The following is a 44936-nucleotide window of genomic DNA, read 5'->3' as shown; positions in this document are numbered from 1 at the left end:
GGCAGGGCGGGCAGCCCCGCCGTGTGGGTGACCAGGTGCGCGAGGGTGATCCCGCCGGTGCGGGTCGCGCGGCCGGGTGCCAGGCAGGCGGCCGCCGGCTCCCCGCCGGTGAGCACACCGCGCTGGATCAGCCGGGCCAGGAGCAGCCCCGTGAACGTCTTCGAGGCCGAGCCGAGCTCGTAGCGCAGGCTCTCGCGGGGGACGGGGGCGGTGCGGTGGCCGCCGCAGTGGACGGTCCGCCTGCCGTGCCGGGAGAGCGCGAACACGGCGTCGGGCGCGTCGCAGGCGTCGACGGCGGCCGCGAGCCGCTCCCGCAGCCGCTCCTCGTCACCGTCCGCCGGCTGCTCGCGAAGCCCGGGGACGACCGGCTGCTCCCGGAGGCCGTCGACGGCCGGCTGCTCCCGGAGGCCGTCGACGGCCGGCTGCTCCCGGAGACCGTCCATGGCCGGCTGCGCGTCGAGCCCGTCGCCGGCGGTCGTGTCCGGCCACGGCGTGCCCTGTTCGCCGGTCATGACGCGTGGGCCAGTTCGCTCAGGGACCGCGACAGCGCCAGCGTGGAGGCGAAGGCGGCGACCAGCGTGGGGTGGTAGACGACGTCGAACACCTCGTCCCGGTCGCCGTCCGGCATCGTGCGCACCGCGGGCATCGCGCCGTCCGGTTGCTGGGCGGAGGCGAAGGCCTCCCACGCCGGGGCGTCGAGCGTGGGACGGGGCAGACAGGCGTCGACCACGAGCAACTCGCCGAGCAGGTCCCAGCGCTGGAGGTCCACCCAGTCGTCGATCCAGGCCGGCAGCCACAGGGCCAGGTAGTCGGCGGCGTCGGCCGGCAGGTGCTCGGGGTGCTCGCCCCAGTCGGTGAGGTGGAACACGGCGTGGGTGATGTCGTAGGCGGTGTGGCCCTCCACCGTCCACGGCTCGGGACGGCGTGCCAGCCAGGTGGCGCGGTAGGCCTCGGTCTCGGCCGGCCGCGGGTCGAGGCCGAAGCGGCGCTGGAAGGCGGACAGGCCCAGCCGCCGGGTCGGTGTCGTCTCGAAGGCGGACCAGCTCTCGACCCGGTGGTTCAGCACGGTGGCCCGCTCCACCCCGGGCCGGCTGTACCCCAGTTCCCGGAAGGGCAGGTACACCTCGAAGGGGATCGGCGAGAACGGCTCGGTGCGCTGCCCGCGTTCCAGCATGGCGCCGCCGTCGAGGGTCTCGCGCCAGACGTGGTCGAGCAGCCGGCGGGCCAATTGAGCCTGCCGTGAGCCGGCCACCCCTTCGCGGAAGAGTACCGTGCACACCAGGGCGAGTTCGCCGACCGGTTTGAAGCGGTCCAGGAAACCCACCTCCGGATCCACGTCCACCTCCAGGCGGAAGCCGTCGCGGTGGGACCACAGCCATTCGAGGGCACGGACACCCACGGTGTGCATCAGGCGCGCGCCGGTCATGCGTGTGCTCCTTGTCGGCCCGGGGGGACCCGCGCGTCCCCGAGGCGGTCCAGGGCCAGGACGCCCGCGAAGACCGCCATGAGAGTGGAGTGGTAGTGGCCGAGGAAGTCCGGGGCGCCGTCCGCGTCGGCCGCGCCCTCGGCCTCTTCGGGGATCGCACCGCTCGGATGCCGGGCGGCGGCCAGAGCGGCCCAGGCCTCGTCCTGGCAGGCGGCCAGAGCGGCCCAGGGGTCCCCGTGGCCGGGGGCCCGGGCGGCCCAGGTGTTCTCGTGGCCGGGGGGCCGTGCGGCCCAGGTGTTCTCGTGGCCGGGGGGCCGTGCGGCCCAGGTGTTCTCGTGGCCGGGGGGCCGTGCGGCCCAGGTGTTCTCGTGGCCGGGGGGCCGTGCGGCCCAGGTGTTCTCGTGGCCGGCGGCCAGTGCGGCCCAGGCGTCCCCGTGGCCGGCGGCCAGTGCGGCCCAGGCGTCCTCCCGGCCGGCGGCCCGAGCGGACGACAACGCCTCCTCGTGCCCGGCGGAGCCGGTGGCGTCGGCCGGGTCCGGCAGGCTCGCCGCGACGGCCAGCAGTTCGCAGGCCAGGTCCCACATGCCGGCGTCGAGGCAGGTGTCGAGCCAGGCCGGCAGCCACAGCGTCAGGTAGTCGGCCAGGCGGGGCGGCAGGCCGGGGCCACCGCGGCCCCAGTCGGTGAGGTGGTAGACGACATGGGTGAGCGCGTAGCCGGAAAGGCGCTCGAAGGCCCACGGTTCGGCCAGGCCGCCCAGCCAGGTGCGGCTCAGTACGTCCGGCACCTCCCCGTCGGGGTGCCGGCCGCAGTGCCGCTCGGCCAGGAGCACGCCCAGCCGGCGCACCGGCACCTGCTCCACGAGCCGCCGGCCGCGGGGTGCGGCCAGCCGGGCGGCCAGCGCGGCGAAACCCTCGTGCCGCAGCCCGGCCGAGGCGAAAGCGGCGTACACCTCCAGCGGGTACGTCGAGAAGGGCTCGCGGCGCTGCTGGCGCAGGAGCAGCTCGCCGTGCTCCGTCTGGCGCCAGGCGAAGGCCAGCAGGTCCCGCGCGCGACGGTGCAGCGGTTCGTCGGCGGTGGTGCGGTGCAGGGTGGTGGAGCAGACCTGGGCGAGTTCGCCGAGCGGCTTCCAGGTGGTGTTCACCGCCCCGGCGTCGTCCAGTGCTTCCTCGCCGAGGACGAACCGGTCGCGCTCGGCGGACAGCCAGGCGAACGCCGGGTCGACCACCTCCCGCACGCGGGCGGCCGTCATGCGGCGACTCCGCTGCGCATCAGGCGTGCGGCCCGCACCTGGAGGGCCACGCACGCGTCGCCGTCACCCATGAGTTCCACGAAGTCCAGTCCCGCGTCGAGCCCGAGGGTGTCGGGGACGTCCCGCAGGAGGGCCAGCCAGCGTCCGGCTCCGGCGGCCTGCCGCCAGTTCCTTCGGCGTACGGCGCGGACGAAGCCCCGGCTGAGGTCCACGACCCGTTGCTGGGCGCCGCGGGCGACCGCGCTGTCCTCGCCCGGCACGGCGAGCGCGGCCAGCACGGCGAGCCGGTGGGTGAGCGACTGCCAGGAGTCGTCCCGCAGCCACCCGGTGACCGGCTCGCCGTCGGGCGGGCCGGTGGAGCCGGGGTCGACCCGGTGCAGGGCGCGGGTCATGCCCCAGTGGCTCCAGGCCACGGCCGGGGCGGCATCGGGGCGAGGTGGGAAGGCCTGGACCGCCGTGCGGACCGCGGCCAGTTCGTGCGGGTCGGGTGCGGTGCGGAAGAGGACGTGGGGAAGGAGGACATCCGCTCCCAGCACCCTGACGGCGGCCAGGGCCACACCGTCCGCCGGCCCGTCGCGCAGTGGCTCGCCGGCCGAGGGGGCGTGGCCGCCGCCGCGGAGGGCGGCGGCCACGCCGGAAGCGAGGTCCTGCACCACGCCCTGCAGAAGGGCGGAAGTACCAGACTGCTCCATGTGATGCTCCCGTCGAGCCACTCAGCCCTTCTTCGGGCGGGGGGTCGGCGGCGAGAGCAGCAGGGTGGTGGTGCCCGACTGCAGCGCCAGGGCGGCGCACTGCCTGCTGTCGCGGTAGACACCGTCGGGCTCGGCCGGGTCCAGGACTTCTTCGAGGTCGACGTCGACGAGTTCGTCGATCATGCGCTCGGTGGAAGGCATATGACCATCTCCCTGTGGGGGTTGAGCGGATACCCACCTCACTGGTTCACCCGTTTTGCGCTGATGATGCCGAAAATCCCATAAATACCTTTTCGTCACTTTTTCAACGTTCCTGGGCTCCTGTCCCACGCGGGTGGGCGATCACCTTCCGTGACCGGATCGGCGGCTCCGGGCCGACTTTCCAGTACCGGCAGTAACATGATCACCTTGTCTCCGGGTGCCCGTACCGTCGATTCCGGCGCTGTCTGAAGCACGCGCCCCTCATTCGGAGATTTGTCATGCCCGCTGAGAACGCCGCCCTCGAAGAAGCCCGCGCCGCCTACCAGCAGCACGTGCGCACATGCCGTCAGTGTCACGCGGACGGAGCCGCCTGTGCCGTCGCGAAACATCTGATGCGCCTGTACAACAACGCCCGCCGACGGCACATCGGCCCCCCAGTCCAGGGGAGTTGACCGACCGTCAGCGGCGTGTGCGCCGCGGCACGGCCGTGCGGCCCACCGACGCGGCCAGCTTCCGCACCCGCCGCCAGTTCAGCCGCGGCGGCGGCTCGGGCACTCCGGGGCGCTGCCGCGGCACCCGCACCCGCAGCGCGCGGCGGGCGACACGGCAGAGCACCGGGGTGGGCAGCACATGGGCCTCCCCGTCGATGCCGACCTCGACGGACGGCCGGTCCGCGTCGACGACCACCTCGCGTGCCGCCGCGATCGTCAGCCCGGCGGGCTGCGGATCCAGCAGCAGGGCCGCCGCCTCGACCGCGCTGTCCACCCGCACGCCCAGCACGCCGAGCGTCCCCGAGTCCAGCCGGTCACGCCGCCCGAGGCCCAGCGGATCGCCCGTGCGATAGGGGTTGTTGCTCACCAGCACCGCGTGCGGCTCGTGCAGTGTCACGCGCCCGGCGCCGGCCCCCTTCAGCCGGGCCGTCAGACGCGGGGCGTCCTGACGGGTCAGCAGATCGGGGAGCATCTCCAGCGCAGTGCCCACCTTGTCGCCCCGGTACGCCGGGTTCTGGATGACGGCGGCGTAGGCGCCGAACGAGGCGTTGTTCACGAACGGCCGCCCGCCCGCGAACCCCAGGTCCACGCGGAGTTCCACCCCGTCGACGAGGGCGGCCAGCCCAGCGGCCGGGTCCTCCCGGTCCAGACCGAGGTCCATGGCGAAGTGGTTGCGGGTGCCCGCGCTGAGCACCAGGAACGGAATGCCGTGCTCGGCGGCCACCGCCGCCACCAGCGCCTGCGTGCCGTCCCCGCCCGCCGCGCCCAGCAGGTCCGCACCCCGCCTCACGGCCGCCCGCGCCAGCGCCGTGACGTCCTGCTCCCCGGCCGGCTCCAGCAGCACCACCTCGGCGCCCAGCGCCTCCGCCTTCTCCTTCAGGCCGAAGCGCCCGACCTTCCCGTCCCCGGAACGCGGATTCATGATCAGGTACGGCCGCCGGGGCGGCGGCGCGGGCCGCTCACGCATCCGAGGGACATGCTCCCCGGTGCTGCGCAGGGCGTACCGGCCGCACCAGACGGCCACGGCCCACAGCGCCGGGGAGACCACCAGCGCCCACATCAAGGTCATGGCGAACAGCGCGACGACGGCCGCGGGCGTGGCCACGGCCAGCACCGCCGCCGCGACACGGGCCGGGCCGCGCCGCGACAGCGCCCACCACAGGGCCGCCGCGGTCACACCCAGCCCGGCGGTGCCGGCCAGCATCAGCAGCAGCCCCGTCGTACCGCCGACGAGGACCGGCAGCAGCACGGCCGTCACGGCCGCCGCGAGGGAGGCCCGTGCGGCCCACCGCTGCCCCCAGGGCACACGTCCGCCGAAGTCCACGCCGCCGGCCTCCTCCCGCATCCGCGCTCATCGTAGAGGCGCCGCCGCCGGCGGGAGCCGCGCAGGTCAGTCGTCGAGTGCGGCCAGGACGTCGCCGAGCTCGACGAACTTGAAGTCCATCGCCGCCCGCTCCCCGTCGCCGGAGGCGTCGTGCCCGTCCTGGACGACCAGCAGGCCGTGCGGGAAGCGGCGCCCGAGCGGCTGGTTCAGCGCCGCCGCCCCGTCGCACTCCTCGGACCCGTCCGGGCCGGCCGGGCACAGCGATGTTGATCTTGCAGAGGTTCACCGTCGCTCCGGCGGCGGTTCCCCGGCGCTGCGGTGACCGGGGCGGAAACCTCACGTGCGGTGCGAGGGCCGGCTTGGACCCCGCCAGGAGGGGCACGCGGTACGGGGCGCAGCTCCCGACACGAGGACACGAGGAACGAGGAACGGTGCAGCGATGAGCGAGTACGAGCGTTCGCGCACGATGCCGGTGCAGCCCGAGCACGTCTTCGACCAGGCCGCCCAGGTGGACCAGCTGGACGCCTGGCTGCCGGGGGCCCTGCACGTGCGGGCCGAGGAGCTCCCGGCCGTCACCGTGCACGAGGACCGCAGCGACCAGGACACGGCCGCGCTGCTCAAGCCCCGGCCCGACCAGATGCGCCTGGAGTGGGGCACCCGCGACCAGGGCGGCTACGCCGGCTGGCTGCAGGTCGCCGGGATGGGGAGCGGAGCCAGCGAGGTGACCGTGCACCTGTCGTTCTTCGACGAGGACCACGACCCGGGCGAGCAGCGGGTGCAAGAGGCCCTGGACGCCAGCCTGGAACGCCTGGAGCACCAGGTCAGGCTGCGGGAGGACTCGGCGGCCGGCTGACGGCACGCCCGCAGGCCACGAGCGGCGCGGGGCCGGTCCCACCGGTCCCGCGCCGCCCTTGTCGCCGTGCCGCAGTGTCACCGCCGTCGCGTCACGGGGTGACGCAGCCGATCGAGCCGACGGGGACGTTGTTGCCGGTGGACGTGGCCGTGAAGCCGAAGGTGACCGAGGAATCGGGCGCGATCACCCGGTTGTAGTCGGCGTTGGCCACCTTGATCCGGCCGTCCGCCGTGGCGGACAGGACGCCGTTCCACACGCTCGACACCCGCGTCCCGGCCCCCGGCTGCCAGGCGACGGCCCAGCCGTTCATGGGTGTGGTGCCGTGGTTCATCACCTCGACGGAGCCCTGGAAGCCGCCGCTCCAGGCGTTGGTGACGCTGTAGACGGCCATGCAGCCGGTGTGCGGATCGGTCGGCGTGGGCGTGGGTGTCGGCGTCGGGGTGGGCGTCGGCGTGCCGGAGCCGCCGATCCCGGTCACCTCGCCGTGCCCGCCGTCGAAGACGATGTCGGAGCAGGAGAAGAAGTTCTCCTGGCTGTCGGAGCGCACCCACTGGATGAAGACCAGCGCGTCCCCCGAGCGGCCGGAGGGCAGCGTCAGGTCCCAGTAGTAGTGGCCGCCGTCCGTACCGGGCGATCCCTGCTGCGGCGGGTTGGTGACCGTCTGGACCAGCTCCAGGTCACCCCAGCCCAGCGGGGAGGTGGGCGACCAGCCGGCCTTGGTCACGTACACCCGGAAGCTCCCCGGGTGGGCGGCCCAGTTGCTGTACTGCACCTGGATCGTGGCCCCGGAGGTCAGGTGCGTGCGGGGCCAGTCCGCACGGGCGGCGTTGTAGGCGGAGAAGTCGTACGGGGACCGGTCGCCCGCGCTGCACAGGGTGCCGTCGGGGACGTAACCGGCGCCCCGGCCGCCCGCGTTGGAGTCGAGCACGGCGAACCAGTTGTACAGCGCGGTCGCGCCGCTCTTGGCCAGGGCGTCCTCGCAGGCGGGGTTCGTCGGGTCGAGTCCGCCGGTGGCGGTACGGGCGTCGAGGTAGCACAGGTAGGTGCGGGAACCGGGCAGCATGGCCACCCCGTGGGCCCGGGCGGTGCCCTGGCCGAGGAGGGTCAGGCCGAGTGCCGCGAGCAGGGTGGCGAAGGCGGCCGCCACCGACAGGAGTCTGCTGCGTCGTGCCATGGGTGTCTGCTCCTTCCGTACGGTCCGGTGGAGTCCCCGCCGGCCCGGGCGGTGCGGGCGCCGGGCGGGCGGGGAGGTGTGCGGGCGCGGGGTGCGCAGGGGGCGACGACGTCGGGCGTCCGCACGGCGCGGGGCCGGAACGCCGGGGCCCGCCCTGTCGGCGAAGGGAAGGAGGGCGGGTCCCGGCGGTCACGGTTCCGGGGACCGTGCGCGGTCGGTCGCCGGCGGCGGGGCCGGCGGCCCGGTCGCCCATGCCGCCGGCCGCAGGATCATGCGGCGGTGCAGGCCGTGCCGTTGAGGCTGAACGCGGACGGCGCGGTGAAGGCGCCGCTGTAGCTGCCCTGGAACCCGAAGCTCTGGGTGCCGCCGGGCGCGAGGTGTGCGTTGTGGGCGAGGCTGCTCGCGGTGACGGCCCCGGAGGCGGGGGAGACGGTGGCGTTCCAGGCGCTGGTGATCCGCTGCCCGGACGGCAGGGTGAACGCCAGCTTCCAGCCGTCCACCGGGGCGGATCCGGTGTTGGTGACGGTGACGTCGGCGGTGAAGCCACCCGTCCAGACGTTGGCGGCGTATCCGACCTTGCAGGACGAGCCGCCGGGGTCGCCCGAGCCGCCGCCGGAGGTGTCCACGCCGGAGGAGAAGGAGGTCACGGCGAGACCGGCGCCGTTCTGCCAGGGCTCGAAGCCGGCCTGCACGCTCGTCAGGTACCAGTCGTTGTGCGCGAGCCCGCGCGCCACGGCCTGCCGGACGAAGTCCATCACGTCGAAGCTCCAGCCGCCGATGGCCGACGGGGCCACGAAGGACAGCACGTCGTTGGAGCCGTTGTTGCCGGACCACACCTGCCAGCTGCGCCCGGCCACCGTCGCATTGCCGACCGGGGAGCCGACGGGCTGGATGGAGCCGACCTTGTTGAACCAGATCATGATCTCGGTGCGGTTCACGCCGTCGGTGCGCGGCGTCGGGTCCAGCCAGATGTCGTACGCGGCGTCGTAGACCGCGTCGCTCACATAGCTGTAGGAGATCGAGCTCGGCGCCTTGGCGATGGTGCCGAGCTGCGCGGGCAGCGCGGTGCCTGGTGAACAGACGGTGTAGTGGCAGCCGTTGAAGATCGACGGATACGACTTCGGGGCGCCGTTGGTCGGCACCGAGCCGTCCGCCCGGTCGATCCGGAAGCCGGTGCCGGTGGCGGTGACGCACTGGGCCTCGCTGGTGCCCCAGCGGTTGTTCTGGACGACGTAGCCGCCCTGGACGGTGGTCGTGCCGAACGGCTCGCAGATCGCGGTGTCGGCGGCGGCCGGCGGCGCCGAGGCCAGCAGCGCCGCCAGGGCGGCGAGCGCGGCGAGGGCGGTGAGCAGGACACCGAGCGGGCCGCGGGCGGTGGGGGAGGGGCGCGGTAAGGATCGCATGGGGGGACCTCTTCGAGGAGGCGGAAAGGGAAGTGGGTGCGGGAGCGCTCCCACTCGTGGATGGGAGCGCTCCCAGTGAGCGGCTCGCTGGGGACTGTAGAGATGGGAGCATGCTCCTGACAAGACGGAAGACGTGGTCGGTGTCGAAGGATCTTCGAAGCCGCAGGTCACTCGTCAACGTCGAAAGTGGCGTGCGGTGTTCGGGAGCGCTCCCGAACACCGCACGGCGGCCGGCCCGATCACGCCGAGCGGCGCAGCACCAGTTCGGTACGGAGGATCACATGCCGCCAGGCCACGGACGGTTCCTCCATCTCCTCCAGCAGCAGGCGCACCAGCGTCCGGCCGATCTCCTCCAACGGCTGCCGCACCGTGGTCAGTTGGGGCTCGGTGCCGGTGGCCAGCGCGAAGTCGTCGAACCCGATGACCGCCACGTCCTCGGGCACCCGGCGTCCGGCCGCGCGCAGCGCGGCGAGCGCGCCCGCCGCCGTGGTGTCGGAGGCGGCGAGGACCCCGTCGACCTCCGGGTGCCGCCGCAGCAGTTCGGCCATCGCCCGGCGCCCGCTGTCCTCGGTGAAGTCGCCCTCCACCACCCATGAGTCGTCGGTCGCGGCCCCGGCCCGGGAAAGGGCCTCACGGTAGCCGCGCAGCCGGCACTGCGCGACGTACATGTCCAGCGGCCCGGTGATGGTGGCGACGGCCCTGCGACCGCCGCGCAGCAGATGCGCGACGGCGTCCCGGGCCCCGCCGGCGTTGTCCACGTCCACGTAGGTGACCCGCTCGTCGCCGGAGCGGCGGCCCAGCAGCACGGTCGGCAGGCCGGATTCGGCCAGCATGTCGGGCAGCGGGTCGTCGGCGTGCACGGACATCAGCAGCGCTCCGTCCACCCGGCCCCCGCGGGCGAACTCAACGAACCTGCGCCGCTCGGTGTCGGTGCGGATCAGGGTGAGCAGCAGTTGCAGGTTCGTGTCGGACAGGGCGTCGCCGACGGCCCGCACGGTCTCGTTGAAGAACGGCTCCCCGAACTGCCGCCAGTCCCGCTCGGTCATGGCCAGGGCGACGGCGTCCGCGCGCCGTCCGGCCAGCGAGCGCGCGGCGAGGTTGGGCACGTACCCGAGTTCGGCGATGGCCCGTTCCACGGCCCGCCGTGTCGAATCCCGCACGCCCGCCTCGTTGTTGATGACGCGCGACACCGTGCCGCGCCCCACGCCGGCCCGTGCGGCCACCTCTTCCAGCGTCGGCGTGCCGGGGCTCCGCCTGCCCATGACCACCTCCCCCAAGAGATCACCGATAGTACGGCCCCTCACCCGGCCCGCGGCCGGGTTCGCGCTCGCCGGTGCCCTCGGCGCGCACGAGGGCCGCGTGCGGCGCGGATCCCGCACGCGGCCCTCCGTCGGCACTCTCCTCGGGCGGGGCTCAGACCTCCCCGGTGAACCGTTCCCACACCCGGTGGGCGCCCAGCAGGCGGTTGACCTCGCTCAGCGCCGCCGTGGCGCTGCCGGCGCGGACCACGCCGGGGGCGTCGGCGGGTACGCCGGCCGCCTGCAGCACCGCTTCCGCGCCGTCCCACACGGCGATCGCCTTGCCGTGCCGGAACGCCTCCGACACCAGCAGCACCACCCTCGGGTCGTGCGGGGCCTGCGGTACGGCCGCGGGGCCGCCCTTGGCGTCGCGGGCCCCGTAGGCGTCGTCGCCCACTCCCGGCGCCCCGGCCACCAGGACCGCGTCGAACTCCACCGACCGCGCGGTGGCGTAGCTGCGCTGTACCGTCACCTGGCCGTCGTCGCCAAGGACCCCTCCGGTCGGCGCGACGACCAGCGGCACCATGCCGCCCTCCAGCACCGCCTCGCGCACCTGGCGCACCCCCGCCAGGTCGCCGTCGTGCCCGGTGACGATGCCGACGACGCGGCCGTCCGTCGGCCAGGTCCGCCCCACCTGGGACAGCGCGGGGCTCGGCTCGACGTCGGCGAGCGGCACGGTGGGCTTGGGCTCGGGCAGCCCGAGGCCGGCGGCGACGCCCGCGCACAGCTCGGGGTCGATGTTGGCGAGCACCTGCAACGCCCGTTCCTTGACGGCCTGTTCGTAGCATTTGCCGAGTTCGAAGGTGTACGCGCCGATGATGTGCTCGCGCTCCACCTGGCTCATGCTGAGCCAGAACCGGCGGGGCTGGCTGAAGTGGTCGTCGAACGACTCGGCCGCCGCCCGGACCTTCGTCGCCTCGGGGACGCGCACGGGCGTCTCCACGTACGCCGCCGTGTCCGCCCCGGCGGTGAACGGGCAGCCCCCGTCGAGGGAGTTGGGGCGGTAGGGCGCCGCTCCGCGGTGGACGGCGGTCTGGTGCATCCCGTCGCGCAGCATGTCGTTGACCGGGGCGTGCGGCCGGTTGATCGGCACCTGCGCGAAGTTGGGGCCGCCGAGCCGGGTGATCTGGGTGTCGAGGTAGGAGAACAGGCGCCCGGCGAGCAGCGGGTCGTCGGTGATGTCGATGCCCGGCACGAGATGGCCGACGTGGAAGGCGACCTGCTCGGTCTCGGCGAAGAAGTTCGACGGGTTGCGGTTGAGGGTGAGCAGCCCGATCGGCTGCACGGGTGCCAGCTCCTCCGGCACGATGTTCGTCGGGTCGAGCAGGTCGATGCCCTCGAAGGTCTGCTCCGGGGTGTCCGGGAAGGTCTGGATGCCCAGCTCCCACTCCGGGTAGGCGCCCGACTCGATCGCGTCGGCCAGATCGCGCCGGTGGAAGTCCGGGTCGACGCCGTTGATGATCTGCGCCTCCTCCCAGACCAGGGAGTGCACGCCCAGCTTCGGCTTCCAGTGGAACTTCACCAGGGTCGTCTTCCCGTCGGCGTTCACCAGCCGGAAGGTGTGGACGCCGAAGCCCTCCATCGTCCGGTACGAGCGCGGGATGCCCCGGTCGGACATGTTCCACAGGGTGTGGTGGGTGGCCTCGGTGTGCAGGGTGACGAAGTCCCAGAACGTGTCGTGCGCGCTCTGCGCCTGCGGGATCTCGCGGTCCGGGTGCGGCTTTCCGGCGTGGATGACGTCCGGGAACTTGATCGCGTCCTGGATGAAGAAGACGGGGATGTTGTTGCCGACGAGGTCGAAGACGCCCTCGCTGGTGTAGAACTTCGTCGCGAAGCCGCGCGTGTCGCGCACGGTGTCCGACGAGCCGCGTGAGCCGAGCACGGTGGAGAAACGCACGAACACCGGGGTCTCGACGTCCTTGCCGAGGAAGGCCGCCTTGGTCACGGGGGTCGCGGTGCCGTAGCCGCGGAAGATCCCGTGCGCCGCCGCGCCCCGCGCGTGCACCACCCGCTCCGGGATGCGTTCGTGGTCGAAGTGCATCACCTTCTCGCGCAGATGGTGGTCCTGCAGCAGCACCGGGCCGCGCGGGCCGGCCTTGAGCGAGTGGTCGGTGTCGTACAGCCGGGTGCCCTGCGCCGTGGTCAGGTAGGCGCCCTGCTGCGCCACCGCCGCCTGGTCGGCGCCGGTGGGCTCACCCGTGGGCGAGTAGGTGTCGGGGCCGGTCTGGTCGGGCTTGGGCGGCAGCGGCTCGCGCGCCTCGGTGGGTTCCTCGACGGACGGCGGTTCGGGCCCCGGCCTGCCGGGAATGCCGTCCGCGGGTCCCGTGTCGCCGCCGAGGACCTTCTCGGCCGCCTTCTTCAGCGGATTGCTCTCGCTCATGCGTGTGATCCCTTGTCTCCGGCCGGGCCGCCGCGAGGCGCGGCCGGGCTTCCTGCGGATGGATGACCGTCCGCCGCGCCGAGCCGCACCGCCACGGGCGCACGGCGCGGACCGGTGCCGGCGGTGGAAGCGAGGCTTCCACCGCCGGCACCGGTCCACTGCTCCAACGGCGTGGAGAACGTCGGGTCGCCCCGACGGGGCGCGAACCCTGCCAACGTCCCACGGCGGGCCACGGCGCGCACGGGGCACGCGGCGGGCGGGTGAACCCGCGCGTGCCCCGCGCGGCGGCCGGTGGCGGTGGTCGGGACGCGGTGCCGCCGGTGGCCGGCTCCGGTGCTCAGAACGTGGTGCCGCCGGTGCCGCCGATGCCGCCGGGGGTGGTGCCGCCGGGGGTCGAACCGGGGGTGCCGCCGACGTCGCCCGGTGCGATACGTCCGCGCCAGGCACCGGACTCGCCGCCGCGCTCCTCGATGTACTGCTTGAAGCGCTTCATGTCGCCCTTGACGCGGCGGTCGATCGTGCCGAGCAGGTCGGCCGCCTTCTCCACCGCACCGGAGGGCTCGACGTCCATCACGAGCTCCACGCGCGTGTGGGTGTCGTCCACCCGCTGGAAGCGGACGGACCCCTTCTGGTCGGTGTCGCCGCTGGTGGTGCGCCAGGTGATCCGCTCGTCCGGGAGCTGGTCGACGATCTCGGTGTCGAACTCCCGCCGCACTCCGCCGACCTTCATCGTCCAGTGGTTGTGCCGGTCGTCGATCTGCCGGACCTCCTCCACCCCTTCCATGAAGTTCGGAAACTCCTCGAACTGCGTCCACTGGTTGTACGCGGTGTGGATCGGGACGCCGACCTCGACCGTTTCCTTGACCGTGCTCATCTGCGTTCCTCCCGTGTTCAGGGGGTGACGGATCGGTACGCAGCGACGGGTACCCGACCGGCGGGCATCTCCACGTAGGACCTCAGTCGTCTTCCGGCGCCCGCGCCTTGGAGCCGCCGCCACGCCCGTGCCCCGCCGCCCGCCGGGCCCGCAGCGCCTCCCAGGCCAGGGGCAGCAGGGACAGCACGACGATCGCGGCGACCATCGGGATCAGATAGACGTCGACATGCGCGACGGAGGTGCCGAGCACATATCCGGCCAGCACCAGCGTCTGGGACCACAGCACGCCCCCGACCGTCTGCCAGAGCGTGAAGGTGCGCACCGGGACGCCCAGCGCGCCGGCCGCCGGGTGCAGCACGGTGCGCAGCATCGGCACGAACCGGCCGATCACCAGGGCCTTGCCGTAGCCGTAGCGGGCCAGGAGCCGCTCCGCCTTGGCCGCGTTCTCCTGCAGCCGCGGTCTGGAACCGCGCGCCAGCAGGGCCCGCCCGCCGTGCCGCCCGAGCAGGTAGCCGACCTGCCCGCCCGCCACGGCGCCGATCGCCCCGCACAGCATCACCTGCCACAGCGTCAGGCGTGCCGCGTGCCCGGCGCTGTCCGCGCACAGCACACCGGCCGGGAAGAGCAGCGTGTCGCCGGGCAGGAAGAAGCCGAACACCAGCAGCCCCGACTCGGCGAAGATCACCACCAGGACGCCGAGCGCGCCGAAGGCGGCCAGCACCGAGGTGCTGTCCGTCGGATTGACGGCGATCACCGCGCTCGCCTCCCGCCCGTTGCTCGGCCGTCGTGGGGGACGACCGCCCCGGCCGTCTCCCACCAGCATCGCGTGTGCGGCGGCCGGGGGCAGGACGACGACGGCGTACGGCGGTGATCCGCCGTACGCCGGTCCTGGTCCTGGGCCTGCTGCCAGGGGGCCTACGGCTCGTCGACGACGAGGGCCGGGGTGCCCGCCGTGAGGATCTCGCCGCGGAAGAAGGCCGGGCTGCGGCGGCGCATCACCAGCATGATCACCACGCCGAGCAGCAGCAGCCCGACGCCGATCACGAAGACGGAGCCCACCCCGAGGACGGAGGACCCGCTGCCGTAGGCCGGGTCCCACATGTCGTACAGCGTCTTGCCGAAGACGGCGGTCAGCAGGACGCCGCCCAGCACCGGGAAGGCGCCTTTGAAAAGGGCGTCCCGCAGCGAGCGGGTCAGGTCGCCCCGGAAGAACCAGGCGCAGGCGAAGGCGGTCAGGGCGTAGTAGAAGCAGATCATCAGGCCGAGCGCGTAGATCGTGTCGACCAGCACGTGCTCGCTGACCAGCGTCATGACGGTGTAGAAGACGGCCGTCGCCACACCGGCGACGACGGTGGCCCGGCCGGGGGTGCGGAACCGGTCGTGCACGCGCGCGTACGACGCCGGCAGGGCCTCGTAGGTCGCCATGGCGAGGACCGTGCGGGCGACCGGGATGAACGTCGTCTGCAGGCTGGCGGCGGCCGAGGCGAGGACGGCGACGAACAGCAGGATGCCGAGCCCCTCGCCCATGACCGGGCCGGCCAGCGCGGCGAAGACGTTGTCGGAGGTGTCCGGGTTGGCCAGGCCCAGGCCGGTGGCGCCGGAACCGACCGCCATCTGCGCGGCCACCGCCGTGGTCAGGTAGGAGCCGACCAGCACCACCATGGCGATCAGCGCGGCGCGGCCCGGGGTCTTCTCGCTGCCGATGGTCTCCTCGTTCGCCGTCAGACAGGTGTCCCAGCCCCAGTACATGAAGATCGACAGGGACAGGCAGGCGCTGAACGAGGCGAAGGACTTCACCTCGAAGGGGTTCAGCCAGGACCAGGAGAAGCCGAGGTGCCCGGCGAAGGAGCCGGAGTGCGCCGCGCGCAGGGCCATGACGACGAAGAGGGCGAGCACCACGAGCTGGATACCGACCAGCGCGTACTGCACGCCCTTCGTCGTCGTCATGCCGCGGTAGCTGATCGCGGTCGCGGCGCCGATCAGCGCCAGACAGGTGACGATGTGCACGGCCTTGTCGCCGTCCAGCGCGGCCACCAAGTCGCTGCCCGTGAGCTGCCCGGCCAGCAGCCAGAAGTACGAGGTGGCGACGCCGGCGAGGTTGGACAGCACGATCACGGTGGCGATGACCAGGCCCCAGCCGCACATCCAGCCGACGTGCGGGCCGAACGCCTTCACCGTCCAGGTGAAGGAGGTGCCGCAGTCCGGTACGGCCTTGTTCAGTTCCCGGTAGGCGAAGGCGACCAGCAGCATCGGCAGGAACCCGGCGAGGAACACGGCCGGCATCCGGCTGCCGACCTCGCCGGCGGTGGAGCCGAGGGTGGAGGTGAGGCAGTAGACGGGGGCGACGGTGGAGACGCCGATCACCGCGCTGCCCAGCAGGCCGACGGAGTTGCCGCCGAGTCCCTTGCCCCGGACGCCGTCGTCGGGGGCCGTGCCGTCGGCCTTCGAGCCTGTGCCGGCCCGGGGCCGTGTAGCCGTGTCAGTCATGGAGGATGACGTTAAATCATGCGATATCCGTACATGCCGTCCTCGCCATAGCCCTGCATGGCCTCATATTTATAGGCCATGAAGCGAAGAGACCGTTAATTGCGTGGGTGAAGCATCGTCTCGGCCTCGCGAATGAAGGCCGCCCGCTCCCGAGGGAACATGCGGGAATCGTGCAGCCGCCAGGAATGTCCGGTTCCGGATCTTCCCTGTGATCTACGCCGCTTCGGCGTTGTCCGCGTCCAGCGCCGCGCGCAGCCAGTCGTCCGCGGACCCCGGCGTCGGCTCCGGCCGCCCGCCCGGAGGTGTGATCACCACGGCCGTCAGCTCCCAGTACCGGTCCAGGCGGGGCTCGGCCGCGAGCAGCCCGGCCAGCCGGCGGCGGAAGTCCCGGGTGTCCCGGCCGCCGTAGGCGCTCGCGTACGCGGCCACGTAGGCGTCCAGCGCCTCACCCGGCCGCGGCGCCCGCTCCCGGCGCAGCTGCGGCCCCGCCAGCTCGAACGCCTCGGCGAGGCCCGTGTACAGCAGCGCCGACCCGCCGGGCCCCGCCACCCGGTGCACCTGCGGCTGGGGCTGCGGGCCGCCGGGGCAGGGGCCCGTCGTCATCGCGTGCAGCCGGGCGAAGGCGAGCACCTGCGCCGGATCCGGATCGGCCGGCGGCTGCGGCACGGCCACGTCCAGGAACGCGGCCGCCGCCCGCGCCGGCATCCGCGCGGGCAGCCAGGCACGCCAGAACCGGGCGAGCGCCGCCGTGCTCGGCGGGCTGTCGATCGCGCCCAGCAGCCGCAGCAGGTCGGCACGCCGGCCGGGCGGGCACTCCTGCACCAGCCGCAGCGCCGCCTCCCGCCAGCGCAGCGCCCGCAGCTCGCCGCCCAGCTCGCGCAGCCGCCCGGCCACGGCCTCCTCCAGCACCCGGCCCGCCGCGCCCTCGTCGTCGAGCACTCGGCGCACCTCGGGCAGGGGCAGGTCGAGGCCGCGCAGGGAGCGGATGAGCCGCAGCCGCTCCAGCGCCTGCGGACCGTACCGGCGGTGCCCGCCGCCGCTGCGGCCGGCCTCCGGCAGCAGGCCCCGGTCGGAGTAGAAACGGACGGTCTTCACGGTGACGGCCGCGCGCTCGGCGAGCTCGCCGATGCTCCACAGCTCCTCGTGCGATGCGGACAGTTGAACCTCCCTCAGGGGGAGTTCCTACGGTACCGGCCGGCACCCGGAACAAGGAGACGATCATGACGGTGTTCCTCATGGTGGCGGGCGTGTTCACCGGCGCCCACGTATGGGAGGGGACGGCCGCCCGGCTGGCCGGGGCGGGCGCCGAGGCGCACGCCGTCCCGCTCACCGGGCTCGACGCCGGCCGCCCCGCCGGCGGGGCCCGCGTCGGCCTGGAGACGCACATCGCGGACGTGCTGGCGGCGATCGACGCGGTGGACCCGGCGTCCGGCCGGGAGATCGTGCTGGTCGGCCACGACTACGGCATCCACCCGGTGCTCGGCGCCGCCGACCGGCGCCCGGAGCGCATCGCGCGCGTCGTGTACTTGGACGCCGGCATGCCCCGCGACGGCGTTCCCGCCCTGGCCGCCGTACCGGACCAGGAGCTGCGCGCCCGCCTGGCCGGGCAGGCCGAACACGAAGAGCGCGACGGGGAGTTGGCTCCCCCCGCCACCCGCGAGCAGTGGGGGCGCTGGGGCAGCACCGCCGGTGTGTCCGACGTGGCGCTGGACCGGCTGACCGCGCTGGCCGCGCCCCAGCCGCTGGGCACCCTGCTCCAGCCGCTGCGGCTGACGGGCGCGGTGGCGGCGGTGCCCACCACCGGAGTGCTGTGCACCGCCAACGGCGCTAGCGTCGACCTGGTGCAACGGCTCGTCGACTTCGGCGATCCGGCCCTGAAGGCCCTGACCGACCCGGCGGTCACCTTCTTCGAACTGCCCACCGGGCACTGGCCGATGCTGTCGTGCCCCGCCGGACTCGCCGAGGTCCTGCTGCGCGCCGCGGCCGGCGAGGGGCGCCGCCTGCGACCGGCCGGCACCGGCGAACCGCCCGCGCACCTGCGCCCGTTCCCGCTCGACGTGCCCGAACTGCCCAGGAACCGCCGGGGGCATGTCGACCTCTACGTCCCCGAGGGCGCCGACGGCCCCCGGCCGGCCGTGGTGTTCGTGCACGGCGGTCCGCTGCCGCCCGGCGCCCTGCCCACCCCGCGCGAGTGGCCCACCCTGGTGGGGTACGCCCGCCTGGCGGCCGCCGAGGGCATGGTCGGCGTGACGCTCGACCACCGGCTGCACGACGTCGCCGACTACGCGCGTGCCGCGGCGGACGTCACCGCGGCGGTGGAGCTGGTACGGGCCGATCCCCGGGTGGACTCCGACCGGGTCGCCCTGTGGTTCTTCTCCGGCGGCGGCCTGCTCACCGCGCCCTGGCTGGCGGCGCCCCCGCCGTGGCTGCGCTGTGTGGCCGCCTCCTACCCGATCCTGGCGCCGCTGCCCGGCTGGGGCCTGACCGACGCCCGGTTCCAGCCGGTCCGTGCGGTCCCGCACGCCGGTGCCCTGCCGCTCGTCCTGGTGCGCGCCGGTCTGGAGACACCGGTGATCGCCGCCACCGTCGAGGAGTTCGTGACGGCGGCCGAGGACTGCGGGGCGCACCTGGAACTGGTCGATGTCCCCCGTGGACACCACGGCTTCGAGACCCTCGACCCGCCGGAGGAGGTCCGTCCTGCCCTGCGCCACGCGATGCGCTCGGTCGTCGGCCGGCTGACCGGCTGAACCACGGGCGCTCAGGCGGGTGCGGCACGCCGGACGGCGTAGAGCGTCTGGGGCGCGTCCCACTCCACGAACGTCTCCACCAGCCGCATGCCGACGGCTTCCAGGAGCAGACGGGAGCGGAGGTTGGCCTCCTGGGTGACCGCGACGACCGAGGGGTCCTGCGAGGGCACGTGGTCGAAGGCCCAGTCGATCGCGGCGGCGACGGCCTCGCGGGCGTAGCCGTGTCCCCAGTGCTCCGGCAGGAAGGAGTACGACACCTCCCGGCGGCCGGCGAACCGGGACACGGTGTCGATGGTCACCGAGCCGAGCACCGCCGCCGTGTCCCGGGCGGTGACGGCGAACAGACCGGGGCGGCCGGCGAAGTGCCGCCGGTACGCCCCGAGTCGGTCCTGTGCCACCGGCCCGCCCAGGTACCGCCGCACCTCGGCGTCGGTCCACAGCCGGATGAAGGCGGGCGCGTCGGCGGCCTCGGCGGGACGCAGGGCCAACCGGGGCGTGCGCAGGACGCACGGCCAGGACGCGGCGAGCGACGATGACGACATGCGGGTGATCATCGCATCATCGCCCCGGGGTGCCGGCGCCGGATCAGTCCAGTCCGAGCTCGCTCACCGTGTGTTCGGCCATGCGGCGTTCGCCGAGCGCGTTGGGGTGGACCGGCACGATGTTCTGCCCGAACAGCAGCGGCTCGATCCATCGTGTGCCGGGGGCCTGGCAGGCGTCGTGCCCCTCGGACGCCTCGCCGAAGTCGACGTAGGCGGCCCCGGTCTCCCGGGCGGCGCGGGCCACGACGGCGTTGAGGTGGGACTGGATCTCCCGCAGATAGGGCACATCGCCCTCGGCGAGGGGGAGTTTGACGAAGCAGGACGGGTCGTACGTCTCGGGGACGATCCAGGGGTAGCCCAGGGCCGCCACGCGCGCGTGGGGCGCCTTCGCGCGCACCCCGGCCAGCGCGGCCTTGAGCGCCGGATAGGTGTTCGCCTCGATCTGGTCGTCGAACGACGTGCCGTACTTGTCCTTGCAGGGGCTGCCCTTGCCGCCGCTGAGGACGCCGGCGGTGCCGCAGGAGACGACGGCGTTGATGAAGGTGTTGTTGTCGTTGCCGCCGATCGTCAGCGTCACCAGGTCGGTGTCCGCGCCGACGGCGTCGAGCTGCGGGGCGGTACCCGGGTACTGGGCCTGGCTGAAGTCCTTGGTCTGGGCGCCGCCGCAGGTCACGTCGGTCAGGCGGGCGCCCGTGCGGTCGGCGATGACGTGCGGGTAGTTCGCCGTGGAGCGCAGGCACAGCAGGTTCGTGAGGTCCACGGGCAGGACCCCGGAACCGGCGCTGTAACTGTCGCCGAGGGCCACGTAGTTCAGCGGAGCGGGGGTGGCGTGGGCGGGGGCGGCGGTGAAGCTCAGGGCCGCCGCGGTGGCTGTCGCGGCCATGACATGTCGCAGGGCGGGCTTCGGCATGTGCTCTCTCTTTCTCGGGAGGCGCACGCGCGGCCGCGGGCATGGCGAAGCCCGCGCGGCGTGCAGGGGAGCGAGAAATGTGCGGCTGGAGCAGAGGAAGGTGCCTACGGCCGTGTCATGGACGTGGGGGGTGCACGGCGACGGCCGGGAGGACCGCCCGCAGGGTTACTGCACGGTTCTACCGATAGGTAATGTGCAGCCGGTGAGACAGCGAGTCAACAAGCTGGACAGAAGTTCTTGAAACGCTGACCACCGGCGCACTCGGTGAGCGCCAGCGCTCCCTGCTCGCCGGCGCCCACGCCGCCTCCCGCCCGCCCGTGCGCCCCGCGGGTCCTCGCGTGCCCGCCGACCGGCTCGACCCGGTCGGCGCGGCGCCGGCCGCGCTGCCGCAGACCCGGCTGTCCGCGGCCACCACCGGCTCCGCCAACCTCCTGCTGCAGGCGTGGCTGCACACGCCCGAGGAGTCCCGGACGCTGGAGGAGCAGATCGTGCGCCGCTTCCCCGAAGTGAGCGTCAGCGGGCGGGAGTTGACCCTGCACGCGGCCAGGCGGCTGGGACATCTGCTGGACGGCGAGGGACGCAGGCGGGGGCATGTGCCCATCACCGTCTGGCCCAGCGGCGGAGCGCTGGCCCGCTGACCCGCCCGGCCACGGAACCGGCCCGGCCGCCGGTCCCTCTTGGGGGGCGGGGAACGGGGACGACCGGGAGAGGGACGCGATGAGCCGCCGTGGGGCCGGGTGCTGGATGCTGCTGGCGGTGCTGGCCGGGACGACGGGCGGGTGCGGCACGCACGGGGCATCGGGCGGCGACCGTCCGCCCTCGGCCGCCGCGCGGCAGCCGGCGCAGGGCGGCTTCGTGGTGCGCTACGGGTCCGTGGGGCCGGACCTCGCGGCGGACCTGGCGTTCCTGCGCTCGGGCCGGGTGCCGGAGACGGTCGCCGAGCGGCTCGACGCCCGGGTGCGGATGCCGCGGTCCGTCACCTTCGCCGTGCACGGCTGCGGCGACGCCGACCCCGCCTACGACCCGGACGCGCGCCGGATCGACGTGTGCGTCGAGCAGGTCGGCGACGTGCGCGACCGGTTCACCGCGGGCGGCGCGGACGACGGGGACGCCGCCGTGGCTGCCGTCGTCGAGGAGACGCTGCTGCACGAGAGCGCGCACGCTCTGCTCGACGTCCTGCGACTGCCGTTCACCGGGCGGGAGGAGGACGTCGCCGACCAGTTCGCCGCGGTCATGCTGATCGGTCAGGGCCGGGCGGGGGAGGACAAGGTCCTGACCGCCGCCCGCGAGTACGCGCTGAGCGCCAAGGAGACCCCGCCGACGGACGCCGACCTGCTCGACGAGCACAGTCTGGACGGGCAGCGCGCCGCCGGCTACGCCTGCTACGTCTACGGCGCCCGGCCCGACCGGCACGGCGACCTGGTCGACGGCCGCAGGCTGACCGAGGACCGGGCCGAGACCTGCGCCGACGAGTACCGGCAGGCCCGCCGGGGCTGGGAGGCGCTGCTGCGCCCGCACCTCGTGCGTCCGTTGTGAACCCGGCTCACGCCGTGGGCGGCTGCCACTCGAACATCAGGATCGTCGCGTCGTCCCGCAGCCGGCTGGCCTGTGCGTCCAGGATCGAGTGGATCAGCCGTCTCAGCGTCTCCGCCGCCAGCTCCCCGGAGGCGGTGGCCCGGATGACGTAGTCGGCGAACCGCTGCAGGCCGAACAGTTCCCCGTCGTGGGTGCGCGCCTCGGTGACGCCGTCGGTGTACATCAGCACCCGGTCGCCGGGCTGCAGGGCGATCTCGTGCGTCTGCCGGTCCCGGGTGGACAGCAGGCGGGCCAGCCCCAGCGGCGGGTCCGGCTCGCGCTCCAGGGCGTCCACGAGCAGCCGGTGGTCGCGGATGAGCAGCGGCGCGGGATGGCCGCAGTTGCTCCAGCGCAGCACCCCGGTGGCCAGGTCCAGCTGGGCCACGATGGCGGTGCAGAACTGGTCCGGCAGCCAGGTGGCGAGCGCGCCGTCGACGCTGTTGACCAGCTCGGGCAGGTCGAACCCGCTGCGGCGGGCGTTGCGGCACGCCGACAGCGCCAGGGCGCTGGTCAGCCCGGAGGCGAGGTTGTGGCCCAGCGAGTCCAGCACGGTGGCGTGCAGCATCGTGTCGCTGAGCGCGTGGTCGAAGGCGTCCCCGCCGATCTCGTAGGCGGGTTCCAGGACGGCCGTGGAGACGGCCCGGGAGTTGCCGATCGTGCGCGGCGGCAGGAAGGCCCGCAGCATCTCCGAGGGCAGCTGCATCCGGTCGGTGCGGGTGCGCCGGGCGAAGGAGTCCTGGTACGCCCGCCGTGAGGTGATCATCATGGCCAGGAGCATGGCGAGCGCCCGGCCGCGGGTCAGGGAGGCCGCGGTGAGCGCGGGCACGTAGACCGCCAGGACGCCCAGCCGCTCGGCGCCGTCGAGCAGCGGGAACCAGGCGATGATCGCGCCGGTCTCGGACTCCTCCACGCGCAGCGCCTGGGTGCGGTACGTCCAGCCGGCGAGCGAGCCGTCGATGGGCAGCGTGGACGTCACATCGGTGAGCGGGATCAGGTGCCGCTGCTGGAGATCGGCGAGGTACACCACGGAGCGCTGCAGGCCGAGGGCCTTGGTGCAGCGGGCGGCGGCGGTGCCCAGGTCGAGCGTGGAGTTGACCGGGTCGGCCAGGAACTGCTCCAGCAGGTCGTCGGCGGTCTCTGCCGTCACCACCTGTTCTCCCCTCGTCCGGCGTCTGCGACGGGCCGTCACCGCTCAGCAGTCTCACACCGCCCGGGGGTCCGCGCAGCGCGGGAGGGCCGTCTGGCGGGCGGAGTCCGCCGGCCGCCTCCCGTCGAAGATGTCTATGCACAATGTCTTGTGGGATTCAGAATTGTACTGTTACTTTCCTGATCATGACCCACATCTTCGGAGAGCTGCTCTCGGTCAACCTCGGCCAGGCGCAGCCGATGACCGTCCAGGGCGAGACGATCGTCACCGGCTTCGACAAGCGGCCCGCGCGGGGCGCCGCGCTGGTCGAGGCGGACGGACTCGTCGCGGACGACCACGTGGACGACGTCGGCGACCCGGACCGCGCGCTGCTGTGCTACCAGCTGCGTCACTACGACGAGTGGCGCAGCGAGCTCGGCCGTGACCTGGCGCCCGGCACCTTCGGAGAGAACCTGACCGTCGACGGCCCCGCCGACGACGAGGTCATGGTCGGCGACGAACTGCGCATCGGCGAGGTGCTGCTGCGGGTGACGCAGCCGCGCATCCCCTGCCGCAAGATGGCCGTCCGGCTGGGCGAGGAGGACATCCCCGCCCGCTATCTGAGCAGCGGACGGGTGGGCTTCTTCTGCCGCGTGGTGGAACCCGGCCTCATCCGGGCGGGCGACAAGATCGAGGTCGTGCACCGGAGCCAGGACGGGGTGTCCGTCGCCGAACTGGCCCGTGTCCTGCACCGGGAGCGGCCGGACGCCGGCGCCCTCACCCGCGTCCTGGACTGCGCCGCGCTGCCCCCCGCGCTGCGCGCCAAGGCCGAGCGGCTGCTGGCCCGGGCCCGGGGCGAGGGGCAGGAGTGGTCCGGCGAGCGCGACCTCGTCGTCACGGCCCGGCGCCGGGAGGCCGCGGACGTCGTCTCCTTCGACCTGGCCGACCCGGACGGCACGCGCCTGCCGGGCTTCGCGGCCGGACAGTTCCTCACCCTGGCGCTCGACGTTCCCGGCGCCGCGCGGCCCGTCGTGCGGACGTACACCGTGGCCGGACGCGACGAGGACGGCGGCGGCTACCGCATCGCCGTCAAGCGCGAAGCCGCCCCGGCCGACGCGCCGGACGCCCCCGCGGGCGTCGCCTCCGGGCATCTGCACGACCGGGTCGCCGTGGGCGCGGTGCTGCGGGCGCGGGCGCCGCGCGGCCGGTTCGTCGTGACGCCGGGTAAGCGGCCCGTCGTCCTGGTCAGCGCGGGGATCGGCATCACCCCGATGCTGGCGATGCTGGACCAGCTCACCCGGGAGGAGCGCACGGTCCACTTCGTCCACGGGGCCCGCTCGTCGCGCGAACTCGCCTTCGGCCCGTACGTGCGGCGGCTGGCGGCATCCCGGGACGGCATCCGCACTCACCTGCTGTTCAGCCGGCCGCGGCCCGAGGACGTCCCCGGAGCGGACTTCGACGAGACCGGGCGGCTCACGGCGGCCGTCCTGGAGCGCGTCCTTCCGTCGCTCGACGCCGACTACTACGTCTGCGGCCCGGCCGGCTTCATGGCGGACATCGTCGGCGGCCTGGCCGAGCGCGGCGTTCCCGCCGACCGGGTGCACCACGAGTTCTTCGGCGCCGCACGGCCCCTGCCGGGCGTGCAGGGGGCCGAGGGCGCCCAGGAGCCGGCCGAGGCCGGTCCCGTGGCGAGGGACGCCGACGGGCGGCCCCTGGTGGTGACCTTCGCGCGCTCGGGGGTGACCGTCCCCTGGCGGGAGAACACCTTCAGCCTGCTCGCCCTGGCCGAACAGGCCGGTCTGCGCCCCGACGCCTCCTGCCGCACCGGCCTGTGCGGCACATGCGTGACCACCCTCGACGACGGCGAGGTCGCCTATGTGATCGACCCGACGGCCCCCGTGGAGCCGGGCCAGGTCCCGGTGTGCTGTGCTCGTCCCACCACCAGCGTCATGATCGACCTGTGAGGCGCACCGTCCTGCCCGGCCCGTGAGGACCGGGCATGCCCCCGTATCCCGGGGCCCGACGAGAAGAGGAGAGCGATGGCGGCCGATCCCCGCCTGTTCGCACGACTGCTGGACGACGACACGGCGACCGGACCGGTCTACCGCCGGATCGCCGAGGCGATCGCCACCGCGGTGACCACCGGTCGCCTGGCGGCCGGCGACCGCCTGCCCACCCACCGGGAACTGGCCCGTGAGCTGGGCGTGGCCGTCCCCACGGTCAGCCGCGCCTACCGCGAGGCCGAGGAGCAGGGCCTGATCACCAGCACCGTCGGACGCGGCACCTTCGTCGCCGGCGTCTCCGGCATCCCGCACTTGCGCGACACCCCGGCCCCCGGGGCGAGCGCAGGGGCCGCCCGGCTCGACATGGCGGTCAACGCGCCCGCGCGCGGCCGGCACGAGGAACTGCTGCGCCGCACGCTCACCGCGCTCGCCGGCACCGCCGACCTCGGCGCCCTGCTCGGCTACGAGTCCGACATCGGCAGCCACGACCACCGGCGCGGCGCGTGCCGGTGGCTGGCCCGCAGCGGACTGGACGTCGGCCCCGACCAGGTGGCGCTCTGCCACGGCAGCCAGCACGCCCTGCTGGTGGCGTTCAGCGCCTGCCTGCGGTCCGGCGAGACCCTCCTGACCGAGGCCCTCACCTACCCCGGCGCCAAGTCCGCCGCCCAGCTGCTGGGCGTCGGCATGTCCGCCGTCGCCATGGACGGCGAGGGACTGATCCCCGAGGCCCTGGAAGAGGCCTGCGCCGCCACCCCGACGGCTCGCGCCCTGTACTGCATGCCGACGGCGCACAACCCGACCGCCGCCACCCTGCCGCTCGACCGCCGGGAGCGGATCGCCGACATCGCCCGCCGCCACGACCTGGTCATCGTCGAGGACGACGTCTTCGGGCTGCTCTCCGACCACGCCGGCCTGCCCCCGCTCGCCGCGCTCGCCCCCGAACGCACCCTGTTCCTCACCAGCCTCTCCAAGACCCTCGCCCCGGGACTGCGCTGCGGCTTCCTCGCCGGGCCGCCCGAGCTGGCCGGCCGCCTCGGCGCGCTGATCCGCGCCACTGTCTTCAACCCCGCCCCGCTCGCCACCGCCGTCGCCCTGCGCTGGCTCGACGACGGCACCGCCGACCGGTTGCTCGACTGGCAGCGCCAGGAGATGCGCCGCCGCCGCAGCGCCGTCGAGAACCTCCTGGCCGACGTGCCCGCGATCAGCCACGTCCGCTCCGACGCCCTGCACGCCTGGGTGGAGCTGGCCCAGCCCTGGACCGCGTCCGAGGTGCTCGCCCTCGCCGAAGGCCAGGGCATCACCCTCGGCTCCACCCGGTACTTCAGCGCCACCGACCAGCCCGTGCCGCGCGCCGTGCGGCTGTGCCTCGGCAACGCCCCCGACGTCGGCACCCTCACCGGCGCCCTGCGCACCCTGACCGCGGCGCTGGCCCGCGGCCGCCCGACGTGGGCGGCGAACACCCCGGTGTGAGCGCTGTCGCCGCCGGGACGGCGCGGCGGGCCGGATGCCCGGGCGGGCCTTCACCGTTCGCCCGCCGTGCGGCCCGGGTGTTAGAAAGGGGACATGGGCGGACGGTCGCGCTGGTCCCGGGCGAGGGCCGCGCCGCCGCCGAACGGGGCACGGCGGCTGCGCGACGCTCCGCGTCCACGGGAGCGGACCGGGCAGAGCGGCCGCGCCGGCCGCCCCTCGCCGTCCCACCGCATCACGCCGTCGCTGAGCGTGCGCACGTTCGCCACCCAGGTCTTCCTGCTCCAGGCGCTGATCATGCTGGTGCTCGTCGTGGCGGCCGCCACCGCCCTGGTGGTGCAGGGCCGCTACGACGGCGAGCGCAACGCCAGGAACCGCTCCATGGCCGTGGCCGAGGCCTTCGCACACGCCCCCGGCACCGCCGCCGCGCTGCGCTCCCCGTACCCGGCCGCGCTGCTGCAGGGGCCGACCGAGCAGGCCACCCACGGATCCGGCGTCGACTTCATCACCGTCCTCGACAAACGCGGGGTGCGGCTCACCGACACCGACCCCACCCTGGTCGGCACGCGCGCGCAGGGCGTCGAGCGGGCCGCCGCGGGACAGGCGTTCACCGAGACCTTCCACGGCGAGCCGTCCGACGCGGTGCGCGCCGTCGTCCCGGTCACGGACGCCAGCCGGCGCGTGGTCGGCATGGTCAGCGCCGGCATCCAGGTGGAGACCCTCGGGCACGTGCTGAACCAGCAGGTGCCGGTGATGCTGGGCGCGTCGGCGGTGGCGCTGGCCCTCGCGACCGGCGGAGCCGCCCTGGTCGGACGGCGGCTGCGCCGGCAGACGCACGGCCTCGGCCCGGCCGAGATGACCCGGATGTACGAGCACCACGACGCCGTCCTGCACGCCGTACGCGAAGGAGTCCTGATCGTCGGCGCCGACGGACGCGTGCTGCTCGCCAACGACGAGGCGCGCAGGCTGCTCGACCTGCCGGAGGACGCCGATCTGCGGCAGGTCACCGACCTCGGGCTCGGCCCGGGCCCGACCCGCATCCTGACCTCCGGGGAGGCCGTCTCCGACCAGGTCGTCCCGGCCGGGGACCGGCTGCTGGCGGTCAACACCCGGCTCACCGCGCCCTACGGCGGCGTCCAGGGCCTGGTGGCCACCTTCCGCGACACCACCGAGCTGCGCGCCCTGTCCGGGCAGGCCGAGGTGGCCCGCGGCCGGCTGACGCTGCTGTACGAGGCCGGCGTCCGCATCGGCACCTCCCTGGACATGCGGCGCACCGCGGAGGAACTCGCCGAGGTCGCGGTGCCGCGCATGGCGGACTTCGTCACCGTCGAGCTGCTCGACTCGGTGCTGCGCGGCGAGGAGCCCAGCGGCACCGTCAAGCAGATGCGGCGCACCGCGCTGAGCGAGTCGCAGACCGGTCACCCGCTGCAGCCGGTGGGGGATCTGATCCGGTTCGTGGTGGCCGACACCCCGATGGTCGCCGCGCTGCACGGCGGCCGGGCCGTCCTGGTGCGGGACCTCAACACCGCGACGGACTGGCGGGCGCACGACCCGGAAGGTGCGCGGCGGGCCCTGGACTACGGCATCCATTCGCTGATCACCGTCCCGCTGCGGGCCCGCGGCGTGGTCCTCGGCATGGTCAACCTCTGGCGCGGCGAGGGCTCGCCGGCGTTCGAGGACGAGGACGTCGCGGTCGCCGAGGAACTGGTGGCCCGCGCGGCGGTGGCCATCGACAACGCCCGCCGCTACTCGCGTGAGCACGCCATGGCCGTGACCCTGCAGCGCAGCCTGCTGCCCCGGGACCTGCCCGAGCAGGACGCGCTGGAGGTGGCCTGGCGGTATCTGCCGGCGCAGTCCGGCGTGGGCGGCGACTGGTTCGACGTCATCCCGCTGCCCGGGTTCCGGGTGGCGCTGGTCGTCGGCGACATCGTGGGGCACGGGATGCACGCGGCGGTGACCATGGGCCGGCTGCGCACGGCCGTGCTGAACTTCTCCTCCCTGGACCTGGCCCCGGACGAACTGCTCGGCCATCTCGACGAGATGGTGGCGCGGCTGGACACGCAGACGGAGACCTCCGACGGCGGCCCCGCCCCGCTCACCGGCGCCACCTGCCTGTACGCCATCTACGACCCCGTCGGCGGCCGGTGCACGCTCTCCCGCGCCGGGCACCTGGCACCGGCGGTCGTCGATCCGCACGGCCGGGTCACCTTCCCGGACATCCCGGTGTCGCCGCCGCTCGGCGTCGGCGGGTTCCCGTTCGAGTGCGGGGAGCTGGAGCTGGCCGAGGGCAGCAGGCTGGTGCTGTTCTCGGACGGGCTGATCGAGGACCGCGGACGGGACATCGACGAGGGCCTCGCCCTGCTGCGCACGGCCGTGGCCCGCCCCGACGGCACACCGGAGGAGACCTGCAGGGTGCTGATGGAGACCATGCTGCCCGCGCACCCCAGTGACGACGTGGCGCTGCTGGTCGCCCGCACCCGGCTGCTCGACCCGTCCAAGGTGGCGTCCTGGGAGGTGCCGTTCGACGTCACCGAGGTGTCCCGCGTCCGGGCGGAGGTCAGCCGCCGGCTGGGGGAGTGGGGTCTTGAGGAGGAGTCGTTCAGCACGGAGCTGATCCTCAGCGAGCTGCTCACCAACGCCATCCGCTACGGCGCCCCTCCCGTCGGCGTGAGGCTGCTGCTGGGCCGCAGCCTGGTGTGCGAGGTGTCGGACGGCAGCAACACCTCACCGCGGCTGCGCCGGGCCGCCACCACCGACGAGGGAGGCCGCGGTCTGTTCCTGGTCTCCCAGTTCGCCGAGCGGTGGGGCACCCGTTACGCGGCGCACGGCAAGGTGATCTGGGCCGAGCAGCTGCTGGGCGGCTCGGCACTGCCGGACGCGACGATGCTGATCGACGAGATGGCCTGGTGAGGAGCGTTCAGGAGTCCAGGGTGACGGTCCCGAGCCGGCTGACCATGGCCGGGTCGCGGTGGTCGAAGAACACGGAGGCACCGGTGTCCAGGGCGGCCACGGCCGCCATGTCGTCCGCGCTCAGCTCGAAGTCGAACACGTCGATGTTCTGCGCCATCCGCTCGGCCCGCACCGACTTGGGGATCACGACGACGCCCCGCTGGATCAGCCAGCGCAGCACGACCTGCGCCACCGACCTGCCGTGCGCCTCGGCGATCCGGGTCAGCTCGGGATGGGTGAACAGGTTGTTGCGGCCCTCGGCGAACGGCCCCCACGACTCGATCTGCACCCCGCGCTCGCGCATCAGCTCCTGGTACGCCGTGCGCTGGAAGAACGGATGCGTCTCGATCTGGTTCACCGCGGGGGTGACCTCGTTGTGGTCGATGAGGTCGACCAGGCGGTCCGGGTAGAAGTTGGACACGCCGATGGCCCGCGCCAGGCCCTCCCGGTGCAGCCGCTCCATGGCCCGCCAGGAGCCGTAGACGTCGCCGTACGGCTGGTGGATCAGATACAGGTCGACCCGGTCCAGGCCCAGTTTGCGAAGCGAGGTCTCGAACGCGCGCCGGGCCCTGTCCTCGCCGGCGTCGGACACCCACAGCTTGGTGGTGACGAACAGCTCCTCGCGCGGGATGCCGCCGGCGCGGATCGCCCGGCCGACGGCCTCCTCGTTGCCGTAGGCGGCAGCGGTGTCCAGGGACCGGTAGCCGGCGGCGAGGGCGTCGCTGACGGCCCGCTCGGTCTGCTCGGGCGGGATCTGGTACACGCCGAAGCCGAGGATCGGCATCTCGACGCCGTTGTTCAGGGTGACGGTCTGCATGCGGGGTCCCCACTCTCGGCACTGGTTCGCTGCACGGTTACCCGCCGGAGGCCGTCGTCTCCCGGTCCGTGCTCCATGTGGAGACCGCCACCGGGGCCGGTTCCGGCAGGGTCCGCAGCAGCAGCCAGCTCAGCGCGGGCATCAGGACCAGCGGCGTCAGCGCGGTGCGCAGCGAGGTCGCGTCGGCGAGGATGCCGATCAGCGGGCTCGCCAGTCCGCCGACGCTGACCGTCAGCCCGAGGGTGATGCCGCTCGCGGTGCCGATCCGGCTCGGCAGATAGTCCTGACCGAGCGTGACCTGGAGCGAGAACGGCACGTACAGACCGATCGAGGCCAGCGCGACGAACAGGAACAGGGCCGGACCGCTCGCCAGGACCACGCCCGCGACCGCGCCGACGCAGAGCAGGTACGACCACCGGGACACGGTGACCCGGCCCCAGCGTCCGGCGAGACTCCCGCCGAGCACCGACCCCACCGCACCGCCCAGATACAGCACGAACAGCGCGGCCGTGCCCGCCGCGGTACCGCCGTGCGTGCGCTGCTCGACGTGCAGCGCCACGAAGGTGCTCAGACCGGTGAAGACCACCGACCGGCACACCACCACGAACGACAGCTTCACGAAGGAGGCGGTGTCGTCCCGGCCGCCCGTCACCGCCGCACCGGCCGCGCCGGACCGTCCGCGCCGCAGGGCACGCAGCACGGGCAGGCAGAGCAGGCCACCGGCGACGGCCGGCACGGCCAGCAGAGGCGTCCAGCGCAGACCCCCGGGCGCGACGACGGCCGTGACCAGCAGGGGAGCGGTGGCGAAGCCCAGGTTGCCGCCCAGCGAGAACCAGGCCATCGCGCTGTGGCTGCCCCGGGAGGCGAGCCGGGCGACACGGGCGGACTCCGGGTGGTAGGCGGCGACCCCCACCCCGGACAGCGCCACGAACGCCAGCGTCACGGTGTAGGACCCGCCGAGCCCGCTGAGCGCGACGCCCAGGCCGCCGAGCAGTGTGCTGCACGGCAGCAGCCAGGGCAGCGGCCGGCGGTCGGTGAGCAGCCCGAAACACCGGCTGGGCCACCGACGACAGCAGCGAGGCGGCGAGCACGATCCCGGAGACCGCGGCATAGCCGTAGGCGCGCTCGGCGACGAAGAACGGGACCAGGGAGGCGACGGCCCCCTGATAGACGTCGACACAGGCGTGGCCGACGGACAACAGCGTGATCGATGCATTCCTTCGCACCCGCCCATGCTCGGCGCCGCGCCCCGTGTCGCACTTCCGATAATCTGCCAACCGATGACGGAGATCCGCCACACCCCCATCGCGCCGACCCGCACCCAGCGCCTGGCCCCCGGCGCAGAGATCGACGCCCACCGGCACGAGGACCACCAGATCGCCTACGCGGGGCGCGGGGTCGTGGCGGTCACCACCGACGCGGGCTCCTGGATCGCCCCCGCCACCCGGGCGCTGTGGATCCCGGCCGGCACCGTGCACGCCCACCAGGCCCACGGCGACCTCGAACTGCACCTGCTCGGTCTGCCCACCCGCCACAACCCGCTCGGCCTGAACACCCCGACCGTGCTCAGCGTCAGCCCGCTGCTGCGCGAGCTGATCATCGCCTGCACCCGGGCCCCCGCCGCCGACACACCCGAGCGCCGGCGCCTGCTGGCCGTCCTGCTCGACCAGGTGCGGGCCGCGCCCCAGCAGCCGCTGCACCTGCCCATGCCGGCCGAACCCCGGCTGCGGGCCGTGTGCGCACTGCTGCGCGCCGATCCGTCCGACGGCCGGAGCCTCGCCGAACTCGGCCGCGAGGTCGGAGCCGGTGAACGCACGCTCTCCCGCCTCTTCCGCGGCGAACTCGGCATGACCTTCCCGCAGTGGCGCACCCAGGTCCGGCTCCACCACGCGCTGGTACTGCTGGCCGAGGACACGCCAGTGACGACGGTGGCGCACCGCTGCGGCTGGTCGTCCGCCAGCGCGTTCATCGACGTCTTCCGGCGCACCTTCGGCCACACCCCGGGCCGCCACCACCCGTAGGGTGGCCGTTGGGGTGCCGTGCGGCTCAGCGGCCCCGTGACGTGCCGTGCGGCCCAGCGGCCGCCAGGGAGGGAGTGAGGGACATGACGGACGCCGACGCGTTCATGGACCGGCTGAACCCCGAGATGTGCGTGGTCACCGCCGCCTCGGGCGAGGAACGCTCGGGATGCCTGGTCGGCTTCTCCGCGCAGTGCTCCATCCGGCCGGTGCGGTACGCGGTGTGGCTGTCCAAGGCCAACCACACCTACGGCGTCGCCCGCGCCGCCGACCGGCTCACCGTCCACCTGCTCACCCGCGACCAGCACGAACTGGCCGCCCTGTTCGGCGGGGAGACCGGCGACCGGGTCGACAAGTTCGCGCGGGCGCGCTGGCGCCACGAGGGCGAGGACGCGGTCGTGCTCCAGGACGCCGCCGCCTGGTTCGTGGGCACGGTGTGCGGGCAGCTCGACGGCGGCGACCACGTCTGCTTCGTCCTGGAACCCGAGCGCTGGGGCACCCGCGACACGCAGGCCCCGCTGCTGCGCCTGCGCGACACCCTGGACATCGACCCGGGGCATCCGGCGGGCTGAACCGGCCGGGGAGCCCGGTCCCGCTTCCGGTGCCCCTTCAGCGGTCCTGGCCGTTCACCGGCCCGGGATGCTGCCGCCGCCGTCCACGTTCAGCATCTGGCCGGTGACGAAGCCGGCGTCCTCGCCGAGGAGGAACGCGATGGCGGCGGCCACCTCCTCCGGCCGGCCGACCCGGCCCACGGGCAGCGACCGCACCACCCGGGCCTCCTCCTCGCTGCCGACCGGGTGCGACTCGCGGAACAGCTCCGTCTCCACCGGGCCCGGCGCGACCGCGTTCACCGTCACCCCGTCGCCGGCCAGCTCCAGGGCCCAGGTCCGGGTCAGCCCCACCAGTGCGCTCTTCGCCGCCGCGTAGCTGCTGCGCCGCCGCGCCCCGAACACCGAGCGGCTGGTCACGTTCACGATCCGGCCCCAGCCGCGCTCCCGCATGCCGCCGACGAACGCCTGCGTGACCTGCACGGCGGCGCGGACGTTCAGGTCGAACACCGACCGCAGGCTCTCCAGTCGGACCTCACCCAGCGGCTCGGGCAAGGCGATGCCGACGTTGTTGACGACCGCGTCCACCCGGTGCTCGGCGGCGATGTCCGCCAGCACCTGCCCCGTTCGCTCCTCGTCGGCGAGGTCGCACCGGTACAGCACGCCCGGGAAGTCCCCGTCCGGGCGGGACCGGGCGATGCCCAGCACCAGGTCCCCGCGTCCGGCGAGACGGTGCGCCGTGGCCAGCCCGATGCCCTTCGACGCGCCGGTGATCAGCACGGTCCTTCCCGACATACGACCAGATCCCTCCGCTCGTCCGACAGACCGAGTCGATCATGCCACCGCCGGTCCGGGCACGGTTGCTCGCCGGGGCGCCTCGGCGAGCGATTGTCAGTGGCGGGTGTCACTCTGGGTCGCAGAGGAACTACCGAAGGGAACCGCCGTGATCACCACTGACCTCGTCCCCGGCTCGCCCTGCTGGATCGACCTCGGCGCTCCGGACGTCAAGGCCGCCGCGGCCTTCTACGGCGCGGTGCTCGGGTGGGAGTTCGAGCCGATGGGCGGCGACATGGAGGGCGGGACGCTGCGCAAGGACGGCAAGACCGTCGCGGGGCTCGGCAAGCTGACCGAGGAGGGCGCCCGGTCGGCCTGGATGATCTACTTCTGCGTCGACGACGCGAACGCCACGACGCAGGCCGTGGAGCGGGCCGGCGGCACGGTGCGCGTCGCCCCGCGGGACCTCGGCGAGTGGGGCAGCATGGCGCAGTACAGCGACCCGCTGGGCGGCCAGTTCGCCGTGTGGCAGCCCGGGCGCAACGCCGGCTTCGAACTGACCGACGCCCCGGGCTCGTTGTCCTGGACGGAGCTCTACACGAGCGACGCCGCCGCCGCGAAGGAGTTCTACGGCAGCGTCTTCGGCTGGCAGTACGGCGACATGGAGATGCCCGGCGGCGGGGGCGGCACGTACACCCTCATCACCCCGGCCGGGCTCCCGGAGGAGCGTATGCAGGGCGGTCTGATGCAGGTACGTCCGCAGGACCTCGCCCTGGCGGGCGGCCGCCCGTACTGGCACCCCGTCTTCGACGTCGTCGACTGCGACGCCGCGGTCGCCAAGGTCACCGACGGCGGCGGCAGCGTGCAGATGCCGCCGGCGGACGTCGAGGGCGTCGGCAGACTCGCCGTCTGCCTGGACCCGTCGAAGGCGGACTTCGTACTGCTCACCCCCGCCCCCCGCTGATCCGGAGGCACGGTACGCGCACCCCCGGCCGGCCGCGGGTGCGCGTGGCCCGCCGACCCGGCCGCCGGGAGGCCCCCGCCCCGGTTAGCCCCCGAACCGCACGGGCAGGCTCCGCGGGCCCCGGATCAGCATGCCCGGGCGCCAGGTGATCGCCGCCGGATGGATGTCCAGGGCCAGGTCGGGGCAGCGCTCCAGCAGGGTCCTGATCGCGACGCGTGCCTCCAGCCGGGCCAGCGGCGCCCCCAGGCAGTAGTGGATGCCGTGACCGAAGGCCACATGGCCGCGGGCGTCCCGGGAGATGTCGAAGCGGTCGGCGTTCTCGAAGCGCCCGGGATCGCGGTTGGCGTCGGCCATGGCGACCAGCACCAGTTCGCCGCCTCCGGGCACGAGCGTGTCGCCGATCGTCACCGGGTCCACGGTGAAGCGGTAGGTGGGCGTCTCCACCGGACCGTCGTAGCGCAGCATCTCCTCGACCGCGTCGTCGATGAGGCCCAGGTCCGCCCTCAGCGCCGCCAGTTGCTCAGGGTGCGTGAGCAGGGCGAGGACACCGTTGGAGATCAGGTTCACGGTGGTCTCGTGGCCCGCGACGAGCAACAGCCAGGCCATGCCGATCAGTTCGTCGTGCGACAGCCGGTCGCCGTCGTCGTCGGAACTGTGGATCAGCGCGCTCAGCAGGTCGCTGCCGGAGCGCTGCCGCTTGCCCTCGACCAGCTCGGCCAGATAGCGGGCCATCGATGCGGCCGCCGCCTTGCGCACCTGCGGGTCCACGGCGCCGAGCGCGTCGTTCGACCAGGTGCGGAAGGACTCCCGGTCCAGGTCCGGCACGCCGAGGAGCTCGCAGATCACGGAGATCGGCAGCGGGAAGGACAGCGCCTCGACCAGGTCGGCACGTCCGCCGGGCGCGGCGAGCATCCGGTCCAGCAGCTCGTCGGTGGTCTTCTGGATGCGCGGGGCGAGTTCCTCCACCCGGCGCGGGGTGAACTCGCGGGCCACCAGCTTGCGCAGGCGCGTGTGGTCCGGCGGGTCGGCCCTGAGCATGTGCATTCCGGAGGAGACGGCCCCGATCGGCAGCGAGGGGGACGCCTTGCTCCAGTCCTTGGACAGCCTGGGGTCGGCGAGTGTCGCGCGCCCGGCCTCGTAACCGACGACGAGCCAGGCCAGGGCGCCTCCCTCGGGCATCCGGATGCGGTGGACGGGGCCCTGTTCCCGCAGCCGCGCGTACACCGGATACGGGTCGCGGGTGAAGGACTCACCCAGTGCGGCGAGATCGACGATGCTCACGGGCCACCACCTCACGGAAGAAGTCAGGCCCCCATCTTCGCCGTTGGGGCCGCGCGGGCCCAGTGCGCCGTCGGCCACCTGCCCCCAGGCCCGGACGTTCTGTATCGTATGGAGGAAAATTAATTCCACGAAGCGGAAAAATGAAAAATGTCGACACTGTCGAGAGCGCGGGGCGTGCAGTCGCTGCGCGGGGTGGGTCAGGTCATGTTCCTGCGCAGCGCGTGGGCGGGGGCCGTCTTCTGCGTGGCGCTGGCCGCGGCCGACTGGCGCTATGGCGCATACGGGCTCGGCGGGGCGGCGCTGGGGGCCGCCGGCGCGCGTCTGCTCGGCGTGGCGCGCGAGCGGGTCGAGGCCGGCCTCGAAGGCTTCAACTCCTGCCTGTTCTCGCTGTGCTGTGCGGTGTTCCTCGGCGCGGGCCGGCTGTCCACGGCGCTGGTGGCCGCCGCGGGCTGTGTCGTCGTCACCGTCGTCACGGCCGCGGTGGCCCGGCTGCTGCGGGTGTGGCAGCTGCCGCCGCTGACCGCGCCGTTCTGTCTCCTGGCGAGCGCGGTCACCCTCGCCGCACCCGCCTTCCGGCGGATCTGGCCGCACGGAGACACCCTGGCCGCGTTCCCGCGCGCCGCCTCGGGACCGACCGCCCTGCGGCCCGGTGAGCTGTGGCAGGGCTTCTTCCGCAATGTGTCGCAGGTCTTCTTCCTCGACGAGTGGTTCGCCGGGGCGCTGCTGCTCGCGGGCGTCTTCCTGGTGAGCCGGGTCGCCGGACTCGTCGTCTGCGCCGGCAGTGCGACGGGCGTGCTGACCGCCTGGGCCCTCGGTCTGCCGGCCGCGCGGATCGCGGACGGGACGGCCGGGTACAGCGCGGTGCTCGCCGCGTCGGCCCTGTGCGGGGTGTTCCTCGCGGCGAGCTGGCGCACCCTGCTGTACGCCCTGCTCGGCGCGGCGACCGCGACCGCCGTGACACCCGCCGTGGCCGCCCTGTTCGCCCCGGCCGGGGGTCACGCGTTCACCTGGCCGTTCGTGCTGACCACGCTCGCATTCCTGGCGGCCGCCCGTTCCTTCCCGCGGCTCACCGCGGTGCCGCGGATGCCGACATGGGGGCACGTGCCCGAATAGGCCGGGAAATGTGGCGCCTTGACGGCGGGGTGTAACGCAGTGGTGATTACGGGACGCAGAAGAAGGAGGAAATGGGGCACGGCCCCGGCATCGCATCAGATCGGATTCCCCTGTGAACAGCACCGACCCGCTTTCCGGATACCCCGTCCACGACCAGCCGCCGCCGCCCGGCGGCGCCCCGCGCAGCCACGACACCGCACGTCGCGCGGCCCTCACGATCTGCACGATCGCCGACGTGGCGGCCGGTCTGCTCGTCCTGTGGGTGGTGCTCCACCTCCTCGGCGCCAACGAGGGCAACGCTTTCGTCGAATTCGTGCACGGCGCGGCCGACTGGCTCTCCGGATGGGCGCAGGACATTTTCACGATGGACACAGATGGCCTACGCGTCGTCCTCAATTATGGCCTGCCGGCCATCATTTATTTGCTGATCGGCCACGGGATCGCCGCCCGGCTCACCCGGGCCTGAGGAAATCTGGAATTCCCCAGTGGAAAGGAGCAGTGCGATGACGTACGGCACCGTGGAAAGCGGCCATCCACCGATCTACGAGACCCTGCTGCGGGAGCGGGGCGACGTCGTGGCGGAGGCGCAGAAGGCCGCCGAGCACACGCAGCACCGGGCGGCGGAACTGCTGGGCGGGCAGTACGCGGCCCAGCGGCAGGCGTCCCCGGCCTGACAGACGGACCGGGACGCCTGTCAGGCCGGGGCGGGGGGGCCTCGGCCGGCCTCAGCGGTCGGCGGGCCGGAAGCCGCGCAGGCGCAGGCTGTTGCCGACCACGAAGACCGACGAGAAGGCCATGGCCGCACCCGCGATCATCGGGTTGAGCAGTCCCGCGGCGGCCAGCGGCAGAGCGGCCACGTTGTAGGCGAAGGCCCAGAACAGGTTGGACCTGATGGTGCCCAGTGTCCTGCGGGACAGCCGGATCGCGTCCGCCGCGATCCGCAGGTCGCCGCGCACCAGGGTCAGGTCGCCGGCCTCGATCGCGGCGTCCGTGCCCGTGCCCATGGCGAGCCCCAGGTCGGCCTGGGCGAGGGCGGCGGCGTCGTTGACCCCGTCGCCGACCATGGCGACCGCACGCCCCTCACCCTGCAGCCGCTTGACGACGTCGACCTTGTCCTGCGGCAGGACCTCGGCGATCACGTGCTCGGGCGCGATGCCCACCTCCGCGGCCACGGCCTCGGCGACGGCCCTGTTGTCGCCGGTCAGCAGCATCGGGGTCAGGCCGAGGGCGCGCAGCCGCCGGATCGCCTCCGCGCTGGTGTCCTTCACGGCGTCGGCGACCCCCACAACCGCGCGGGCCTCGCCGTCCCAGGCGACCGCGATGGCCGTACGGCCCGCCGCCTCGGCCTCGGCCTTGGCCCGCCGCAGGTCCTCGGGCAGGGACATCGCCCACTCGGTCAGCAGCTGCTCGCGGCCGACGAGGACGGCGTGTCCGTCGACGATTCCCTGGACGCCCAGGCCGGGGATGCTGGCGAAGTCCTCCGGGGCGGGCAGGGTGCCGACCCGGGCTGCCGCACCGGCCGCCACGGCCTGGGCGACGGGGTGCTCGGAGGAGTGCTCCAGGGCGCCGGCCAGGCGCAGGACATCCGTCTCGTGCGTGCCGTCGGCGGTGTGCACGGCGAGCAGGGTCATCTTGCCGGTGGTGACGGTGCCGGTCTTGTCCAGGACGATGGTGTCGACCTTGCGGGTGCTCTCCAGCACCTCCGGCCCCTTGATGAGGATGCCGAGCTGGGCGCCGCGTCCGGTACCGACCATCAGCGCGGTCGGCGTGGCCAGGCCCAGGGCGCAGGGGCAGGCGATGATGAGGACGGCGACCGCCGCGGTGAAGGCGGCACCGAGCCCGGCTCCGTTGCCGAGCCAGAAGCCGAGGGTGCCGAGCGCCAGGGCGATCACGACCGGCACGAAGACGCCGGAGATCCGGTCGGCGAGCCGCTGGGCGGCGGCCTTGCCGTTCTGCGCGTCCTCCACCAGCCTGGCCATCCGCGCGAGCTGGGTGTCGGCGCCGACCCGCGTGGCCTCGACCACGAGCCGCCCGCCCGCGTTCAGCGTGGCTCCGGTGACCGCGTCCCCCGCGCCGACCTCGACCGGCACCGACTCGCCGGTGAGCATGGAGGCGTCCACCGCGGACGACCCCTCGACGACGACTCCGTCCGTGGCGATCTTCTCGCCGGGCCGCACCAGGAACCGGTCGCCGGCCCTCAGTTCGCCGACGGGGACGAGTTCCTCCCGGCCGCCGCGCAGGACGGTGACCTCCTTGGCGCCCAGCTCCAGCAGGGCCTTGAGCGCCGCGCCGGCCTTGCGCTTGGAGCGGGCCTCGAAGTACCGGCCGGCCAGGATGAAGGCGGTGACGCCGGCCGCCGCCTCCAGATAGATGTTCCCGGCGCCGTCGGTGCGGGCGATGGTGAACGTGAAGGGATGGGTCATGCCGGGGGTGCCGGCGGTGCCGAAGAACAGCGCCCACAGCGACCACAGGAACGCCGCCGTCGTACCGACCGAGATCAGCGTGTCCATGGTGGCCGCGCCGTGCCGGGCATTGGTGAAGGCCGCCTTGTGGAAGGGCCAGGCGGCGTAGGTGACCACCGGTGCGGCCAGGGTGAGCGACAGCCACTGCCAGTACTCGAACTGCAGCGCCGGGACCATCGCCGGCGCGATGACCGGCACCGCCAGGGCGACGGCCGCGGTCAACCGCTGCCGCAGCGGACGCAGTTCGTCGTGCTCGCCCGGCGCCTCGCCCTGAGTGCCGGCACCGGGGCCCGTGGTCTCCCGCCGGGGCTCCTGGGCGGTGTATCCCGTGGCCTCGACCGTGGCGATCAGGTCGGCGACGCTCACGTCCTCGCGGAAGGTGACCTTCGCCTTCTCGGTGGCGTAGTTGACGGTGGCCTCGACCCCGTCCATGCGGTTGAGCTTCTTCTCGATCCGGGCGGCGCACGAGGCGCAGGTCATGCCGCCGATGGCGAGTTCGACCTCGGCGGCGCCGGGCGTGGTGGTGGTCATCTCTGCTCCTCGCAGCTCACGGATGCGGTGGTGCGACAGGGGAACGGGAGCGGGGCCGGCGCCGGGCGCGCGGCCCCGCCCGGTGCGTGTCTCAGACGGGCACGCGGCCGGCGAAGTCGTAGCCGGCCTCGTCGACGGTCCTGGCGATCAGGGCGTCGAGCGACTCGTCGGGCTCGGCGGAGGTGGTCACCGTGACCAGACCGGTGCCGATCTCGACCTCGACGGCGGCCACCTGCTCCAGGCCGCCCACCGCCTCGGCGACGACGCCCTGGCAGTGCGCGCTGCCCACTCCGCCGACCTTGTAGGTGGTCCGGATCTCCGACGTGGTGTGGCAGCTTCCGTCCGGCGTACAGCAGTTGGACATGGTTCCTCCGTGAGGGCGTGGCGGACTTCGTTGCCCGTCAGATACCCCCAGGGGGTATCGGGCGAACGATCTATGTATACCCCTGGCGGGTACCGCCGAGCAAGCCCTCCCTCGACTTGACTTCATACCCCCCAGGGGTACCTTGAGGTCTGTCGGCCGCTCGACCGAGACGGCCGGGAGGAGGAGTTGGCCATGAACACCGGTGCACGGATCACCGTCTTCGCCGCCGCGCTCGCCGCGACCTTCGGCACCGCCTATGGCGTGGGCACCGTCATCGACCCGGTGTCCCCCGCGGCGAGCACCAGCGCCCACGGCGAACGACACACCGCCGGACACGGAGACGCCCACGCCGGGACCGGCGGCGGTCGCGAGGAGACACCGCCCGGAGGCCTGGAGATCTCCCGCGACGGCTACACGCTCGACCTGAAGACCCCGCGCGTGGAAGCCGGCCGCACCACCGACCTGCGCTTCGCCGTCGTCCAGGACGGCACCGGCCGCAACGTCACCGCCTACCAGCGCCAGCACGACAAGGAGCTGCACCTGATCGTCGCCTCACGCGACCTCACCGTCTTCCGCCACCTGCACCCCGTGCGCGCCGCCGACGGCACCTGGTCCACCCCGCTCGACCTGCCCAGGGCCGGCGGCTACCGGGTCTTCGCCGACTTCAAGCCGACGGGCGGCGACGCCCTCACCCTCGGCGCCGACCTCGCCGCCTCCGGCCCCTACCGGGCGGCCGGACTGCCCGAGACCGGCACCACCGCCACGGTCGACGGCTACCGGGTACGGCTCGCCGGCACCCTCACCCCCGGCCGGGACAGCGAACTCACCCTCACCGTCAGCCGCGACGGCAAGCCGGTGCGCGACCTCCAGCCCTACCTCGGCGCCTACGGCCACCTGGTCGCCCTGCGCGCCGGGGACCTCGCCTACCTCCACGTCCACCCGGGCGGCGAGCCGGGTGACGGCACGACCCGGCCCGGACCCGCGATCTCCTTCACGGCCATGGCGCCGAGCCCGGGTGCCTACCGCCTCTTCCTCGACTTCCGGCACGAGGGCAAGGTCCACACCGCGGCCTTCACGGTCCACGCGGGCGGTCCGGCCGCCACGCCCTCCACGAAGGAGGCCCCCGCGCCCTCCGCGAAGGAGGAGGCGCCCGGCCACACCCACTGAGCCGTCGCGCCGCCGGGACCGTTGTCAGTGGTGTGCTGCATGATGCGCATAACTGATCAACGTCGTGGAAAGGGCAGGGGATGATCCTGTCGTACCGCAGCCGGTCCCTCGCCCCCGTCGGCCCCGCCGTCGCCGATCTCCTGCGTCTGATATCCGACCCCGCCACGGCCGTCTTCCTGACCGTGCACGCGGGCGGCCGCCGCCGGTACGGCTACTGGCGGTCGCTCGACGGACGCGGCGGCACCGGCAGCGCCTACGTGGCCCTGCCCACCGACGCCTGCGACACCCTGCACCGCGCCGGACGGATCATCCTCGGCGAACCGCTCGTCGACCCCGCCAAGACGACCTACCGTGTGCGGCCCGCGGCCGCCGGCGCCCGGACCCGCGCGGCGGCCTGACCGCCCCCCGGCCGGAGACTGGACCCGGCCCGCGGGCATGCCGGACACTGAACGCACCGCGGGAGGTGACCGTGCTGACGCAGCTGCGGAGCCGGCTGGGACAGGCCCTGTTCCGCCGGGTGGCCGGACCGGAAGGGCCGGGCAACCGCGCCCGCATCCACCACACCCCCGGCCCGCGCTGGTTCGCCCCCGACCGCCCCATCCGCACCGTGCACGGCGACGCCTCGATGTTCATCGGCGGCCTGAGCGCCCTGCTGCTGCAGTCCCTGCACCCGCGCGCCATGGCGGCCGTGGCCGCCCACTCCGGCTACCGCGGCGACCCCTGGGGCCGCCTCCAGCGCACCAGCACCTTCCTGGCCGTCACCACCTACGGCACCGCCGCCGACGCCCAGCGGGCCGTCGACCACGTCCGCGCCATCCACGACAGAATCCGCGGCACCACCCCCGACGGGGAGCCCTACCACGCCGCCGACCCGCACCTGCTGGGCTGGGTGCACGCCGCCGAGACGGACAGCTTCCTGCGTGCCCACCAGCGCTTCGGCGCGCACCCGTTGGACGCCGCCGGATACGACGCCTACGTCGCCGACACCGCACGCGTCGCCGAGGCGCTCGGCGTGACCAACCCGCCCCGCGACCGCGCCCAGCTGGCCGCCGTACTGGACGCCTACCGGCCCGAGTTGCGGGCCACGTCCGAGGCCCGGACCGCGGCACGCTTCCTGCTGCTGCAGCCACCGCTGCCGCTCGCCGTCCGCCCCCTGTACGCCGGGCTCGCCGCCAACGCCGTGGCGCTGCTGCCGCCATGGGCCCGCTCCATGCTGTGGCTGCCCAGGCTGCCCCTCGTCGAGGACCTCACGGTACGGCCCGCGGGCGAGGCCCTGACCCGCACCATCCGCTGGGCCATGCACCCGGTGCGCTCCCAGGGCGGACCCGCATAGCCGTCCCCTGTACCGCGCATGGGCGATTCGCCCGTAGCTGAGGGACAGCCGGCCGGGTCAGGGTGGCTCAGGACCGATTCCACCGGCTGTGAAGGAGCGGCGTAGGGCTGTGCGCGTTGCGGGCGGCGTGGCGGGCGTACGGTCTGCCCGCCTGGCCCTCAGCGGTCGGCCGCGGTGAGTACTGCCGTGTGGACGGCTCGGGCCAGGCGTGCTCCCCACGCGGACCGTGGGCCCGCGAACGCGTGGAGCTCCTCGCCGGTCCGGGGTGTGCGCGCGGCGACGCACACGGCGTCGGTGGGTGTGCCGGAGCAGTCGTATCCGGCGTCGAGCAGCGCCTGCACCTTGGCCTCGGTGGCCGTGGCCACCGCGTTGACCAGGGCGGCGTCGGTGAGCGCGACCGGCAGCGCCACCACGATGTTGACCGTGCCCGGGGGTGCCGGCACGGTCGCGCCCTCGGCGGGGGAGGCCGCCCAGCCCCGCACCCCCAGCCCGGCGGTGGCGACCGCCTCCACCCCGCCGTCCCGGGCCCGACCGTGCCGGGAGACGTCGGCGGCCGTCATCAGCCCCACGCCCGGCCCCCGCACACCGGCCTGCCGGGCCAGCGCGGCGAGGTGCCGGTCGGGATCGGTGCGCCGGTAGCCGTGGGACACCTGGGCGTTGAGGACCCAGCGCCGCTCCCCGACGCCGCCGCCGAGCACGGCGCTGCTGATCATCCGCCAGCCGGGACCCGCCCGCCACAGCAGGGCGTGCAGCCGCTCCCCGTCCTCCCGGCGGGTCAGCTGCCGCACGGCAAGCAGACCGTGCACGGGACGGGGCGGCGGGACGGTGACACTCACGCGGTGGGACTCCTCGGGCAACGCGGGACCAGGTGATCGTACGGGCAGTCGTCATCACGTGGCGGCGAGGAGCGCGTGGGTGCGAAAACCGCATGCGCGCCGGCGCGGCGCGTGACAGGCTCCGCCGGTGAATCGCGAACACATCTCCCGACTGGCCCACGCGGACCACCCGATCGCGGCCCCGCTCGACGACGACGCGGTACGCCGGCTGCTGGACAGGGGCATCCCGCGTCCCGACGCCCGGATACTCGATCTCGGCTGCGGAGGCGCGGAGTGGCTGCTGCGGGCCCTCGCCGCGCATCCGCGACTGCGCGCCGAGGGCGTCGACGTCTCCCCGCGCGCGCTGGCCCACGCCCGCGAGCGGGCGAACGCCCTCGGCGTCGAGGACCGACTCGTCCTGCACCAGCAGGACGCCGCGGACTTCACCGCGCCGCACACCTTCGACCTCGTCGTCAGCGTCGGCGCCACCCATGCCTTCGGCGGCCCGCTCGCCACCCTCGCCGCCGCGCGCAAGCACCTGGCGCCCGGCGGACGCGTCCTGCTCGGCGACGGCTTCTGGGAGCGCGAGCCCGGCCCCGACGCCGTCGAGATGCTCGGCGACCTCGACGACCTGCCGACCTTCGTCGACCGGGTCCTCGCCGACGGCTGGACCCCGGTCCACGGGCACATCAGCACGCGCGGCGAACTCGACGCCTACGAATGGGCCTGGACCGGATCCCTGGCCGCCTGGGCCCTGGACCACCCCGGGGAGCCCGGCAGTGCCCAGGCCCTTGAGGCGGCCGGCGTCCACCGCGCCGAGTGGCTGCGCGGCTACCGGGACGCCTTCGGCTTCGTCACGCTGGTCCTGCGGCCGACACCGACGGACCTTGCCTGACAGTCCGCCAGGGCATGCTCACGGCACTCACGGTGACGCGTCCGGGCGGCGGCCGATCCACATGCCCGGCCGCCGCTGATGAACCGTCAGATAGTGCAGCCCGTCGCTCCCCGCGGCCAGACTGCGGCTGCTGCCCCGGGGCAGCCACACCAGGGTGCCCTCGCCGACCCGCTCCTCGGTGCCGCCGCTGCTGACGGTGCCCTCGCCCGCGACCACCAGGAGCAGCACGTCCAGGTCCGGTTCGACATGGGTGTCCACGCGTTCGCCGGGCGGCAGATGGACCACGTTGGCGTCCAGCTGCCGCCCCGACTCCGCGAGCTTCCAGGTCACGCCCGGCGCGGCACCGGGGACGGCGAGAGCCCTCACGTCGCACAGCGACCGCGGCACGGGCGGCTGCCGCCGATGACCCGCGGCCTCCTCCGTCTCACCCATGGGTGCTGCTCCTTCCTCGACAGTTCGCAGGTGTTCCTCGCGCCCCATCTTGCGCCACCAGCCAGGCGGCGGGTCACGGACGGCGGCGCCCCCATGAGAGTGTGAGGGCTGATCATTTCCGAGGTTCACACGGGGGAGCGGCACGTGACGGCGGGAAGCAGCCATACACCTCGACCGGCCGGGAGCGGCCCGGCACAGCTGACCCGGACCCATCGCATCCTGATCGGTGTGGTCGTGTCCGGCGCCCTGG

The 44936-nt window shown here is 73.9% G+C and carries 41 protein-coding genes and 2 pseudogenes; 17 read left to right on the top strand and 26 right to left on the bottom strand.

All coding sequences use genetic code 11. The annotated features are described in order from the left end of the window. From C3489_RS28125 to C3489_RS28095, 7 genes and pseudogenes are all read right to left on the bottom strand, one after another. Window positions 1-512 (bottom strand): serine hydrolase domain-containing protein (locus C3489_RS28125; RefSeq protein WP_258054983.1); only part of this gene is annotated, 512 nt, incomplete at its 3' end. Beyond that, window positions 509-1426: a DUF6895 family protein gene (locus C3489_RS28120; RefSeq protein WP_103784887.1), complete on the bottom strand. Its 918-nt coding sequence runs from the start codon at window positions 1424-1426 to the stop codon at window positions 509-511. The genes C3489_RS28125 and C3489_RS28120, both read right to left, overlap by 4 nt. Beyond that, window positions 1423-2676, bottom strand: a complete 1254-nt coding sequence (locus C3489_RS40075; RefSeq protein WP_103784886.1) for a DUF6895 family protein — start codon at window positions 2674-2676, stop codon at window positions 1423-1425. The genes C3489_RS28120 and C3489_RS40075 overlap by 4 nt, the downstream gene beginning before the upstream one ends. Continuing rightward, the gene (locus C3489_RS28110) at window positions 2673-3368 is read right to left on the bottom strand and encodes a hypothetical protein (RefSeq protein WP_103784885.1); all 696 of its coding nucleotides are present in this window, start codon (window positions 3366-3368) and stop codon (window positions 2673-2675) included. The genes C3489_RS40075 and C3489_RS28110 overlap by 4 nt, the downstream gene beginning before the upstream one ends. Window positions 3369-3389: 21 nt before the next feature. Further along, window positions 3390-3569, bottom strand: a complete 180-nt coding sequence (locus C3489_RS28105) for a hypothetical protein (protein WP_103784884.1) — start codon at window positions 3567-3569, stop codon at window positions 3390-3392. Between the two features lie 459 nt (window positions 3570-4028). Further along, window positions 4029-5405, bottom strand: a complete 1377-nt coding sequence (locus C3489_RS28100) for a diacylglycerol kinase family protein (protein ID WP_103784883.1) — start codon at window positions 5403-5405, stop codon at window positions 4029-4031. Window positions 5406-5450: 45 nt separating this feature from the next. Further along, window positions 5451-5633: pseudogene (locus C3489_RS28095) on the bottom strand (phytase); the annotation flags it as partial. Between the two features lie 190 nt (window positions 5634-5823). Between C3489_RS28095 and C3489_RS28090 the strand changes: the two are divergent. After that, a complete protein-coding gene (locus tag C3489_RS28090) occupies window positions 5824-6237 on the top strand; it encodes a hypothetical protein (RefSeq protein ID WP_103784882.1) in 414 nt (137 codons plus the stop codon). A gap of 91 nt (window positions 6238-6328) precedes the next feature. Here C3489_RS28090 and C3489_RS28085 read toward each other — a convergent pair whose 3' ends face one another. The 8 genes from C3489_RS28085 to C3489_RS28045 form a co-directional block, all read right to left on the bottom strand. After that, window positions 6329-7411, bottom strand: a complete 1083-nt coding sequence (locus C3489_RS28085) for a lytic polysaccharide monooxygenase (RefSeq protein ID WP_103784881.1) — start codon at window positions 7409-7411, stop codon at window positions 6329-6331. A gap of 269 nt (window positions 7412-7680) precedes the next feature. Next, on the bottom strand, window positions 7681-8814 hold the full coding sequence (locus C3489_RS28075) for a cellulose binding domain-containing protein (protein WP_103784879.1): 1134 nt from the start codon (window positions 8812-8814) through the stop codon (window positions 7681-7683). 239 nt (window positions 8815-9053) lie between these two features. Next, the gene (locus C3489_RS28070) at window positions 9054-10076 is read right to left on the bottom strand and encodes a LacI family DNA-binding transcriptional regulator (protein WP_103784878.1); all 1023 of its coding nucleotides are present in this window, start codon (window positions 10074-10076) and stop codon (window positions 9054-9056) included. Between the two features lie 151 nt (window positions 10077-10227). Beyond that, window positions 10228-12492: a catalase gene (locus tag C3489_RS28065; RefSeq protein ID WP_103784877.1), complete on the bottom strand. Its 2265-nt coding sequence runs from the start codon at window positions 12490-12492 to the stop codon at window positions 10228-10230. Between the two features lie 337 nt (window positions 12493-12829). After that, complete coding sequence (locus C3489_RS28060; protein WP_103784876.1) at window positions 12830-13366, bottom strand: SRPBCC family protein; 537 nt, start codon at window positions 13364-13366, stop codon at window positions 12830-12832. A gap of 82 nt (window positions 13367-13448) precedes the next feature. Beyond that, the gene (locus C3489_RS28055) at window positions 13449-14120 is read right to left on the bottom strand and encodes a DedA family protein (protein ID WP_103784875.1); all 672 of its coding nucleotides are present in this window, start codon (window positions 14118-14120) and stop codon (window positions 13449-13451) included. Between the two features lie 161 nt (window positions 14121-14281). Continuing rightward, on the bottom strand, window positions 14282-15853 hold the full coding sequence (locus tag C3489_RS28050) for an APC family permease (protein ID WP_103784874.1): 1572 nt from the start codon (window positions 15851-15853) through the stop codon (window positions 14282-14284). Window positions 15854-16066: 213 nt separating this feature from the next. Beyond that, on the bottom strand, window positions 16067-17011 hold the full coding sequence (locus tag C3489_RS28045) for a MerR family transcriptional regulator (RefSeq protein ID WP_103784873.1): 945 nt from the start codon (window positions 17009-17011) through the stop codon (window positions 16067-16069). 62 nt (window positions 17012-17073) lie between these two features. Here C3489_RS28045 and C3489_RS28040 point away from each other — a divergent pair, with 62 nt between their 5' ends. Beyond that, on the top strand, window positions 17074-18600 hold the full coding sequence (locus C3489_RS28040; RefSeq protein ID WP_103784872.1) for an alpha/beta hydrolase: 1527 nt from the start codon (window positions 17074-17076) through the stop codon (window positions 18598-18600). An 11-nt stretch (window positions 18601-18611) separates the two neighbouring features. On the opposite strand, the gene C3489_RS28035 is transcribed toward C3489_RS28040, so the two are convergent. Together C3489_RS28035 and C3489_RS28030 are read right to left on the bottom strand one after the other, a co-directional pair. After that, the gene (locus tag C3489_RS28035) at window positions 18612-19142 is read right to left on the bottom strand and encodes a GNAT family N-acetyltransferase (RefSeq protein WP_258054982.1); all 531 of its coding nucleotides are present in this window, start codon (window positions 19140-19142) and stop codon (window positions 18612-18614) included. 43 nt (window positions 19143-19185) lie between these two features. Next, window positions 19186-20052, bottom strand: a complete 867-nt coding sequence (locus C3489_RS28030; protein WP_103784870.1) for an SGNH/GDSL hydrolase family protein — start codon at window positions 20050-20052, stop codon at window positions 19186-19188. Between the two features lie 338 nt (window positions 20053-20390). On the opposite strand from C3489_RS28030, the gene C3489_RS28025 reads away from it, so the two are divergent. After that, on the top strand, window positions 20391-20690 hold the full coding sequence (locus C3489_RS28025; protein ID WP_103784869.1) for a hypothetical protein: 300 nt from the start codon (window positions 20391-20393) through the stop codon (window positions 20688-20690). 79 nt (window positions 20691-20769) lie between these two features. Further along, on the top strand, window positions 20770-21588 hold the full coding sequence (locus tag C3489_RS28020) for a DUF4344 domain-containing metallopeptidase (protein ID WP_103784868.1): 819 nt from the start codon (window positions 20770-20772) through the stop codon (window positions 21586-21588). A gap of 7 nt (window positions 21589-21595) precedes the next feature. Here C3489_RS28020 and C3489_RS28015 read toward each other — a convergent pair whose 3' ends face one another. After that, window positions 21596-22777: a PP2C family protein-serine/threonine phosphatase gene (locus C3489_RS28015; protein WP_103784867.1), complete on the bottom strand. Its 1182-nt coding sequence runs from the start codon at window positions 22775-22777 to the stop codon at window positions 21596-21598. 182 nt (window positions 22778-22959) lie between these two features. Here C3489_RS28015 and C3489_RS28010 point away from each other — a divergent pair, with 182 nt between their 5' ends. The 3 genes from C3489_RS28010 (at window position 22960) to C3489_RS27995 (ending at window position 29133) form a co-directional block, all read left to right on the top strand. Continuing rightward, window positions 22960-24717, top strand: coding sequence for an MOSC domain-containing protein (locus tag C3489_RS28010; protein WP_181139885.1), 1758 nt, complete (start codon window positions 22960-22962; stop codon window positions 24715-24717). Between the two features lie 75 nt (window positions 24718-24792). Next, entirely contained in the window at window positions 24793-26226 is a 1434-nt protein-coding gene (locus tag C3489_RS28005; protein ID WP_103784865.1) for a PLP-dependent aminotransferase family protein, read from the top strand. 93 nt (window positions 26227-26319) lie between these two features. Then, window positions 26320-29133: a SpoIIE family protein phosphatase gene (locus tag C3489_RS27995; RefSeq protein WP_181139884.1), complete on the top strand. Its 2814-nt coding sequence runs from the start codon at window positions 26320-26322 to the stop codon at window positions 29131-29133. A gap of 7 nt (window positions 29134-29140) precedes the next feature. On the opposite strand, the gene C3489_RS27990 is transcribed toward C3489_RS27995, so the two are convergent. After that, the gene (locus tag C3489_RS27990) at window positions 29141-29989 is read right to left on the bottom strand and encodes an aldo/keto reductase (RefSeq protein ID WP_103784863.1); all 849 of its coding nucleotides are present in this window, start codon (window positions 29987-29989) and stop codon (window positions 29141-29143) included. A gap of 37 nt (window positions 29990-30026) precedes the next feature. Continuing rightward, a pseudogene (locus tag C3489_RS27985) lies at window positions 30027-31215 on the bottom strand (MFS transporter). Between the two features lie 54 nt (window positions 31216-31269). On the opposite strand from C3489_RS27985, the gene C3489_RS27980 reads away from it, so the two are divergent. Beyond that, window positions 31270-32010 (top strand): helix-turn-helix transcriptional regulator, encoded by a 741-nt coding sequence (locus C3489_RS27980; RefSeq protein ID WP_103784862.1) that lies wholly within the window; start codon window positions 31270-31272, stop codon window positions 32008-32010. An 83-nt stretch (window positions 32011-32093) separates the two neighbouring features. Next, window positions 32094-32579 (top strand): flavin reductase family protein, encoded by a 486-nt coding sequence (locus tag C3489_RS27975; protein ID WP_103784861.1) that lies wholly within the window; start codon window positions 32094-32096, stop codon window positions 32577-32579. Between the two features lie 54 nt (window positions 32580-32633). On the opposite strand, the gene C3489_RS27970 is transcribed toward C3489_RS27975, so the two are convergent. Then, complete coding sequence (locus C3489_RS27970; RefSeq protein ID WP_103784860.1) at window positions 32634-33350, bottom strand: SDR family oxidoreductase; 717 nt, start codon at window positions 33348-33350, stop codon at window positions 32634-32636. 148 nt (window positions 33351-33498) lie between these two features. Between C3489_RS27970 and C3489_RS27965 the strand changes: the two genes are divergently transcribed. Beyond that, on the top strand, window positions 33499-34293 hold the full coding sequence (locus tag C3489_RS27965; protein WP_103784859.1) for a VOC family protein: 795 nt from the start codon (window positions 33499-33501) through the stop codon (window positions 34291-34293). 84 nt (window positions 34294-34377) lie between these two features. On the opposite strand, the gene C3489_RS27960 is transcribed toward C3489_RS27965, so the two are convergent. Beyond that, window positions 34378-35574 (bottom strand): cytochrome P450, encoded by a 1197-nt coding sequence (locus C3489_RS27960; RefSeq protein WP_103784858.1) that lies wholly within the window; start codon window positions 35572-35574, stop codon window positions 34378-34380. Between the two features lie 147 nt (window positions 35575-35721). Between C3489_RS27960 and C3489_RS27955 the strand changes: the two genes are divergently transcribed. From C3489_RS27955 to C3489_RS38835, 3 genes are all read left to right on the top strand, one after another. Then, window positions 35722-36687, top strand: a complete 966-nt coding sequence (locus tag C3489_RS27955; RefSeq protein WP_103784857.1) for an urea transporter — start codon at window positions 35722-35724, stop codon at window positions 36685-36687. Window positions 36688-36799: 112 nt separating this feature from the next. Continuing rightward, a complete protein-coding gene (locus C3489_RS27950) occupies window positions 36800-37153 on the top strand; it encodes a hypothetical protein (RefSeq protein ID WP_103784856.1) in 354 nt (117 codons plus the stop codon). Window positions 37154-37190: 37 nt separating this feature from the next. Beyond that, the gene (locus C3489_RS38835; RefSeq protein ID WP_181139883.1) at window positions 37191-37361 is read left to right on the top strand and encodes a hypothetical protein; all 171 of its coding nucleotides are present in this window, start codon (window positions 37191-37193) and stop codon (window positions 37359-37361) included. 51 nt (window positions 37362-37412) lie between these two features. Here C3489_RS38835 and C3489_RS27945 read toward each other — a convergent pair whose 3' ends face one another. Then, window positions 37413-39680, bottom strand: coding sequence for a cation-translocating P-type ATPase (locus tag C3489_RS27945; protein ID WP_103784855.1), 2268 nt, complete (start codon window positions 39678-39680; stop codon window positions 37413-37415). 91 nt (window positions 39681-39771) lie between these two features. Beyond that, window positions 39772-40044: a heavy-metal-associated domain-containing protein gene (locus C3489_RS27940; protein ID WP_103784854.1), complete on the bottom strand. Its 273-nt coding sequence runs from the start codon at window positions 40042-40044 to the stop codon at window positions 39772-39774. A gap of 192 nt (window positions 40045-40236) precedes the next feature. Between C3489_RS27940 and C3489_RS27935 the strand changes: the two genes are divergently transcribed. The 3 genes from C3489_RS27935 to C3489_RS27925 all read left to right on the top strand — a co-directional run bounded on the left by C3489_RS27935 (window position 40237) and on the right by C3489_RS27925 (window position 42544). After that, entirely contained in the window at window positions 40237-41211 is a 975-nt protein-coding gene (locus tag C3489_RS27935; RefSeq protein WP_103784853.1) for a hypothetical protein, read from the top strand. 80 nt (window positions 41212-41291) lie between these two features. Further along, entirely contained in the window at window positions 41292-41609 is a 318-nt protein-coding gene (locus C3489_RS27930) for a hypothetical protein (RefSeq protein ID WP_103784852.1), read from the top strand. A gap of 71 nt (window positions 41610-41680) precedes the next feature. Continuing rightward, a complete protein-coding gene (locus C3489_RS27925; protein ID WP_103784889.1) occupies window positions 41681-42544 on the top strand; it encodes an oxygenase MpaB family protein in 864 nt (287 codons plus the stop codon). Between the two features lie 158 nt (window positions 42545-42702). Here C3489_RS27925 and C3489_RS27920 read toward each other — a convergent pair whose 3' ends face one another. Then, window positions 42703-43380: an adenosylcobinamide amidohydrolase gene (locus C3489_RS27920; protein ID WP_181139882.1), complete on the bottom strand. Its 678-nt coding sequence runs from the start codon at window positions 43378-43380 to the stop codon at window positions 42703-42705. Between the two features lie 127 nt (window positions 43381-43507). On the opposite strand from C3489_RS27920, the gene C3489_RS27915 reads away from it, so the two are divergent. After that, complete coding sequence (locus tag C3489_RS27915) at window positions 43508-44254, top strand: cyclopropane-fatty-acyl-phospholipid synthase family protein (RefSeq protein ID WP_103784851.1); 747 nt, start codon at window positions 43508-43510, stop codon at window positions 44252-44254. A gap of 27 nt (window positions 44255-44281) precedes the next feature. Here the strand turns inward: C3489_RS27915 and C3489_RS27910 are convergent, their stop codons facing one another. After that, entirely contained in the window at window positions 44282-44686 is a 405-nt protein-coding gene (locus C3489_RS27910; protein ID WP_258054981.1) for a cupin domain-containing protein, read from the bottom strand. Between the last annotated feature and the right edge of the window lie 250 nt (window positions 44687-44936).

The sequence above is a fragment of the Streptomyces sp. Ru71 genome (genome assembly GCF_002920535.1).
In the GTDB taxonomy this organism is placed as follows: domain Bacteria; phylum Actinomycetota; class Actinomycetes; order Streptomycetales; family Streptomycetaceae; genus Streptomyces.
This window is presented reverse-complemented; position numbering and strand designations above follow the sequence as displayed.

Coding starts and splice junctions, on each gene's coding strand:
- C3489_RS27940 (WP_103784854.1), bottom strand. CDS start 40,044: ATGTCCAACTGCTGTACGCCGGACGGAAGCTGCCACACCACGTCGGAG.
- C3489_RS27970 (WP_103784860.1), bottom strand. CDS start 33,350: ATGTCGGGAAGGACCGTGCTGATCACCGGCGCGTCGAAGGGCATCGGG.
- C3489_RS28030 (WP_103784870.1), bottom strand. CDS start 20,052: ATGCCGAAGCCCGCCCTGCGACATGTCATGGCCGCGACAGCCACCGCG.
- C3489_RS27930 (WP_103784852.1), top strand. CDS start 41,292: ATGATCCTGTCGTACCGCAGCCGGTCCCTCGCCCCCGTCGGCCCCGCC.
- C3489_RS28065 (WP_103784877.1), bottom strand. CDS start 12,492: ATGAGCGAGAGCAATCCGCTGAAGAAGGCGGCCGAGAAGGTCCTCGGC.
- C3489_RS28070 (WP_103784878.1), bottom strand. CDS start 10,076: ATGGGCAGGCGGAGCCCCGGCACGCCGACGCTGGAAGAGGTGGCCGCA.
- C3489_RS27945 (WP_103784855.1), bottom strand. CDS start 39,680: ATGACCACCACCACGCCCGGCGCCGCCGAGGTCGAACTCGCCATCGGC.
- C3489_RS27975 (WP_103784861.1), top strand. CDS start 32,094: ATGACGGACGCCGACGCGTTCATGGACCGGCTGAACCCCGAGATGTGC.
- C3489_RS28050 (WP_103784874.1), bottom strand. CDS start 15,853: ATGACTGACACGGCTACACGGCCCCGGGCCGGCACAGGCTCGAAGGCC.
- C3489_RS28005 (WP_103784865.1), top strand. CDS start 24,793: ATGGCGGCCGATCCCCGCCTGTTCGCACGACTGCTGGACGACGACACG.
- C3489_RS27910 (WP_258054981.1), bottom strand. CDS start 44,686: ATGGGTGAGACGGAGGAGGCCGCGGGTCATCGGCGGCAGCCGCCCGTG.
- C3489_RS28075 (WP_103784879.1), bottom strand. CDS start 8,814: ATGCGATCCTTACCGCGCCCCTCCCCCACCGCCCGCGGCCCGCTCGGT.
- C3489_RS28040 (WP_103784872.1), top strand. CDS start 17,074: ATGACGGTGTTCCTCATGGTGGCGGGCGTGTTCACCGGCGCCCACGTA.
- C3489_RS28085 (WP_103784881.1), bottom strand. CDS start 7,411: ATGGCACGACGCAGCAGACTCCTGTCGGTGGCGGCCGCCTTCGCCACC.
- C3489_RS27935 (WP_103784853.1), top strand. CDS start 40,237: ATGAACACCGGTGCACGGATCACCGTCTTCGCCGCCGCGCTCGCCGCG.
- C3489_RS27955 (WP_103784857.1), top strand. CDS start 35,722: ATGTCGACACTGTCGAGAGCGCGGGGCGTGCAGTCGCTGCGCGGGGTG.
- C3489_RS28060 (WP_103784876.1), bottom strand. CDS start 13,366: ATGAGCACGGTCAAGGAAACGGTCGAGGTCGGCGTCCCGATCCACACC.
- C3489_RS28035 (WP_258054982.1), bottom strand. CDS start 19,142: ATGTCGTCATCGTCGCTCGCCGCGTCCTGGCCGTGCGTCCTGCGCACG.
- C3489_RS28010 (WP_181139885.1), top strand. CDS start 22,960: ATGACCCACATCTTCGGAGAGCTGCTCTCGGTCAACCTCGGCCAGGCG.
- C3489_RS27990 (WP_103784863.1), bottom strand. CDS start 29,989: ATGCAGACCGTCACCCTGAACAACGGCGTCGAGATGCCGATCCTCGGC.
- C3489_RS27995 (WP_181139884.1), top strand. CDS start 26,320: ATGGGCGGACGGTCGCGCTGGTCCCGGGCGAGGGCCGCGCCGCCGCCG.
- C3489_RS27980 (WP_103784862.1), top strand. CDS start 31,270: ATGACGGAGATCCGCCACACCCCCATCGCGCCGACCCGCACCCAGCGC.
- C3489_RS28105 (WP_103784884.1), bottom strand. CDS start 3,569: ATGCCTTCCACCGAGCGCATGATCGACGAACTCGTCGACGTCGACCTC.
- C3489_RS28020 (WP_103784868.1), top strand. CDS start 20,770: ATGAGCCGCCGTGGGGCCGGGTGCTGGATGCTGCTGGCGGTGCTGGCC.
- C3489_RS40075 (WP_103784886.1), bottom strand. CDS start 2,676: ATGACGGCCGCCCGCGTGCGGGAGGTGGTCGACCCGGCGTTCGCCTGG.
- C3489_RS28090 (WP_103784882.1), top strand. CDS start 5,824: ATGAGCGAGTACGAGCGTTCGCGCACGATGCCGGTGCAGCCCGAGCAC.
- C3489_RS38835 (WP_181139883.1), top strand. CDS start 37,191: ATGACGTACGGCACCGTGGAAAGCGGCCATCCACCGATCTACGAGACC.
- C3489_RS28110 (WP_103784885.1), bottom strand. CDS start 3,368: ATGGAGCAGTCTGGTACTTCCGCCCTTCTGCAGGGCGTGGTGCAGGAC.
- C3489_RS28100 (WP_103784883.1), bottom strand. CDS start 5,405: ATGCGGGAGGAGGCCGGCGGCGTGGACTTCGGCGGACGTGTGCCCTGG.
- C3489_RS28120 (WP_103784887.1), bottom strand. CDS start 1,426: ATGACCGGCGCGCGCCTGATGCACACCGTGGGTGTCCGTGCCCTCGAA.